At 69.5% G+C, this 50,652-nt stretch carries 53 protein-coding genes; 30 read left to right on the top strand and 23 right to left on the bottom strand.

What is annotated here, in order from left to right; all coding sequences use genetic code 11:
• Positions 1-266: 266 nt before the first annotated feature.
• Positions 267-1,229 (bottom strand): ArsR/SmtB family transcription factor, encoded by a 963-nt coding sequence (locus J2744_RS14150; protein ID WP_210113893.1) that lies wholly within the window; start codon positions 1,227-1,229, stop codon positions 267-269.
• Between the two features lie 146 nt (positions 1,230-1,375).
• Here J2744_RS14150 and J2744_RS14145 point away from each other — a divergent pair, with 146 nt between their 5' ends.
• Positions 1,376-2,863: an aldehyde dehydrogenase family protein gene (locus tag J2744_RS14145; RefSeq protein WP_210113892.1), complete on the top strand. Its 1,488-nt coding sequence runs from the start codon at positions 1,376-1,378 to the stop codon at positions 2,861-2,863.
• A gap of 34 nt (positions 2,864-2,897) precedes the next feature.
• On the opposite strand, the gene J2744_RS14140 is transcribed toward J2744_RS14145, so the two are convergent.
• From J2744_RS14140 to J2744_RS14130, 3 genes are all read right to left on the bottom strand, one after another.
• The gene (locus J2744_RS14140; protein WP_210113891.1) at positions 2,898-3,536 is read right to left on the bottom strand and encodes an NAD(P)-dependent oxidoreductase; all 639 of its coding nucleotides are present in this window, start codon (positions 3,534-3,536) and stop codon (positions 2,898-2,900) included.
• A gap of 78 nt (positions 3,537-3,614) precedes the next feature.
• The gene (gene tenA, locus J2744_RS14135) at positions 3,615-4,274 is read right to left on the bottom strand and encodes a thiaminase II (protein WP_210113890.1); all 660 of its coding nucleotides are present in this window, start codon (positions 4,272-4,274) and stop codon (positions 3,615-3,617) included.
• A gap of 183 nt (positions 4,275-4,457) precedes the next feature.
• The gene (locus J2744_RS14130) at positions 4,458-4,733 is read right to left on the bottom strand and encodes a cytochrome C oxidase subunit IV family protein (RefSeq protein ID WP_210113889.1); all 276 of its coding nucleotides are present in this window, start codon (positions 4,731-4,733) and stop codon (positions 4,458-4,460) included.
• Between the two features lie 155 nt (positions 4,734-4,888).
• On the opposite strand from J2744_RS14130, the gene J2744_RS14125 reads away from it, so the two are divergent.
• Positions 4,889-5,407, top strand: coding sequence for a hypothetical protein (locus J2744_RS14125; RefSeq protein WP_210113888.1), 519 nt, complete (start codon positions 4,889-4,891; stop codon positions 5,405-5,407).
• Between the two features lie 57 nt (positions 5,408-5,464).
• On the opposite strand, the gene J2744_RS14120 is transcribed toward J2744_RS14125, so the two are convergent.
• Entirely contained in the window at positions 5,465-6,007 is a 543-nt protein-coding gene (locus J2744_RS14120) for a halocyanin domain-containing protein (protein WP_210113887.1), read from the bottom strand.
• Positions 6,008-6,164: 157 nt separating this feature from the next.
• Here J2744_RS14120 and J2744_RS14115 point away from each other — a divergent pair, with 157 nt between their 5' ends.
• A complete protein-coding gene (locus J2744_RS14115) occupies positions 6,165-6,755 on the top strand; it encodes a hypothetical protein (RefSeq protein ID WP_210113886.1) in 591 nt (196 codons plus the stop codon).
• Positions 6,756-6,803: 48 nt separating this feature from the next.
• Here the strand turns inward: J2744_RS14115 and J2744_RS14110 are convergent, their stop codons facing one another.
• Positions 6,804-7,952, bottom strand: a complete 1,149-nt coding sequence (locus J2744_RS14110) for an acyl-CoA dehydrogenase family protein (protein WP_210113885.1) — start codon at positions 7,950-7,952, stop codon at positions 6,804-6,806.
• A gap of 124 nt (positions 7,953-8,076) precedes the next feature.
• On the opposite strand from J2744_RS14110, the gene J2744_RS14105 reads away from it, so the two are divergent.
• The 3 genes from J2744_RS14105 (at position 8,077) to J2744_RS14095 (ending at position 12,864) form a co-directional block, all read left to right on the top strand.
• Complete coding sequence (locus J2744_RS14105) at positions 8,077-10,350, top strand: beta-glucosidase (RefSeq protein WP_210113884.1); 2,274 nt, start codon at positions 8,077-8,079, stop codon at positions 10,348-10,350.
• 101 nt (positions 10,351-10,451) lie between these two features.
• On the top strand, positions 10,452-11,282 hold the full coding sequence (locus J2744_RS14100) for an RIO1 family regulatory kinase/ATPase domain-containing protein (protein WP_210113883.1): 831 nt from the start codon (positions 10,452-10,454) through the stop codon (positions 11,280-11,282).
• 61 nt (positions 11,283-11,343) lie between these two features.
• Positions 11,344-12,864 carry an aldehyde dehydrogenase family protein gene (locus J2744_RS14095; protein ID WP_210113882.1) on the top strand — a complete coding sequence of 507 codons (1,521 nt, stop codon included), beginning with the start codon at positions 11,344-11,346 and terminating at the stop codon, positions 12,862-12,864.
• Positions 12,865-12,912: 48 nt separating this feature from the next.
• On the opposite strand, the gene J2744_RS14090 is transcribed toward J2744_RS14095, so the two are convergent.
• Entirely contained in the window at positions 12,913-13,881 is a 969-nt protein-coding gene (locus tag J2744_RS14090) for a transcriptional regulator TbsP domain-containing protein (protein WP_210113881.1), read from the bottom strand.
• 124 nt (positions 13,882-14,005) lie between these two features.
• On the opposite strand from J2744_RS14090, the gene J2744_RS14085 reads away from it, so the two are divergent.
• On the top strand, positions 14,006-14,803 hold the full coding sequence (locus J2744_RS14085) for an aldo/keto reductase (protein ID WP_210113880.1): 798 nt from the start codon (positions 14,006-14,008) through the stop codon (positions 14,801-14,803).
• Positions 14,804-14,833: 30 nt separating this feature from the next.
• Here J2744_RS14085 and J2744_RS14080 read toward each other — a convergent pair whose 3' ends face one another.
• Positions 14,834-15,889 (bottom strand): phosphotransferase family protein, encoded by a 1,056-nt coding sequence (locus J2744_RS14080; RefSeq protein ID WP_210113879.1) that lies wholly within the window; start codon positions 15,887-15,889, stop codon positions 14,834-14,836.
• A 143-nt stretch (positions 15,890-16,032) separates the two neighbouring features.
• Between J2744_RS14080 and J2744_RS14075 the strand changes: the two genes are divergently transcribed.
• The 3 genes from J2744_RS14075 to J2744_RS14065 all read left to right on the top strand — a co-directional run bounded on the left by J2744_RS14075 (position 16,033) and on the right by J2744_RS14065 (position 19,903).
• Positions 16,033-18,150, top strand: coding sequence for a hypothetical protein (locus J2744_RS14075; protein WP_210113878.1), 2,118 nt, complete (start codon positions 16,033-16,035; stop codon positions 18,148-18,150).
• A gap of 209 nt (positions 18,151-18,359) precedes the next feature.
• Positions 18,360-19,640, top strand: a complete 1,281-nt coding sequence (locus J2744_RS14070) for an RNA-guided endonuclease InsQ/TnpB family protein (protein ID WP_210113877.1) — start codon at positions 18,360-18,362, stop codon at positions 19,638-19,640.
• A 113-nt stretch (positions 19,641-19,753) separates the two neighbouring features.
• Positions 19,754-19,903: a DUF7557 family protein gene (locus tag J2744_RS14065; RefSeq protein ID WP_017342927.1), complete on the top strand. Its 150-nt coding sequence runs from the start codon at positions 19,754-19,756 to the stop codon at positions 19,901-19,903.
• Positions 19,904-19,949: 46 nt separating this feature from the next.
• Here the strand turns inward: J2744_RS14065 and J2744_RS14060 are convergent, their stop codons facing one another.
• Positions 19,950-20,399: a DUF5799 family protein gene (locus J2744_RS14060; RefSeq protein ID WP_210113876.1), complete on the bottom strand. Its 450-nt coding sequence runs from the start codon at positions 20,397-20,399 to the stop codon at positions 19,950-19,952.
• Positions 20,400-20,523: 124 nt separating this feature from the next.
• On the opposite strand from J2744_RS14060, the gene J2744_RS14055 reads away from it, so the two are divergent.
• Positions 20,524-20,958, top strand: a complete 435-nt coding sequence (locus J2744_RS14055; protein ID WP_210113875.1) for a halocyanin domain-containing protein — start codon at positions 20,524-20,526, stop codon at positions 20,956-20,958.
• A gap of 80 nt (positions 20,959-21,038) precedes the next feature.
• Here the strand turns inward: J2744_RS14055 and menC are convergent, their stop codons facing one another.
• Positions 21,039-22,157 carry an o-succinylbenzoate synthase gene (menC, locus tag J2744_RS14050; protein WP_394357725.1) on the bottom strand — a complete coding sequence of 373 codons (1,119 nt, stop codon included), beginning with the start codon at positions 22,155-22,157 and terminating at the stop codon, positions 21,039-21,041.
• Positions 22,154-23,083: a 1,4-dihydroxy-2-naphthoate polyprenyltransferase gene (locus J2744_RS14045; protein WP_210113874.1), complete on the bottom strand. Its 930-nt coding sequence runs from the start codon at positions 23,081-23,083 to the stop codon at positions 22,154-22,156. Before J2744_RS14045 ends, menC begins: the two co-directional genes overlap by 4 nt.
• A gap of 135 nt (positions 23,084-23,218) precedes the next feature.
• Here J2744_RS14045 and J2744_RS14040 point away from each other — a divergent pair, with 135 nt between their 5' ends.
• The 13 genes from J2744_RS14040 (at position 23,219) to J2744_RS13980 (ending at position 36,243) form a co-directional block, all read left to right on the top strand.
• Positions 23,219-23,497 (top strand): DUF7111 family protein, encoded by a 279-nt coding sequence (locus J2744_RS14040; RefSeq protein WP_210113873.1) that lies wholly within the window; start codon positions 23,219-23,221, stop codon positions 23,495-23,497.
• Positions 23,498-23,753: 256 nt separating this feature from the next.
• Entirely contained in the window at positions 23,754-24,731 is a 978-nt protein-coding gene (locus J2744_RS14035; protein WP_210113872.1) for an aliphatic sulfonate ABC transporter substrate-binding protein, read from the top strand.
• Position 24,732: 1 nt separating this feature from the next.
• Positions 24,733-25,602 (top strand): ABC transporter permease, encoded by an 870-nt coding sequence (locus J2744_RS14030; protein WP_210113871.1) that lies wholly within the window; start codon positions 24,733-24,735, stop codon positions 25,600-25,602.
• Entirely contained in the window at positions 25,586-26,407 is an 822-nt protein-coding gene (locus J2744_RS14025; RefSeq protein WP_210113870.1) for an ABC transporter ATP-binding protein, read from the top strand. The genes J2744_RS14030 and J2744_RS14025 overlap by 17 nt, the downstream gene beginning before the upstream one ends.
• Positions 26,408-26,752: 345 nt before the next feature.
• Positions 26,753-27,934, top strand: coding sequence for a LeuA family protein (locus J2744_RS14020; protein WP_425544848.1), 1,182 nt, complete (start codon positions 26,753-26,755; stop codon positions 27,932-27,934).
• A 406-nt stretch (positions 27,935-28,340) separates the two neighbouring features.
• Entirely contained in the window at positions 28,341-30,152 is a 1,812-nt protein-coding gene (ilvB, locus tag J2744_RS14015; protein ID WP_210113869.1) for a biosynthetic-type acetolactate synthase large subunit, read from the top strand.
• Complete coding sequence (ilvN, locus tag J2744_RS14010) at positions 30,149-30,868, top strand: acetolactate synthase small subunit (protein ID WP_210113868.1); 720 nt, start codon at positions 30,149-30,151, stop codon at positions 30,866-30,868. The genes ilvB and ilvN overlap by 4 nt, the downstream gene beginning before the upstream one ends.
• Before the next feature lie 45 nt (positions 30,869-30,913).
• Positions 30,914-31,972: a ketol-acid reductoisomerase gene (ilvC, locus tag J2744_RS14005; RefSeq protein ID WP_210113867.1), complete on the top strand. Its 1,059-nt coding sequence runs from the start codon at positions 30,914-30,916 to the stop codon at positions 31,970-31,972.
• 70 nt (positions 31,973-32,042) lie between these two features.
• The gene (gene leuC, locus J2744_RS14000) at positions 32,043-33,464 is read left to right on the top strand and encodes a 3-isopropylmalate dehydratase large subunit (protein WP_210113866.1); all 1,422 of its coding nucleotides are present in this window, start codon (positions 32,043-32,045) and stop codon (positions 33,462-33,464) included.
• Complete coding sequence (gene leuD / locus J2744_RS13995) at positions 33,461-34,129, top strand: 3-isopropylmalate dehydratase small subunit (RefSeq protein WP_210113865.1); 669 nt, start codon at positions 33,461-33,463, stop codon at positions 34,127-34,129. Before leuC ends, leuD begins: the two co-directional genes overlap by 4 nt.
• Positions 34,126-35,124, top strand: a complete 999-nt coding sequence (locus J2744_RS13990; protein ID WP_210113864.1) for an isocitrate/isopropylmalate family dehydrogenase — start codon at positions 34,126-34,128, stop codon at positions 35,122-35,124. Before leuD ends, J2744_RS13990 begins: the two co-directional genes overlap by 4 nt.
• 95 nt (positions 35,125-35,219) lie before the next feature.
• A complete protein-coding gene (locus J2744_RS13985; protein WP_210113863.1) occupies positions 35,220-35,594 on the top strand; it encodes a DUF555 domain-containing protein in 375 nt (124 codons plus the stop codon).
• A 109-nt stretch (positions 35,595-35,703) separates the two neighbouring features.
• On the top strand, positions 35,704-36,243 hold the full coding sequence (locus J2744_RS13980) for a CBS domain-containing protein (RefSeq protein WP_210113862.1): 540 nt from the start codon (positions 35,704-35,706) through the stop codon (positions 36,241-36,243).
• 24 nt (positions 36,244-36,267) lie between these two features.
• Here the strand turns inward: J2744_RS13980 and J2744_RS13975 are convergent, their stop codons facing one another.
• Positions 36,268-36,450 carry a hypothetical protein gene (locus tag J2744_RS13975; RefSeq protein WP_210113861.1) on the bottom strand — a complete coding sequence of 61 codons (183 nt, stop codon included), beginning with the start codon at positions 36,448-36,450 and terminating at the stop codon, positions 36,268-36,270.
• Positions 36,447-36,572, bottom strand: coding sequence for a hypothetical protein (locus J2744_RS15460; RefSeq protein ID WP_280921426.1), 126 nt, complete (start codon positions 36,570-36,572; stop codon positions 36,447-36,449). Before J2744_RS15460 ends, J2744_RS13975 begins: the two co-directional genes overlap by 4 nt.
• A 216-nt stretch (positions 36,573-36,788) precedes the next feature.
• Here J2744_RS15460 and J2744_RS13970 point away from each other — a divergent pair, with 216 nt between their 5' ends.
• From J2744_RS13970 to J2744_RS13960, 3 genes are all read left to right on the top strand, one after another.
• Positions 36,789-37,094, top strand: a complete 306-nt coding sequence (locus J2744_RS13970) for a hypothetical protein (protein ID WP_210113860.1) — start codon at positions 36,789-36,791, stop codon at positions 37,092-37,094.
• 92 nt (positions 37,095-37,186) lie between these two features.
• Positions 37,187-38,986, top strand: coding sequence for a nitrite/sulfite reductase (locus J2744_RS13965; RefSeq protein WP_210113859.1), 1,800 nt, complete (start codon positions 37,187-37,189; stop codon positions 38,984-38,986).
• 2 nt (positions 38,987-38,988) lie between these two features.
• Positions 38,989-39,288: a DUF6360 family protein gene (locus tag J2744_RS13960; protein ID WP_210113858.1), complete on the top strand. Its 300-nt coding sequence runs from the start codon at positions 38,989-38,991 to the stop codon at positions 39,286-39,288.
• Between the two features lie 538 nt (positions 39,289-39,826).
• On the opposite strand, the gene purM is transcribed toward J2744_RS13960, so the two are convergent.
• The 3 genes from purM to J2744_RS13945 all read right to left on the bottom strand — a co-directional run bounded on the left by purM (position 39,827) and on the right by J2744_RS13945 (position 43,399).
• Positions 39,827-40,867 carry a phosphoribosylformylglycinamidine cyclo-ligase gene (purM, locus tag J2744_RS13955; protein ID WP_210113857.1) on the bottom strand — a complete coding sequence of 347 codons (1,041 nt, stop codon included), beginning with the start codon at positions 40,865-40,867 and terminating at the stop codon, positions 39,827-39,829.
• Between the two features lie 82 nt (positions 40,868-40,949).
• Positions 40,950-41,624, bottom strand: coding sequence for a zinc metalloprotease (locus J2744_RS13950; RefSeq protein WP_210113856.1), 675 nt, complete (start codon positions 41,622-41,624; stop codon positions 40,950-40,952).
• Positions 41,621-43,399 (bottom strand): TraB/GumN family protein, encoded by a 1,779-nt coding sequence (locus tag J2744_RS13945; protein ID WP_210113855.1) that lies wholly within the window; start codon positions 43,397-43,399, stop codon positions 41,621-41,623. Before J2744_RS13945 ends, J2744_RS13950 begins: the two co-directional genes overlap by 4 nt.
• Before the next feature lie 132 nt (positions 43,400-43,531).
• On the opposite strand from J2744_RS13945, the gene J2744_RS13940 reads away from it, so the two are divergent.
• From J2744_RS13940 to J2744_RS13930, 3 genes are all read left to right on the top strand, one after another.
• Positions 43,532-44,245, top strand: coding sequence for an ArsR/SmtB family transcription factor (locus tag J2744_RS13940; RefSeq protein WP_210113854.1), 714 nt, complete (start codon positions 43,532-43,534; stop codon positions 44,243-44,245).
• A 111-nt stretch (positions 44,246-44,356) separates the two neighbouring features.
• Positions 44,357-44,815, top strand: coding sequence for a bifunctional nuclease family protein (locus tag J2744_RS13935; RefSeq protein WP_210113853.1), 459 nt, complete (start codon positions 44,357-44,359; stop codon positions 44,813-44,815).
• A gap of 63 nt (positions 44,816-44,878) precedes the next feature.
• Positions 44,879-45,361: an acyl-CoA thioesterase gene (locus J2744_RS13930; protein ID WP_210113852.1), complete on the top strand. Its 483-nt coding sequence runs from the start codon at positions 44,879-44,881 to the stop codon at positions 45,359-45,361.
• 19 nt (positions 45,362-45,380) lie between these two features.
• Here the strand turns inward: J2744_RS13930 and J2744_RS13925 are convergent, their stop codons facing one another.
• From J2744_RS13925 to J2744_RS13895, 7 genes are all read right to left on the bottom strand, one after another.
• The gene (locus tag J2744_RS13925; protein ID WP_210113851.1) at positions 45,381-45,884 is read right to left on the bottom strand and encodes a GIY-YIG nuclease family protein; all 504 of its coding nucleotides are present in this window, start codon (positions 45,882-45,884) and stop codon (positions 45,381-45,383) included.
• A 76-nt stretch (positions 45,885-45,960) separates the two neighbouring features.
• A complete protein-coding gene (locus J2744_RS13920) occupies positions 45,961-46,404 on the bottom strand; it encodes a thiol-disulfide oxidoreductase DCC family protein (RefSeq protein ID WP_210113850.1) in 444 nt (147 codons plus the stop codon).
• 103 nt (positions 46,405-46,507) lie between these two features.
• Positions 46,508-46,792, bottom strand: coding sequence for a DUF7545 family protein (locus J2744_RS13915; protein ID WP_210113849.1), 285 nt, complete (start codon positions 46,790-46,792; stop codon positions 46,508-46,510).
• A 96-nt stretch (positions 46,793-46,888) separates the two neighbouring features.
• Positions 46,889-47,965, bottom strand: coding sequence for a metal ABC transporter permease (locus J2744_RS13910; RefSeq protein WP_210113848.1), 1,077 nt, complete (start codon positions 47,963-47,965; stop codon positions 46,889-46,891).
• Positions 47,965-48,705 (bottom strand): metal ABC transporter ATP-binding protein, encoded by a 741-nt coding sequence (locus J2744_RS13905; RefSeq protein ID WP_210113847.1) that lies wholly within the window; start codon positions 48,703-48,705, stop codon positions 47,965-47,967. The genes J2744_RS13910 and J2744_RS13905 overlap by 1 nt, the downstream gene beginning before the upstream one ends.
• Positions 48,706-48,802: 97 nt before the next feature.
• On the bottom strand, positions 48,803-49,792 hold the full coding sequence (locus J2744_RS13900; protein ID WP_210113846.1) for a metal ABC transporter substrate-binding protein: 990 nt from the start codon (positions 49,790-49,792) through the stop codon (positions 48,803-48,805).
• A gap of 126 nt (positions 49,793-49,918) precedes the next feature.
• Complete coding sequence (locus J2744_RS13895) at positions 49,919-50,404, bottom strand: YbaK/EbsC family protein (RefSeq protein ID WP_210113845.1); 486 nt, start codon at positions 50,402-50,404, stop codon at positions 49,919-49,921.
• Between the last annotated feature and the right edge of the window lie 248 nt (positions 50,405-50,652).

Genomic DNA, 50,652 nt, shown 5'->3' with positions numbered 1-50,652 from the left:
TTGGGGGGGCGCCGGCCCCCCGTTGGGGTTCCTACCTGCGCCGCCCCCCGCCACGGGGCGCCCGTTTCGAGCCCCCCCCCCCGCGCCCCCCCCCCCGCCCCCCCCCCCCCCCCCCCCCGGGGGGGGGGGGCGCCCCCCCCCCGCGACTCCCTCGCGCGTGCGACTCGCAGCCTGACGGCTGCTCGTCGGCACGCGCCACCGCAGTTCAGTTATAAATAGTCGTCACCACCCCGCGGTCGTCGAGCGCAGGCTGCGAGCTTAGGCAGTTACCGCGCGTCGAGGTCCGGGCCGTCGGTCTCGACGACCGTCCCGCTCTCGTCGACGCCCACGCGCATCTCGTCGCCGTCGCAGGCGACCGTCAGCCGAACGCGGAGCGGGTCCTCGGAGACGACCGTCGTCGCGGCGTCGCTCACGCACCAGTCGAACTCCCAGAACGGCGCCGAACTCAGGTCGACGCCGCGGTCCGCGTGGAACCGGAGCACGTCGGCGTCGTCAAGCAGGAGGAGACCGACGGTCGAGCGGAGGTCGTAGCTACAGCGCTGGCAGGCGTGTTCGACCGCCACCTCCTGACCCTCCTCGTCGGGCGTCCGCACTAGGTCGGTCTCGACGGTCCCGGTACACTCGGGGCAGACGCCGTCGGCGGCCAGGCAGTAGTGGTGCCGGACGTAGTGGTGGAACGCCTCGAGCAGGTCGTCGGTCGACCGCCCGTCGAGCGCGCCCGCCGGGAACGGGTAGCTCACCTGAATCGCGCCGCAGTCGGTGCAGCCGATGGAGAGCGTGTCGTCGACGTACCAGGCGTGGAGGTCGCCGCCACAGGCGTGACACGACCCCTCCGCCGGGAAGAAGCCGAGCTGCGCCCGCTCGGTCAGGGTGCCGGTGAAGATGGAGCTGACCACCTTCCGACCGGGCGCGCGGAACTCGTAGCCGTCGTCGCGCCGCCGGACGAAGTGGCCGGTGAGCTGGTCGAGGTGGTAGCTGAAGTTCGCGCTGTCCGTCGCGTCGACCCGCTCGAACAGGTCGGTGAAGCTCACGGGCGACTCGTCGCCGCCGAGTTCGAGCAGCGCGTGAAGGACCTCGACCCGCGTCTCGTTGCCGAGGACCGAGAACACCTCCGAGGGCGGGATCCGCGATTCGGTTCGCGGGGTCGCGGCCGGGGCGTCGGCGCCGTCGATGCGGTCCGTGCGCTCCCCGTCGGAGGCGACGCCGCCGGACCGGTCGAACTGACTCATACGTCACCTCTCGTTTACCGGGCGGTAAAGTCTGTTGAAGCGGGCGGAACGCGGGCGGGCGCCTCGACCCATCCCCCTCTCGCTATCCGGACGACATCTCCGCTATCTCTCCTCTTTTCCCCGTTTCCTCCGTTTGATAAAACGCAATGAGTGACTTATCGATCGACGCGGACTGGGACCGGCTCTACGTCGACGGCGAGTGGCGGGCCAGCGAGAGCGGCGAGACCATCGCCGTCGAGGACCCCTCGACGCGCGAGACGGTGACGGAAGTCGCCGCCGCGACTGAGGCGGACGTGGACGCCGCCTACGAGGCCGCCGCCGAGGCGCAGGAGGCGTGGGGCGAGCAGCCGCCCGCGCACCGGCAGGAGGTCGTCCAGCAGTTCCTCGGCGCGCTCGACGCGCACAGCGAGGAGATAATCGAGCTGCTGGAGTACGAGGTCGGCGGCTCGGCCATCATGGGCGAGACGTCGATCCAGATCGCGAGCGACCACGCGAGCGAGGCCGCGACGCTCCCGCGCCGGATGAAGGGCGAGCACGCCGCCTCTAACATCCCCGGCAAGGAGAACCAGCTCCAGGTCGGCCCGAAGGGCGTCGTCACGGTGATCTCGCCGTGGAACTTCCCGCTGAACCTCTCGATGCGGGCGGTCGCGCCCGCCATCGCGGCCGGGAACTCGGTGGTGCTCAAACCCTCGACGAACTCCCCGATCACCGGCGGGCTGCTGTTCGCGAAGCTGCTCGAGGAGACCGACCTCCCCGAGGGCGTCCTCAACGTCGTCACCGGCCGCGGCTCGGAGATCGGCGACCGCGTCGCGAGCCACCCCGAGAGCGACGTCGTCGCGTTCACCGGCTCGACGGAGATCGGCAAGCGCGTCGCGGGCCTCGCCGGCGAGAACCTCGCCGTCCCGGCGATGGAGCTGGGCGGCAACAACGCGCACGTTGTCACCGCGGACGCCGACCTCGACCGCGCGCTCGACGCCGCCGCGTTCGGCTCGTTCGTCCACCAGGGGCAGGTGTGTATCTCGATCAACCGCCACGTCGTCCACGAGGACATCTACGACGAGTACGTCGCGGGCCTCGTCGAGCGCGCCGAGTCGCTGCCGGCCGGCGGCGTCCACGACCCGGAGACGATCGTCGGCCCGATCATCGACGAGTCGCAGCGCGACGAGATGCTCGGCTACGTCGACGAGACGGTCGACGCGGGCGCGACGCTGGAGACCGGCGGCCACACGGTGGACGTCGACGGCGTCGACGACTCGCTGGTCGTCGCGCCGACCGTCCTCTCGGGCGTGACCAACGACATGCCCGCCGCGGCGAACGAGCACTTCGGCCCGATCGCGCCGGTGATCCCGTTCTCCGACGTGGACGAGGCGGTGGAGATCGCCAACGACACGGAGTACGGGCTCTCCGGGGCGGTCCACTCCGGCGACCTCGGCACGGCGAAGGAGATCGCCGACCGCATGGAGACCGGTAACGTCCACATCAACGACCAGCCGATCAACGACGAGGCGCACGTCCCGTTCAGCGGGATCGGCGCCTCCGGCGTCGGCCACTACAACAGCGACGCGTTCCTCGACGAGATCACCGAGACGAAGTGGATCTCGATCCAGTACGAGCCGCGCGAGTATCCGTTCTGAGCGCGCGACTCCGCCGCCGCCGTGTCGTTCCGACTCAGTACCCGGTGCCGACGTAGCTACCGACCCCGTCGCCCGATTCGAGTTCGTCGACGAGGGCGACGGCGAAGTCCTCCATCGAGATGTAGCTGTCGCCGTCCTCGTCGGCCACCAGCTCCCTCTCGGCAGTCCGGTACTCGCCCGTCCGCTCGCCGGGTTCGATGAGCGCGGCGGGCGCTACGTACGTCCACCGCAGGTCGTCGGCGCCTTCGAGGATCCCGTACGCGTCGATGGCCGCTCGCGCGAGGGGTTCCCACTCGTCGGGGAACTCCTCCGTCTCGACGAGCCGCGTGTCCGGCCCGACGCGGAGTCCGCCGGCGCCGCCCGTCCACACCAGTCGGTCGACCTCGGCGCGGCGCAGTCCCTCGATGACCGCCTCGATCATCTCCGTGAGGACCTCCGGCGAGTCGTCCTCACCCGGTCCGAGCGCTGACGCGACCGCGTCGTGGCCGGCCGCGAGCCGCGCGATCTGATCGGGGTCGGTCGCGTCGCCTGCGACCGCGACGAACGCCTCGTCGTCGATTCCCTCGACGGTCCCGCTCCGCGAGACGCCCGTGACCGAGTGCCCGCGGTCGAGGAGTTCCGCCGCGACTCGCCGTCCGATACGACCGCTCGCGCCCAAGAGTAGCACGTCCATTGTCGTCCGGACGAACGGGCCGCGCGGAGTATAGCCTTCCGCAACCAGCGGGCGTTGCTTCCGCTCCGCGCCGCCCGGTTACACTTCCCACTCCTCTTCGGTGTAACACATCTCCCAGAACGCGTGTTCGAGCCGGGCGCTCCGGAGGAACGCCGCCCGCATCGCGTCGCGCTCGCCGGGGTACGCCTCGCCGTACCGGTCGACGAGGTCGCGCATCCACCCGACCGTCTCGCGGAACTCGTCGCTCGTGTACTTCTCGATGAACGGGGTGTACCGGTGGTCCCCGCTCGCGAGGTCGGCCATGTGGTCCGCGACGTCGAGGTAGCCCTGTCCGCAGGGGTAGACGGCGGCGGCGACCTCCGCGATCGACCCCTCGTGGGCCGTCCGGACGAGGAAGTCGGTGTACGCGGCGCAGGTCGGCGCCTTCTCGACGATTTCCAACTCCGCGGACGAGAGGCCGTAGTCGGCGGCGAACGACCGGTGGAGGTCCATCTCGTCGGCGAGGGTGGCGTGCGCGGTCCCCGTCAGCCGCCGGGTCGTCTCCTCGTCGTCCGCCTTCGCCCCCGCGAGCGCGAAGACGCGCGCGTAGTCGAGCAGGTATCGGTAGTCCTGTTTCACCCAGTGGCGGAACGCCGCCTCGTCGAGGCTTCCCTCGGCGAGTTCGACGACGAACGGGTGTTCCTTCTGCGCGTCCCAGATATCCGATCCGGCGTCGAGGAGTCGGTCGCTGAATCCCATCTCGTCGGAGTCTCGTTTCGCGGCGTGATATAACTGCCTGATATCACTTGATAATACTACTTTAGATGGACGCCGTCGAGGGCGCGCGGGTCGCGAGCGAGACGAAACGCGGTCGCTCGGAAGGCGTGGAACCGAGACGCTTCGGGAGGGAACTTCGAGCGGGAAAACGCGGGCGCAGGGTCGTTACGAGATCGAGTACGTCGCGGCCGCCATCAGCAGCATGGTGAGCGCGAGCGCGAGTCCCATCAGGTAGGTCAGCGAGCGGTTCTCCCACCGGAGGTGCTGGAAGTACGCGACGATGAGCAGCGTCTTGACCGTCGCGATCAACAGCGTGCCGCCGACCGCCTGTATGTACGTGAAATCGACGAGGGTCGACTCGAAGAGGAGGAAGTTCAGCGTCGCCGCCGCGAGAAGGGCGACGTATATCGCCGTATACAGCTTCACGGAGTCGTGCGCCATCTTGCCTCCCTCTTCGTCCCTGCGCTTAAAGAATTAACCATCCGGGGGTCGCGAGCGCAGGTCTCGACTACCCGACCGGAAGGCCGGATCCCGAAACGCCTATGCGCTCGACGGCCGGAACTCCGGCCGGTCGCAGCACGCGATCGGTACCTCACGTGACCCCCCTCGAACCGACGGACGACCTGCTCGAATCGCTGTACGTCGTCAACAAGGTCGCAAAGCAGTTCGCCGACGAGGCCACCGCCGCCTACGAGCGCGGCGACGTCACCGAGAGCAACGTCCGCTCGGCGCGAAAGGACGCGCTCTATCGGGTCAAGACCGCCGTCCTCTCGCGGATCGTCGCGTACGACGCCGACCGGGTCACCGGCGAGTACCACGCCATCAACGGCGACGTGTGGCTGTTCCTCACCGTCGGCGACTGGCACTTCCACCAGCCGCCGCACGCGATCGGCGGCGACCTCACCGACGCGATCGCGATCTCGAACTCGCGGGCGGACCCGATCGACGCCCCGTACGTTCGCGACGCCGGCGTGGAGCGCTCGGACCGCACGCTCGACGAGGCGCTCGCCCACCTGGCGGACGCCGGCGTCAACGCCAACGACCACCTCGCGCGGCCGACGGTCACCAGCGAGCACGACCGGATCGTCGACGTTCGCTGGTCGTTCCTCTCGTAAGTCTCGTCTCGCCGTCGAAAAAACGAATTCGCGTCCGAACGGTCCGCCGAGAGCGGGTCAGGCTTCGACGACTTCGATCGCGCCGAGCATCCCGTTCGCCGCGTGGGGCGTACACTGGTACAGCTGGATCCCGGTGTTGTCGAACGACTGCTCGAAGGTGTATCCCTCCTCGGCGACGCGCTCACCGTTGGTGAAGTCCGACTCGGAGCCCTCGACCGATTCGACGTTGTGGTTGCCGCCGTTACCGGTCCACTCCCAGACGACGGTCGTGCTGGAGTCGATGCGGACGGCAGCCGGCGAGAAGCCGAACCCGACGTCGCCGGTGCCGACCTGAATCGTGACCTCGTCTTGGCCGGTGCGGTCCGCGATCGTCCCGTCGTACTGGTTGGCGTCGGCGAGGTACTCGTCGATCTCGCTCGGCACGTCCTCGGCGGCGTCGCCGCCGTCGGAGCCGTCGGTCCCGTCCGAACCGTCGGATCCGTCGCTCCCGTCGGACCCATCGCCGCCGTCACCGCCGCCGGAACAGCCGGCGAGCGTTCCGATGGTCAACGCGGCTCCGGTCCCGGCGAGATACCGCCGTCTGGACAGTTTGTCAGACATCGGCGAAAATAGGGATTGGAGCCTTACAAACCCCGTGATGCCTTTCGGTTTCCGGGAACGCGCCGCGTCGCGCGGCGCGACCGACCCGGACCGGAGCGTCGGTCACCGCGCGGCGGCGAGAGCCGGGTTTATCGCCCTCCGCTCCCTCCGGAGACGCATGCGCGAAGACGCGTTGGCGACTCGGCTCGTCGAACACTACGAGGCGACGGTCGACGACCCGAGGATCCGGCTCGAAGAGCCGTACGACGCCGACGGGCGGGAGGGAGTGGTGGACCTGTTCGTCCGGACGTGGACGCCCGAGCCGGTCGATCGCGTGATCGAACTCAAGGCCGACGCCGCGGTCCGCCGCGCCACCGGCGCGAACGAGGTCCTCCGGCAGTACCGTCGGATGGAGCGGTACTTCCACGCCGACGAGCGCCACGCCCTCCGCCCCAAGCTCGGTCGCACCGAGCCGGGGACCCGCTACCTGCTGTGTTTCGCGCCGACGCCGACCTGCGTCCACCACGTCGCGACGAACCGCACGCTGTACGGCTCCGTCGACCCCGACGCGCGGGCCGGCGACGTGCCCGCGGTCCGCACCGTCGCGTTCCTCACCGGACTCGCCGGCGACCCCGCCGACCTCGGGCTGGTCTCCGTCAACGGCGAGGTCCGCTTCGGATCGGAACCGTTCCGGCAGGCGGTACCCGACGGCTCGCGGCTCGCCGAGAGCCTGCGCGCCGTCGACGACGACCTCGTCGAGTTTCCCTGACGCGGCCCGAAAATCAGTTTCCCCGACTGAGACCGAGACCGAGACCGCCTACAGCCCCAGTTCGCGGCCGATGACGACGTGTTGGATCTCGCTCGTTCCCTCGCCGATCTCCATCAGCTTCGCGTCCCGGTAGAAGCGTTGCGGCGCGAAGTCGGTGGTGTAGCCGTAGCCCCCGAGCGTCTGGACCGCCTCCTCGGCGACCTCGCGGGCCGCCTCGCTGGCGTCGAGCTTCGCGAGCGCCGACTCCCGGGTGACCGACTCGCCCGCGTCGTACTTCGACGCGGCCCGGTGGGTCAGCAGTCGCGCGCGCTCGATCTGGCGGTGCATGTGGACGATCTTGTCGCGGATCGCGTCGAACTTCGCGATCGGCTTGCCGAACTGCTCGCGCTCGCCCGCGTACTCCTCGGCGGCCTCGTAGGCGCCCTGCGCGAGACCGACGGAGAGCGCGGCGATGGAGATCCGCCCGCCGTCGAGCGTCTTCATCGTCTGTTTCCACCCCTCGCCCTCCTCGCCGAGCAGCCGGTCTTCCGGAATTCGCACGTCGTCGAAGGCGATCTCGCAGGTCGGCGAGCTGTTGAGTCCCATCTTCTCCCAGACGGTCGTCACCTCGAAGCCGTCGTCGTTCTCCGGGTCGACGATGAACGTCGAGATGCCGTCGTAGCCGGCCTCGGGGTCGGTGACGGCCTTCACGAGTATCGAGTTGGCGACGTTCGCGTTCGTGATGAACTGTTTCGTCCCGTTCAGAACGTACTCGCCCGCGTCGGCGTCGTACTCGGCGGTCGTGTCCATGTCCGAGGCGTCCGAGCCGCTCCCCGGCTCGGTGAGCGCCCACGCGCCGATCCCCTCGCCCTCCGCGAGCGGCCGGAGCCACTCCTCCTTCTGTGCGTCGGTGCCGAACAGGTCGATCGGCTTCGCGCCGAGCGAGGTGTGCGCGGCGTACGAGAGCCCGATCCCGCCGGAGACGCGGCCGAGTTCCTCCGTGACCAAGGCGTACATCAGCTGGTCGCCGCCGAGTCCGCCGTACTCCTCGGAGACCGGCACGCCCATCATATCGAGCTCCGCGAGGGAGTCGAACACCGCCTCGGGGAAGCGGTGTTCGTCCTCGATCTCTTGGGCGATGGGCGCGATCTCCGCCTCGCAGAACTCCCGGACGGTGTCGCGTATCATCCGGTGTTCCGCGGGTACCTCGAAGTCCATGGGCAAGAATTGCGACCCGCGGCCATAAACGATGCGAACGACCGTGATCAATCCTGTCGGAGCGGCCCGCCGACTCGCCGCTGTTGTAAGAGCTAAGTGGATCCTGACTGAACGGTCAGTCAACATGAGCCGAGACGACGTCGCGGCGGTCGTGGCGGAGCTAACGCTCGCGGAGAAGGTCGGACTCGTCCACGGGACCGTGGACGCCGAGGGAACCGCGACGGGGTTCGTCTCCGGCGTCGAGCGCGTCGGGATCCCGCCGATCAGGCTGACTGACGGCCCGCTCGGCGTCCGGACCGACGAGCCGGCGACCGCTTTCCCCTCGTCGCCCGCGCTCGCGGCGACGTTCGACCCCGACCTCGCCGAGCGGTTCGGGCGGGCGCTGGGCCGCGAGGCGACCGCGCGCGGGCAGGACGTGCTCCTCGGTCCCGGCACGAACCTGATCCGGGTACCGCACTGCGGACGCAACTTCGAGTACTTCTCGGAGGACCCGATCCACGCCGGCGCGTTCGCGGCCGCGGTGACCGAGGGGATCCAGTCCGCGGGCGTCGTCGCGACCCCGAAACACTACGCCGCGAACAACCAGGAGACAGGCCGCGCCGAGGTCAGCGCCGAGGCCGCCGAGCCGGTCCTCCGCGAGCTGTACCTCCCCGCCTTCCGCGACGCCGTCGAGGCCGGCGCCGGGTCGGTGATGTCGTCGTACAACCGCGTCAACGGGACGTACGCGAGCGAACACGAACGCCTGCTCACGGACGTGCTCAAAGGCGAGTGGGGGTTCGACGGCTACGTCGTCTCGGACTGGTTCGGCACCGAGAGCGTCGTCGACAGCGCGACCGCCGGACTCGACCTGCAGATGCCCGGGATCACGGTCCCGGAGCTGCTCGAATCGATGGGGATTCCGCCCGAGTCCCTCGGGGGGATCGGGGGAGGCCCGGACGGTACGGAGTCGGAAGGCGACAGTCCCCAAGGCCTCTTCGACGCGGCGGAGGACTCCCCGTTCGCGGGCGGGATGCCGGACCCGACGAGCGGGGGACGGTACGCGACCGACCTCGGTCCCGCGGTCGAGCGCGGCGACGTGCCCGAGTCCCGCCTCGACGACATGGTGACGCGGATACTCCGGTCGCTCGACGCGGTCGGGCACCTCGACGGGGAGACGAGTGACGACGGCGAGGCGAGCGGCGACGAGAAGGCGGGCGCGCTCGACACCCCGGAGCACCGCGACCTCGCGGCGACGGTCGCGACGCGCGGGAGCGTCCTGCTGGAGAACGACGGCGTCCTGCCGCTCGCGGACGAGGCCGACGTGGCCGTGGTCGGCCCGAACGTCGACGAGGCGCTCCTCGGGGGCGGCGGCTCCTCGGAGGTGACGCCGTTCGTCCGGACGACCCCCCGCGAAGGGATCGAGGCGCGTGCGGCGGGCGCGGTGACGGTGGCCCGCGGGCTGCCCCGCGTCGAGGGAATTTCGATGTTCGACGCGATGGGCGGCGCCGGCGGTCCCGCGACCGAGGACGCGGACGCGCCGGACGACGGCGCCGACGCCGGACCGGGGGAGTCGGTCGAGGTCGAGGACGCCGTCGCGGCGGCGGCCGCCGCCGATGTCGCCGTCGTCTTCGTCCGCGACCGGGCGACCGAGGCCGCCGACCGCGACTCGCTCCGACTCCCGGGGCGGCAGGACGAGCTGGTCGCCGCCGTCGCCGACGCGGCCGACGAGACGGTCGTGGTCGCGAACGCGAGCGGCCCGATAGAAACCCCGTGGCGCGACGCGGTCGACGCGGTGCTCGCGGCGTGGTACCCCGGGCAGGCGCACGGCGAGGCCGCCGCGGCGGTCCTCTACGGCGACGCCGACCCCGGCGGGCGGCTCCCGGTGACGTTCGCGCCCGAGGACGCCTACCCGACGGCCGACGAGCGCCGCTTCCCCGGCGTCGACGGCGAGGCGAGCTACGACGAGGGGTTACTCGTCGGCTACCGCCACTTCGACGCGACCGACGCGGAGCCGACGTACCCGTTCGGGCACGGCCGCAGCTACGCCGAGTTCCGGTACGACGCGGTCGAGGCCGTCGGCCCGTCGACGGTCGAGGCGACCGTCTCGAACGGCGGTGACCGCCCCGGTCGGGAGGTCGTTCAGGCGTACGTCGAGGCGCCCGACGCGGCCGACATCCCCGATACGGCCGACACGTCCGGGACTCCCGGCGATCGCCCCCGCCCGCCGCGAGAACTCGCCGGCTTCGCGGCCGTCGCGCTCGATCCCGGCGAGTCGGCGACGGTCGAGATCGACCTCGACGACCGCGCGTTCGGCCGGTACGACGAGTCCGCGGGCTGGACGGTCGACTCCGGGGCGTACGTCGTCGAAGTGGGGCGGTCCTCACGCGACTTCCGCGGCCGCGTCTCCGTCGAGCGGTAGGTCGGGAACTGACGGTCGACGGGCGCGTCCGGGGCGGTCGCGGCCGCTCCACGCCGCCGACGGAGCCGACGACTTATGAGGCGTCGCCGCGTTCCGTCGGTATGGAGTTCCGGCAGCTCGTCCGCGGGCGCGTCGACTGGCCCGACATCGAGCGGGTCGCGCGCGAGCTGGCGGAGCGGTACGACCGCGACGGGATGCGCGTGCGGTTCCTCGACGCCGACAACTGGCTGTCGACGCCGATGGTCGTCGACGACGACCTCTTCGTGAAGGTGATCACCCGACAGAACACCCTCGTCCACGCGCTGTTCACGACGGGGCGGAACCTCGGCGCGTTCTCCGCCGGCACCGAGGGCTTCTTCGAGCGACACGAGACCCCCTACGAGATGGCGCGCCACGAGCTGGAGGCGACCCGACGCGTGCGCGAGCTGGGGGTCAACGCGCCGGAGCCGGTGGAGGCGTTCGAGGTCGGCGACCTCGGCGTCCTCGTGTTGGAGTACCTCCCGGAGTTCCGCACCCTGGGCGAGCTCGACGCGGCGGCCGTCGCCGAACTCGCGCCCGATCTGTTCGCGATGCTCCGGATGGTCCACGACGCGGGGCTGGCGCACGGCGACCTCCGCGCCGAGAACGTCCTCGTCGCGGACGGGGACCTCTACGTCATCGACGCGACCCGCGTGAGCGGGGACGGTCGCGAGGCGGCGCGCGCCTACGACCTCGCGAGCGCGCTCGCGGCGCTGGAGCCGCTGATCGGCGCGGCCGACGCCGTCGACGCGGCGCTCGGGAGCTACGGGGTCGACGACCTGCTCGCGGCCGAGCGGTTCACGGACTTCGTCGCGATCCGCCCGGACCACGAGTTCGACGCCGAGGAGCTGCGCGGCGAGGTCGACAAGCGGGCCGGCGAACCCCGGTCCGGGAACGGACAGGCTTCGAGATAGTCTCGCGCGCTCGCGTCGACGGAGAGGTGATTTTTTACCCGGACCAGCAAATATTGCGTCCATGGCGCAGCCGTACCAGCACTACATCGACGGCGAGTGGGTCGACGGCGACGGGTCCGAGACGTTCGAGAGCGAGAACCCCGCGACGGGCGAGTCGCTCGACGAGTTCCGACGCGGGACGCCCGACGACGTCGACCGCGCGGTCGAGGCCGCGGACGAGGCGTTCGAGGAGTGGCGCGAGCTCTCCCGGATCGAGCGCGCGGAGTACCTCTGGGACGTGTACCACGAGCTCCGCGACCGCACCGACGAACTCGGCGCGATCGTCTCGAAGGAGTGCGGCAAGGAGATCTCGGAGGGGAAAGCGGACGTGGTCGAGGCCGCGCACATGGTCGAGTGGGCCGCGGGCGACGCCCGTCACCCGAAGGGCGACATCGTCCCCTCGGAGATCCCCTCGAAGGACGCGTACATGCGTCGGAAGCCGCGGGGGGTCACCGGCTGTATCACGCCGTGGAACTTCCCGGTCGCGATACCGTACTGGCACATGGCCATCGCGCTGGTCGAGGGGAACACCGTCGTGTTCAAGCCCGCCGAGCAGACGCCGTGGTGCGCGCAGGTCGTCGCGGAGATGTTCGACGACGCGGGGATCCCGGACGGCGTGTTCAACATGGTTCAGGGGTTCGGCGACGCGGGCAACGCGATCGTCGAGAACGACGACGTCCCGACGGTGCTCTTCACCGGCTCCGCGGAGGTCGGCCACCACATCCAGGACAAGCTCGGGGGCGTCCCCGGCAAGCGGGCCGCCTGCGAGATGGGCGGGAAAAACGCCATCGTCGTCACCGAGGAGGCGGACCTCGACGTCGCGGTCCACTCCGCGGTGATGTCCTCCTTCAAGACGACCGGGCAACGCTGCGTCTCCTCGGAGCGCCTGATCGTCCACAGCGACGTGTACGACGAGTTCAAGCGGCGGTTCGTCGAGGTCGCGGAGTCGGTCGCGGTCGGCGACCCGCTCGACGAGGACACGTTCATGGGCCCGCTCATCGAGGCGGAACACCGCGAGAAGGTCACCGAGTACAACGAGCTCGCCCGCGAGGAGGGCGTGAACGTCCTCGTCGACCGGACCGAACTCGACCCCGAGGAGATCCCGGACGGCCACGAGGACGGCCACTGGGTCGGCCCGTTCGTCTACGAGGCCGACCCCGACGCGGACCTGCGGTGTACCCGCGAGGAGGTGTTCGGTCCCCACGTCGCCCTCCTGGAGTACGACGGCGACATCGAGCGCGCCGTGGAGATCCAGAACGACGTCGACTACGGGCTGGCGGGCGCGGTCATCTCCGAGGACTACCGGCAGATCAACTACTACCGCGACCGCGCCGAGCTGGGGCTGGCGTACGGGAACCTCCCGTGTATCGGCGCCGAGGTCCAGCTCCCCTTCGGCGGCGTGAAGAAGTCCGGCAACGGCTACCCCTCCGCCCGCGAGGCGATCGAGGCCGTCACCGACCGCACCGCGTGGACCCTGAACAACTCGAAGGAGATCGAGATGGCGCAGGGGCTTTCGGCCGACATCAAGACGAAGGACGACTGAGGGCCCGGTCCCAACGCCAGTTCTCCGCGTCGGTCCGCGACGCCGCGCTCACTCCGTGACGCCCCGAACCGCCGCGGCCGTCTCTTCCGGCGTCTCGGCCGCCGCGAGCGCGCCGCGAGCCGCGAGCCGCTCCCGCGGGCGCCCGACCGGCTGCGACTCGGAGGCCGTCTCGATCAGGTCGGCCTCCCGCAGGAGCCGCTTTATCCGCGTGAACGTCGACGGACTCCCGAGTCCCGCGTCCTCGCAGGCCCGCCGAAGTGTCCGGTCGAGGACGCCCTCCCGGGCGCCGACCGCGTAGGCGCGGACCCGGGTCCCCTCCGGGTCGGGACCTGCGGGTCCGACGGAATCCGCGTCGACCTCGGCGTCGAGCGCGCGAAGCACCGCGGCGGCGACCGACTCGTCGCACCGCGCCGCGAACCCCTCGTACACGCGTCGCCGGCTCGGCGTTCGAAGCCGATACGGCTCGGCGTCCGCGAACCGCGACGCGTAGCGCTCGCGGAGCGAGGCGTCGTCGCCGACGCGGTGCCACCGAACTCCCTCGTCTGTCGCCTCGTCGCTTTCGCCCGCGCCGTCACTCTCGATCAGCGCGAACCCCGTTTCGTCGTCCGCCAGCACCGCGTTCGACTGCGGCGCGTCGAGGACGCGGAGGTCCATTGCGTCGGTGTCGTCGAGCGCCGCGAACCGGCTCGCCGATCGGAATCCCGCGGTCGCGGCGTCGACCGCGGACTCGCCGGCGAACACCTTCAGCGCGGGGAGGCTCCGGGACCGGCCGAGATCGTCTTCATCACCCGCCTCGCCCGCCTCGCCCGCCTCGCCCGCCTCGCCCGCCTCGCCCGCCTCGCCCGCCTCGCCCGCCAGATCCGCGACGCTCGGCTCGACGAGCGCCGGCGCGGCCTCGCGGTACGCGTCGACGACGGCACGGAGCAGTCGCGGTCCGGGGTCGACGAGGATCGGGTCGGAGAGCGCGCCCAGCGTGATCGGCTCCGTGGTCGAGGGGAGCGCGGGACCGGTCGGCATCGAGCGACCCTACGGGCGCGACGGATTAAGGGTAGGGGACGCCGGAAGCGCGTAGACGCTCGGGTTCCGAGCGCGGCGTGCCGGCTCGCGCGCCTTTTTCACTCCGCGCTCGGAACCCGAAGGCGTGCCACCGCTCGACCTGTCGCTCGGACTCGGAACGTCCGGGCTCGACGACCCCGAGATCTGTACCGACACCGTCGCGACGGCGCTGGAGGCCGGTTACCGCCACGTCGACACCGCGCAGATGTACGACAACGAGGCCGCGGTCGGCGCGGGGATCGCCGAGAGCGACGTCGACCGCGAGGACGTGGTCGTCGCCACGAAGATCCATCCGGAGAACCTCTCGCCCGACGACGTCCGCGAGACGGCGCGCGCGAGCCTCGACCGGCTCGGACTCGACCGCGTCGACCTCCTGTACGTCCACTGGCCGATCCGGACGTACGACGCGGCGGCGACGCTGCCCGCGTTCGACGACCTCCGCGACGCCGGGGTCACGGACCACGTCGGCGTCTCGAACTTCACCCCCGACCTGCTGCGCGAGGCCGACGAGATCCTCGACGCCCCGATCGCGGCCCACCAGGTCGAGTGTCACCCGCGGTTTCAGCAGCCGGGGCTGCGCGCCCTCGCCGCCGAGCTCGATCACCGCCTCGTCGGCTACTCCCCGCTCGGTCGCGGCGAGATACTCGACGATCCCGAGATCGCCGAGATCGCGGAGCGGAACGATCTCTCGGCCGCGGTCGTCGCGCTCGCGTGGGCGCTCGACCGCGGCGTCGTGCCGATCCCGAAGGCGCGCGGCGACCACGTCCGGGAGAACCTGCGCGCGGTCGACATCGATTTATCCGATTCCGACCTCGACGCGATCGACGCGCTCGACCCCGGCGAACGACAGATCGATCCCGACGACGCGGCGTGGAACCGCTGACGGGTCGCCGTCTCCGCTCCGCCGTCGCGCTCAGACCGCGTCGAGGCGCGACCGCAGCTCCGCGTCAGCGCGCTCGACCAAGGCCTCGATCGGCTCGTCGAGGTACGTCGCCCACTGGTCGACGAACCCCGAGCGCCCGAGCGTCCTGACGACCTCGTAGACGGGACGCCGGCGCTCAAATCCCTCCGGCAGCCCGCCGGCGCGGTCGCGGTACCCCTCTCGAAGGGCCGCGGCGAACCGACCCGGTCCGGTCGAGTCGAACCCGTTGAGCAGCTGGTCCTCCGCCCGCACCAGGTCTCGGGCCGGGTCGCCGACGTGCGACAGCTCCCAGTCGATCGGCGAGACGCCGAGACCGCCTCCGACGACCGCACCGCCCTCGTCCGCGTCGGTCGTCACGAAGAGGTTCGGCTTGGTGACGTCCCCGTGGAGCAACGCCGCCGGAGCGCGGTCGAGCAGCTCTCGGTTCGCGCGGACGCAGTCGATCACCGCGTCGTAGTGGCCCGAGAGCCGCTCGGAGGTGCCGATCTCGCGGGTCCGCTCGACCGTCGCGAGCAGCACGTCCGTCCACGACGCGAACTCGATCGAGAGCCCGGTCGGTGGGTCGCTCCCCTCGGCCACATCCCCGCTGACGGCCGTTCCGGTCCCCGTCCCGGACCCGACGATTTCGCCGTGTTCCGCGAACCGGTCGGCGTGGAGCGCGGCGAGCGCGGCGCCGACGCGGCGGAGCAGCCGTTCGCGTTCCTCGTCGCTCGCGGCCTCGTAGACGCCCAGCAGCTCTCGGCCGGGCGCCGGCGCCGTCGCGAGGTACGCCGGGTCGCCGTCGGGATCTGCCGCCAGCACCTCCGGGACCGGGAGCAGTCCGTTCGCCCGCAGGTATCGGAGGACGGCGTACTCGCGGGCGATCCGGTGGCTCTCGTCCGCGAGTGCGACCTTGAGGAACGCACGCGTACCGTCGGCGAAGACCACGCCGACCGTCTCGTTGGCGCCGTTCCAGGAGGGACCGACGCCCGTCAACCGGTCGACGGTCCGGTCCGGGAACGCGTCGGAGAGCGCCCGCGCGACCGCTTCCGATTCGGCGCCGTCCATGACGTTCAGTCCGAACGGATCGATGTTAAGATTGTTGTCAGGGTTACCGGACGTGTCACGTGGACTCTATGAACATGCGTCAGAGTGTCTGTTCGTACCGATCACCGATACCCTCATACGTGTTGGCGAATCAAACTAATCCAGTGAACGGCAGGTCAGCTGACGGACGTATCGGGTTCGAAGTCGACGGGACGACGCTCTCGGTTCGCGACACGATCGAGGGCGAGCAGCTACGGTTCCGCGTTGACCGCGAGCCGGATCTCTCGCGAGCGCTTCCCGAACTTTTTGCGCTTCCGGTCGACCGGGCGGTCAGTTTCGAGGCAGAGTCGATGTCGGTCACGAAGTATTCGAGCGTCAATGTCCGCGACGGCGACGGCGAATTCATCGCACGCCCCGGTGAAGCGGCGGAGTTCCCCCGCGGCGACTACTGTATCGAAGTCAACGGGGTAACGAAGGTGTATATTCGGGTGACGGACGTCGAAATCGCGGTGAGCGAGGTTCGAAGTTCCGAGCCTATCGAGTTCGCCTTCGACCGCCCACGTACTGTGACGGTCGGCGGTCGCTCGTTTCACACGCGCCCCGAAGCGACGATCACGGTCCCCGACGATCCCGCCGCTCTCGCTGAGGCGGTGTCGGTACTCGGCTCGTCGATCAGGGAGTTTTCGCCGGAGCGCTCGTGGCCGACCCTCCGCGGGTACCCGCCGCGGATCGAGCGCGGCGACGCCCTCGACATCCCGAGTCCGCTCGTCGCGCCGGCCACCGGAATCGAGGTGACTGTCCGACCGACGTACGCCGACGTGTATCGTCTCTCGACGCTCTCGTACTATCTTGGCGCTCGGGTTCGGACCGGCGATGTTCCGGCGATCCGGCTCGATAACGGCTACGTAGAACGACTCCCAATCGAGGGACGACCGCTCGAATCCCGCGTCGAAGAACTCCTTCGCACGTGGTTCTTCCTCGACACACTCGCGCGGATAGAGGGGTACACGCCGTCGAACCCCTACGAGTACGAGGAAGTCGGACCGGACCTCCCGTTCTATCCGCCCAATCTCGCGGACCTGTCGATGAGCGAGCGGCTGATGGAGTATCTGGAGGTCGATCCCGAGACCGTCGCACCGTACGCCCCTGTGTGGCCGACAGAAGCCACCTTGCGTCCCACGCCCGCGGCCGCGGAGTTGCTCCCCCATCTCGCGCGCGTCCTCGCCCCAATTCGCGTCCGCGGTGCTTCCGACCCGGTACGACAGGACGCGCCTGCCGGGTTAGCGATATCGGGCGGAATAGACGCCGATGTGGACCCGGATCCGGCCCCCGAAACGGAACCGATCCCCGCCGGAACGTCCGTTTTGACACCGACGGCCTACGAGAATCGACTGCGGCGCGAGATAGCGGATCGCGGGGACGTGACCATCGCCTTCCTCTGTGACGGGGAAGACCGCGCGCGAAAGCTCAGAGCGGTGGTGACCGACCCCGCGGTTCCTGACGGAATCGGGTCGTGGACCGTGTATGCCGACCCGAATCGGGAGGTGGTTGCTGATCGCTTATCAGATCCCGAACTCGATCTCGTTTTTTGTGAACTTCCGATACGGAACGGTGCCGTTGAGGCTGTAGACGGCTCCGTCGAGATAACGGATGGAAACGACGGTTCAGGCCCCCAGGCCCCGGTCGTATCCGTGTTCGAAGGGAACAGCGAAATTAGCGCTGCCGTCGACGCGGTCGACCGGGGTAGTCTGAGCGGAGCAGCATTCGAGAGGCGCCTCGAACCGCACCGAATTCGGACGTTTGTCGGCCTGCTTACTGCGGGATGTCCGATTGTTATCGCAGCGCAACTGACGTTTGACTCGACCGATCCGAAGGTACGATTCGTCGGTGACCCCGGAAGTGTTGCTGCCATCGATAGAAGACTCCCGACGCAGTTCTGCTCGTTTTATCCTACCGCACCGGACTCGTTCCAAGTTCGCTTTCGGTCGTTCCTCTCGACAGAGGTACTGCTCGGGACGGATCATCAAGTTGTTGTTGAGTTCCTCGACTCGACGCCGTTTCTGTCCGGAACAGAGCGCAATATCGGAAAAGCGGACACGTCAGAGATTCTCTATTTACACGGTCAAAAGGGACCCGTGCTTCGCCTGTTCGGCGACATCGTTCTCCAGAACGACGAACTCACCGCCGAGGACATCGAGGCCTCGGCCCGCCGCGCGCTCGCCGCAGACGATCCGCCGGAATCGAATCCCGAGTCGGGCGTCGAGTCGCGGTGGCACGACTGAACCGGTCCCTGCGCCGTTTCCACATCCCGCCGATCCGTTCTCGCCCGCGTTCCCGGAGTCTTACCGGAAGTACAAGGAGAAAGCCTCGCGCTTTAGCGCGGGGATGAATCCGACACTATTCTTCACAGTCCACCGTTCGATGGCACAGCTGGATATTCCACGCTGCTTCAATACACACCTTCAAGTAAGTTGATCTACATAGGTTACATATGGCGAAACAGGTCGTTACTCGCACCTACACTGCTTCCATACGGAATCAGTCTCGGGTGCAAGACGACCTTGATTCGCTCGGGTTCGCAGCCTCAAAACTCTGGAACGTCGGACGGTGGACATGTAGCCGAATCTGGAATGAAATCGATCACATCCCGAACCACAACGAACTCACCGCGTACCTCAAAAGCCACGAACGCTATGATGACCTGCATTCGCAGTCAAGTCAGCGAGTCCTTCAAGAACTCGCTGAGGCGTTCAGCGGTTGGTACGGCAACCGACAAAACGGGGATACGAAAGCGAACCCGCCCGGCTACCGCAAACACGGCGACAAACACCCGCGTTCCACGGTCACGTTCAAACAGAAAGGCTTCAAACTCGACACGCAGTACGATCGCGTTCGACTCTCAAAAGGATCGAACCTGAAAGAGTACTGGTCGGATTTCGTCCTGTGTAAGTACCAAACTCGCCCGGACGTTGACCTCTCCACCGTGGAGAACGTCCAACAAGTCAAGATTGTCTGGACGGGCGACGAGTGGGAACTACACTTCGTCTGTAAGGTCGAAATCGACGTGGCTGAAGCCCCCGGTGAGAAGACAGTCGGTGTTGATATCGGGATCAACAACTTCGCCGCGCTCGCCTACGAAGACGGTCACAGCGAGTTGTACCCGCTGAACTGCTTGAAACAGGACGACTACTACTTCAGCAAGCGAATCGCTCGGTGTGACGACTCGGACTCTGAGCAGGCCACCCGGCTGAATCAGAAGAAGTCGGCCCGCCGCACCCACTACTTCCACACCCTTTCCAAACATATTGTCCAGCGGTGTGTTGACGAGGAAATTGAAACTATCGTGGTGGGCGATCTCTCCGGCATCCGTGAGGATGCGGAGAACGGCGAGTCGAAAGACTGGGATAAGCACGGTAATCTCGACCTACACTCGTGGGCGTTCGACCGGTTCACCGACCTTCTCGAATACAAGGCCGAGATGGAAGGCATCACGGTCGAGTACGTGTCTGAGCGGGATACCTCGAAGTCGTGTTCGTGCTGTGGCCGGAAGCGTGACGCGAACCGTGTTGAACGCGGACTGTACGTCTGCGATGAGTGCGGGACAGTGGCGAACGCAGATGTGAACGGCGCTGAGAACATTCGGCAGAAAGTATCTCCGAGTTCACCGAGTCTCTCGGTGAATAGGAGTAACGGCTGGTTGGCACAGCCATCGACGTTCTTGTTTGACAAGGAAACTGGCGCATTCGCGCCTCAAGAACGGGTTACGTCGTAAACCACAATATCCCAACCCAGCGGTACGGTGCCGTGGGAATCCTCGCGCTTCAGCGCGGGGAGGATGTCAAGCCCGCCGGTATTTTTTATTCCTCGGGCGACGAACCGCCGCGTATGCCTCAGATTCACCTCGACGAGGAGACGGTCGAGCGGCTGGACGCGCTCCGGGTCGACGACGAGGAGTACGACGAGATCGTCAGCGAACTCATCAGCATCTACGAGGCGGAGGAACTGACGCTGTTCCGCGGCAGCGACGTGGAGTGACGACGGTCGGACGACCGCTCGCGGCCGCTGCCGCCGCGAGGCGACCCTACTCCTGATACGCGACGCGGACCTGCTCCCACTTGCCGACCTCCTCCAGGTGCGCCTGTAGCTCGTCGGCGTACTCCTGGACGAGGCGCTCCGCGGCTTCCAACTCCTCGTCTGAGGACCCGCCGCCGCCTCCGCCGAGACCGAGCGCGCCCTTGATCGAGTCGACGAGACCCCCGCCCGACCCGCCGGAGTCGCCGCCGGGGGCGCCGCCCATCCCCGACATCTGCGACCGGAGGTTCTCCAGTTCGGGCATGATCGCCGGGAGGCTCGACGTGTCCGCGACGACGCGAGCGGTCTCCGGGTCGCCGGCGTTTTCGATCTCCAGTTCGGTCGCCGTCATGATCAGTCCCCACTCCTGGCTGGAGAAGCGCGACGCCGCGACGCGCTCGTTGAACTGGTTGTCGACGGTCATCCGCTCGCCGACGATAGCGTCGGTCCACTCGCTCATACGCCTCCGTTCGACGGTCGCGGTGAAAAGTCCGTTCCCCCGTGGCGAGCGGTCGACCCCGATCCGTTCCCGCGCCGGGAGACGACGCGGAGGAGTTTAGACGCCGGACGCCCTCCGTCGCGATATGAGAGACAGCAGCCGTCGCGCTCTCCTCGCCGCCGCGGGGACCGCGAGCGCGACCGCCCTCGCGGGCTGTGTCGACGCGGTTCTCCCCGGTTCGGGAAGCGACGCCGCCGGCGGGTCGGCCGACGACCGGGTCGACCGGACCGGCGAGGCGACCGTCGCGGTCGCCGTCGGCGCTGACGACGGCTTCTCGTACGCGCCCGCACACGTCCGGGTCGACGCCGGGACGACCGTCGTCTGGGAGTGGACCGGGAAGGGCGGGGGACACGACGTGTACGCGGTCGACGGCTCGTTCGCCTCCGACCTCGTCGCCGAGGAGGGACACACCTTCGAACGCGCGTTCGAGACGCCGGGAACCCACGAGTACGTCTGTACGCCCCACCAGACCCGCGGCATGCGCGGCAGCGTCGAGGTCGTCTCGCCCGACGACGACTGAGTTCCCTCTCCTTCTTCCCGTCCCCTTCTCTTCTCCTCTTTTCCGGCCGGACCCCCGACCGAGTCCGTCGAGCGCGCCCGCTACGAACGCCGCAGTTCGTCGAACGCGTCGCCCGTGAGTCCCGGACCGGACGGGACTTCCATCCGTCCGTCCGCGACCGGACACGGATCGGGCGCCAGGTCCTCGTCGAGCAGCGACCCGGTCGCGAGTCCGCAGGGCGACACGTCGGGAATCGCGGCCGCGACGTGGACGGCGGCTGTCCGCGCGACGACGGCGTCGATGGTGGTGGTGACGACCGGGTCGACCCCGGCCGACCGCGCCCGGAGTGCGGCCGCCAGCGCGCGGTCCGGACCGCCGAGCGCCATCGGTTTGAGAACCGTCGCGTCGGCGGCGTTCGCCGCCAAGACGGCGTCGATCCCGCGAACTGCGACCGATTCGTCGACAGCGATCGGAACCCCTGAGCCGCCGCTGATCCCGCGGAGCGCCGCCAGCCCGTCGAGCTCGTCCGCCGGAAGCGGCTGCTCGACGTACGCGAGGTCGAACGCGGCCAGCGCGTCGAGCGCGCTCCGCGCCGTCTCGCGGTCCCACGCCCCGTTCGCGTCGACACGGATCGCGATCTCGTCGCCGACCGCCTCGCGGACCGCGCGGACGCGCTCGACGTCGGCGTCGACCTCGCGGACGCCGACCTTCAGCTTGAGGCAGTCGAACCCCTCGTCGACCGCTCGTTCCGCCTCGGCGGCGGTTTCGGCCGGCTCGCCGTCTCCGACGGTCGCGTTGACCGGGACGGCGTCCGCCGGCGTCGAGTCGACAGCGGCTTCGGCAGCGAGCCGGTCCGCGAGCCGCTCCCCGGAATCACGGGCCGCGAGGTCGACGAGCGCCAGCGAGACGCCGTGGCGGGCGGCCGGCGTCGCCTCGGCATCCGGGAAATCCGGCGGCCATTCCGTGCCGTCGGAGCCCGCGCGCTCGTCCAGCGCGGCCGCGCAGGCCTCGTACGACTCGGTCCACCCCGGAAGCGGGGTCGCCTCGCCGACGCCGGAGACGGGCGAGTCGTCGCTCTCGCGCTCGACGGTGATCAGGAACCCGTCTCGGCTGCGGACCTCGCCGTGTGCGGTGCCAAGCGGGCGGGTCAGGTCGAGCGCGAACGGGCGATGCCGCATCGTGTCGGTCGGATCCCCGCCGAGCGGACGGTCGCCGGTCACGCCGCCAGCCCGACCGCGAACGCGACGGCGTACGCCGCGAGCAGCTTGCCGGTCGATTCGAGCGCGGGGTTGAGCGCCTCGCCGGAGGTCTCCGTCAGCACCGTCCGCGCGACGGTCGCCGCCAGCGGGAGGGTGACGAGCGGGAGCAGGGTCGGGAGACCGTCGCCGCGCGCGACGAACCACAGCGGGGCAAGGTACGCGACGGCGAGCATCGCGAGGTACTCGGCGCGGGCGAACCGGTAGCCGAACCGGACGGCGAGCGTGCGCTTGCCGGTCGAGGCGTCCTCCTCGCGGTCCCGGAGGTTGTTGACGACGAGGATGTTCGTCGACAGCGCGGCGATCGGGAGGCTCGCGACGACCGCCGCGAGCGCGACGGTCCCGTCGGGGATCCCGACGGGGAACCACCCGGACAGCAGCGCGGCGGCCTGAACGTAGTAGGTCCCGGTCACGGCGATCACGCCGAAGAAGACGAACACGAAGAGGTCGCCCAGCCCGTGGTAGCCGAGGGGGTACGGCCCGCCGGTGTAGGCGATCCCGGCCGCGACGGAGGCGAGTCCGATCACGAGGATGGGGACGCCGCCGACGGCGACGAGGTAGGTGCCGACGCCGATCGCGGCCGCGAACGTCAGCCACATCGCCCGCTTCACCTCGGCCGGCTCGATGAGGCCGCTGGCGACGACGCGGGTGAACCCCTCGCGGTCGTCGGTGTCGGCGCCCTGGATAGCGTCGTAGTAGTCGTTCGCGAAGTTCGTGCCGACCTGGATCAGCGCCGCGCCCACGAGCGCCGCCAGCGCGGGCAGCGGGGCGAACACCCCGGCGTCGAGCGCCAGCCCGACGCCGACGATCACCGGCGCGGCCGCGGCGGGAAGCGTCTGGGGCCGGGCGGCGATCACCCACGCCCGTCGACGTGTCACCTCGGTACTCATTGCCGAGAGTTGGTGCGTGCCGTCCCTTAAGGTTGCCATCGCGGATCGTCGTGGGTCGCCGCGGAACGGTTCGACGCGGGTTCGAAGCCACGTGGCGACCGACAGATTCGACAGGGATCGGTCCGTATCGAGCGTATGACCGACACGGAGACCGCGTCGGCGAACGGGGTCGCGGCGCGGTACGAGGAGACCGGCGGCGAGCGCCTGCTCACCTTCTCGCGGGACAGTCGCGAGGCGACCGTCGCGCAGAACGCCGAGGGGTACGCCATGCTGAAGGTCCGGACCGGTCCCGACGGCGACGAGTTGGAGCGGTACTACGGGTTCGACATGGCGCTCGATCACGCCGCGGAGCTGCTCGGCGTCGCGGTCTCCGACCTCCCGGTGCCGGACGCCGCCGCCGACATGGGAATGTAGCTGGCCCGTCGGCGTCCGGACCGCGACTAACCAGCAACATAGTCCGCTACCCGGAACGCGAGCCGAACGGCTTCGGCAGTAGTCGGGATCCGGTCACGAACGAACGACCGGCTGGTAGCGGGCGTGAAACGGCGATCGAAGCCCGTGTGAACGACGCCCATCCTCGAAAATAAATAACCATAAGACATCATAGTCGTAGTTGAATATTCTCAGTAGCCATATCACCTTATGCGTGGCACCGAAAGGGAGAGTCACGATGGAGCGACGACAATTCCTGCGCGGTACCGGCGCGGCGATCGGCGGCTCGCTGCTCGCCGGCTGCGCGGGGGGCGGTGGCGAATCGGGGACGGTGACGGTCGACTACGCGTACTACAACCCGGTCAGTCTCGTATTGCGCGAGAAGGGCTGGCTCGAAGAGGCGTTCGCGGACACCGGCTCCGACGTCGAGTGGGTGTTGAGCCTCGGGAGCAACCAGGCGAACGAGTACGCCCAGAGCGGCGAGGCGGACGTCTCCTCGACCGCCGGCATCGCGGCGCTGATGGCCCGCACGAACGGCGTGCCGATCACGACGCCGTACATCTACTCGGAGCCGGAGTGGACCGCGCTCGTCACCTTCGAGGAGACCGGAATCTCGTCCGTCGAGGACCTCGAAGGGAGCCGCGTCGCCGCCACCCGCGGGACCGACCCGTACTTCTTCCTGCTTCAGGCGCTCGACGACGCGGGCCTGAGCGAGGAGGACGTCGAGGTCGTCAACCTCCAGCACCCGGAGGGCCAGTCCGCCCTGGTCCGCGGCGAGGTCGACGCGTGGGCCGGTCTCGACCCCCACATGGCCGAACTGGAGCTGGAACACGACGGCGCGGAGTTGTTCTTCCGCGAGCCGCGGTACAACACCTACGGCTTCCTGAACTTCCTCGACGGGTTCCTCTCGGACCGCACCGAGGACGCCCGCCGCGTGATAGAGACCTACGAGCGCGGCCGCGAGTGGGCCGTCGAGAACCCCGAGGAGACCGCTGGGATCCTCGCCGACGCCTCCGAGATGTCGGCGCCGGTCGCGGAGCGCGTGTTCACCCAGCGGAACGACCTCTCCCGGCCGATCCCCGGCGACCCGCACCGTGAACTCCTGTCGAACCTCTCGCCGATCCTCGAACGCGAGGGCCTCGTGACCGACGACGCCGACCCCGCCGGGAACGTCGACGAGCTGATCGACTCCGAGTTCGCGAGCGAGGTCGTCTGAGATGGCCGCCGACACCCGCCGGGAGTCGGACGTCTCCCGCGAGTCCGACTCCGGCACCGGGTCGGAGGCCGGCGGGTCGGTCCACCGCTCCGAATCCCCCAGTCTCGGTCCGGTTCCGCTCCCCTCCCCCGACCGGTTCCGACCGCTGCTCGGGCTGCTCGTCCCGATCGGTCTCGTCGTTGTCTGGCACTTCCTCGTCGCGACCGGCGTCTTCGCCGCCTACCAGCTGCCGGCGCCGCTCCGGGTGGCCGAGACGCTCTACGGGATGGCGGCGTCCGGCGAGCTGTGGGACCACGTCGCTATCACGCTCCAGCGCGTGGCGCTGGGCGCGGGTCTCGGAATCATCGTCGGGACCGTCTTCGGGACTCTCACCGGTCTCTCGCGGACGGCGAGCGACCTGCTCGATCCGCTCTTACAGAGTCTGAAGAACATCCCGTCGCTCGCCTGGGTGCCGCTGTTCCTCCTCTGGTTCGGCATCGGCGAGACAGCGAAGGTACTGCTCATCGCCGTCGGCGCGTTCTTCCCCGTGTACCTCAACCTCTCGACGGGCATCGCGGCGGTCGACGAGGAGCTGCTGGAGGTCGCGGAGGTGTACGACCTCGGCCGCGTCGAGTCGCTGCGCCGAGTCGTGTTCCCGGCCGCGCTCCCGGACCTGCTCGTGGGGATCCGCGGCGGCGTCGGGCTGGCGTGGATGTTCGTCGTCGCCGCCGAGCTGATCGCGGCGAGCCAGGGGATCGGGTTCCTGCTGAGCGACGGGCGGGCCCTCGCGCGGCCCGACATCATCGTGGGTTCGATCCTGCTGTTCGCGTTCCTCGGCAACTGCTCGGACGTCGCGGTGAAGGAGGTGAGAGACCGTGTCGTCGGACGCTGACGCCGACTCGACGACGCCGACCGGCGAGGCGGACGCCGCCGGGTCGGCCGCCGCCGCGTCGGACGCCGACCCCGTCCTCGCGGTCGAGGGCCTCCGGAAGCGGTACGACGACACGGTCGCGCTCGACGGCGTCGACCTTGCGGTCGCGGACGGGGAGTTCGTCGCCGTCGTCGGTCCCTCGGGCTGCGGGAAGTCGACGCTGCTCCGCGTGCTCTCGGGGCTGGAACCGGAGTTCGCCGGCCGTGTCACAGTCGACGGGACGGACGTCCGCGACGGCGGCAGCGACGCCGTCGGCATGGTGTTCCAGGAGCCACGGCTGCTCGACTGGGCGGACGTGCGAGAGAACGTCGCGGTCGGTCTCCCGGCCGACGTCGATCCGGAGAGCCCGGCGGCCCGGGAACGCGTCGACGAACTGATCGAGACCGTCGGACTCGACGGGTTCGCCGAGAGCCACCCGGACCAGCTCTCCGGCGGCATGGCCCAGCGCGTGTCGCTCGCGCGCGGACTGGCGTACGACCCCTCCGTGCTGCTGCTCGACGAGCCGTTCTCGGCGCTCGACCGGCTGACGAAGGCGGACCAGCAGGACCACCTGCTCGACGTGTGGGAGGAACGCGGGACGACGGTCGTCCTCGTCACCCACGACGTCGAGGAGGCCGTCTACCTCGCGGACCGGGTCGTCGTCCTCGGCGGCCAGCCCGGGACGGTGGAGTCGGTCATCGACGTCGACATCGACCGCCCCCGCGAACGGGCGGACGCCGACCTGGTCGCGCTCCGCCGCGAGGTGACCGAGTCGCTCGGGCGGTAACGGCGTTCGCGAACGGTCGACGGACCACCGATATCCGCCCCGTGGGGAGCGCTGACTCGTGCCGCGCGCGAGCCGCCGGTCGCCCGCGCTTCGAACGAAACGAACGTCTATCTCGCTTATTAACCGACTTCCGAATCGGAATCACTCCGCGATCCTCGGTGTGTGTATAATCTCCTTAAGGTGTATCAATTCCGTCGCTGTCGTGCGGTTTTCCGATCAGAATACCCGCCGACTCGAACTGCCGGTCCGCCCCGATTTTGCGATCGTCCAAACCGTTAAGTACCCGACCGTCTTGTCGTGAACCGATGACAGACATCACGGAGGCTTCGTCGGACACCCCGGCGGATCGAGTTCTTCCAGGGCACAATAGCTTCTAACGTCGAAATCGGTCCTGTACGGATCTTCGACACGACCCTGCGAGACGGAGAACAGTCACCGCGGACGTCGTTCAGCTACGATGAAAAACGCCGCATAGCGGCGACGCTGGACGACATGAACACCCACGTCATCGAGGCGGGGTTCCCGGTCAACTCGGACGCGGAGTTCGAGGCCGTCAGCGACATCGCCGCCGCCACGGACACCACGGTCTGCGGGCTGGCGCGGGTCGTCGAGGGCGACATCGAGGCAGCCATCGACTCCGGCGTCGAGATGGTCCACGTGTTCGTCTCCACCAGCGACGTTCAGCTGGAGGACTCGATGCACGCGACCCGCGAAGAGGCGAAGGGACGCGCGGTCGACGCCGTCGAGCAGGTCAAAGACGCCGGCGTCGAGTGTATGTTCTCGCCGATGGACGCCACCCGGACGGACCCGGACTACCTGGTGGACATCGTCGAGGCCGTCTCCGAGGCGGGCACCGACTGGATCAACATCCCCGACACCTGCGGCGTCGGGATGCCGACCAGCTTCGGCGAGACGGTGGCGGCCGTCGTCGAGGCGACCGACGCGCGCGTCGACGTCCACACCCACGACGACTTCGGCATGGCCGCGGCCAACGCGGTCATGGGCTTCGAGAACGGCGCGGAGCAGGCGCAGGTGTCGGTCAACGGGATCGGCGAACGCGCCGGCAACGCCGCCTACGAGGAGGTCGTCATGGCGGTCGAGTCGGTGTACGGCGTCGACACCGGCATCGACACGACCCAGATCACCAAGCTGGCTCGGATCGTCGAGGAGGCCTCGGACATCCCGGTGCCGGCGAACAAGCCCGTCACCGGGCGGAACGCGTTCGCCCACGAGTCGGGCATCCACGCCGCCGGCGTCATCGAGAACAGCGACACGTTCGAGACCGGCGTGATGACCCCGGAGATGGTGGGCGCCGAGCGCGAGTTCGTGCTAGGCAAACACACCGGCACCCACAGCGTGCGCAAGCACTTGGTAGAGGCCGGCTTCGACCCGACGGACAGCGAGGTCCGGACGATCACGAAGCGGGTCAAGGAGTACGGCTCCGGGAAGCGGCAGGTGACGGCCGGCGACGTCGAGCGGTTCGCCGAGGAGGCGGACGTCACGCGGGAGGAGGAGGTCCGGGTCTGATGCCCCCCTCCTCGACCGGAGCGCCCCCCGAGCGACCGCGCGGGCGGTCGCGAGAGAGAGCCGCGCGTCGTCCCCGACGGTCCCACCGGGACCGTCGAGGGGCGGAGCGTTGCGTTCCCCGACAGGAATTTATACCCCGGCCGCGTTGCTCCGAGCGAGATGCGACGGCACACCACGGCCGCGGAGCGAGCGGGCGTTCCCGCAGCCGTCGCGCCGATCATCGTAGGGGTCTGACCCCCTACACTACCCCTTCCTCACCGACGCGACGCACCGCCGAACGCCGGCGGCCGGGCCGTTTCCGACGCACGGAGCTTCGCTCCAGAGCCGGGACCCGCGACCCCGCCCGTCCCGCGTTCGCAGCGACCGACACGACCCGCCAGATGCCACACCGAACACCACCACGACAATGAGCGACACAGCAGCACACACACGAGAGGACGACCCGGACGGCTCCGCGGAGCCGGCGGCGGGAGCCGACGACTCGGCGCCCGACGCCGACGACGCTCCCGCCGCGGGCGCCGTCTCGACCGGCGCCGAGTCGGTCGTCGCCGCCCTCGAAGCCGCGGGCGCGAAGACCGCCTTCGGCGTTCAGGGCGGGGCGATCATGCCCGTCTACGACGCGTTGTACGACTCGTCCATCCGGCACGTGACGATGGCCCACGAGCAGGGCGCCGCCCACGCGGCCGACGCGTACGGCGTCGTCGCCGGCGAGCCGGGGCTCTGTATGGCCACCTCCGGGCCGGGCGCGACGAACCTCGTCACCGGCATCGCCGACGCCGACATGGACTCGGACGCGATGCTGGCGCTGACCGGGCAGGTCCCCACGGAGTTCGTCGGCAACGACGCGTTTCAGGAGACCGACACGGTCGGCGTCACCCGGCCGGTCACGAAGCACAATTACTTCGCGGGCGGGGCCGACACCGTCGGCGACACCGTCGGCGAGGCGTTCGAGCTGTCGCGGGCCGGGCGCCCCGGTCCGACGCTGGTCGACCTGCCGAAGGACGTGACGCAGGACGAGACCGACCGGACGCCCGGTCCGGCGACGCCGCCCGCGGGCACCGACCCCGACCCGAACGCGGACGCGGACGCCGTCGAGGAGGCGGCGCGCGCCATCGAGTCGGCCGAGCGCCCAGTCTGCCTGTTCGGCGGCGGCGTGATCAAGGCCGACGCGAGCGACGAGGCGCGGACGTTCGCCCGCAGCTTCGGGATCCCGGTGACGACGACGATGCCGGGTATCGGTTCGTTCCCCGAGGACGACGACCTCAGTCTCTCGTGGGCGGGGATGCACGGCACCGGCTACGCGAACCTCGCGATCACTCACACCGACTGCCTGATCGCGGTCGGCACGCGGTTCGACGACCGGCTCACGGGCGGGATCGACACCTTCGCGCCCGAGGCCGAGGTGATCCACGTCGACATCGATCCGGCGGAGATCTCGAAGAACGTCCACGCCGACTACCCCCTCATCGGCGACGCGGGGCGCGTCTTGGACCAGTTGACCGCGGCGGTCCGCGAGGCGCCCGACACCGAGGCGTGGCGCGACCGGTGTGCGGAGTGGAAGGAGACGTACCCGCTCACGTACGCGACCCCCGACGACGAGCCGCTGAAGCCACAGTTCGTCGTCGAGGCGTTCGACGAGGCGACCGACGACGACGCCATCGTCACCACGGGCGTCGGCCAACACCAGATGTGGGCCTCGCAGTTCTGGACGTACTCCGAGCCGCGGACGTGGGTCTCCTCGCACGGGCTGGGGACGATGGGGTACGGCGTGCCGGCCGCGGTCGGCGCGCGCGTCGCCGCCGACACGATGGGCGAGAGCGACCGCGACGTGGTGTGTTTCGACGGCGACGGCTCCTTTTTGATGACGATGCAGGAGCTGTCGGTGGCCGTCCGCGAGGAGCTGGACGTCACTATCGCGGTGCTCAACAACGAGTACATCGGGATGGTCAGACAGTGGCAGGACGCCTTCTACGAGGGCCGCCACATGGCCTCCGACTACACGTGGATGCCCGAGTTCGACAAGCTCGCGGAGGCGTTCGGCGCCCTCGGGATCCGCGTCGACGACTACGACGAGGTCGCGCCCGCCGTCGAGGAGGCGCTCGACTACGAGGGTCCCGCCGTGGTCGACTTCCACGTCGACCCCGAGGAGAACGTCCTGCCGATGGTGCCGAGCGGCGGCGCGAACGGGAAGTTCGCGGCCGCGGAGGACCAGCTATGAGCGGCGACTCGCCCGACTCCCGGCCCGCGACAGACGGGGGCTCCGCCTCCGACGCCGGCGCGCCGGAGACCGACTCCCGACCCCTGCCGGGCGAGCAGCCCGGTCCCGACGAGCGCGACCATCCCGAGGGGCGCCGGAACCTCGAAGGGATCCGGATCGACCCCGTCGTCGAGGCCGAACACGGGTCGCGGCGCGCCGTCATCTCGGCGCTCGTCGAGGACGAGCCGGGCGTGCTCGCGCGCGTCTCCGGACTCGTCTCCCGCCGCCAGTTCAACATCGAGAGCCTCACCGTCGGGCCGACGACCGTCGACGGCCACTCGCGGATCACGATGGTCGTCGAGGAGACGGATCCCGGGATCGACCAGATCGAAAAGCAGATGGCGAAGCTGAAGCCGGTCATCTCGGTCGGCGAGGTCGCCGGCGACGCGGTCACCTCCGAACTCGTCCTGCTGAAGGTCGAGGCCGACGACCCCGCCGCGGTCCACGCCGTCTCGGAGATGTACGACGGACGGACGGTCGACGCCGGCCCGGAGACGATCACCGTCGAGCTCACCGGCGACAACGCCAAGATAGACAACGCGATCGGCGCGTTCGAGCGGTTCGGCATCGTCGAGATCGCGCGGACGGGACCGACCGCCCTCGCGCGCGGCGACACTCCGACCGCGCCCGGAGAGAAGCCCGGGACGGCTGGCGAACCGACCACCCACGACGACTGACGCACGAAAACACACGCGAACACACAGCGAACCCACACGATACACATGACCGAAGACGACACCCAGACGTTCGACTCGACAGTATACTACGACGAAGACGCCGACGAGGAGGCGATCGCACACAAGACCGTGGCCGTCCTCGGCTACGGCTCGCAGGGCCACGCCCACGCGCAGAACCTCGCGGACAGCGGGGTCGACGTGGTCGTCGGTCTCCGTGAGGACAGTTCCTCGCGGGCCGCCGCCGAAAGCGACGGGCTCCGCGTGGAGGCCCCCGCCGACGCGGTCGCCGAGGCCGACGTGGTGAGCGTCCTCGTCCCCGACACCGTCCAGCCGGACGTGTACGAGGCGGCGATCGAACCGAACCTCGACGCGGGCGACACGCTGCAGTTCGCGCACGGGTTCAACATCCACTACAACCAGATCCAGCCGCCCGAGGACGTCGACGTGACGATGGTCGCGCCGAAGTCGCCGGGCCACCTCGTCCGCCGCAACTACGAGAACGACGAGGGGACGCCCGGCCTGCTCGCGGTGTATCAGGACGCCACCGGCGACGCGCACGACGAGGGGCTCGCGTACGCGGCCGCGATCGGCTGTACCCGCGCCGGCGTCGTCGAGACGTCGTTCCGCGAGGAGACCGAGACCGACCTGTTCGGCGAGCAGGCCGTCCTCTGCGGCGGCGTCACCTCGCTCGTGAAGCAGGGGTACGAGACGCTCGTCGACGCCGGCTACTCGCCGGAGATGGCGTACTTCGAGTGTCTCAACGAGCTGAAGCTCATCGTCGACCTCATGTACGAGGGCGGGCTGGGCGAGATGTGGGACTCCGTCTCCGACACGGCGGAGTACGGCGGACTCACGCAGGGCGACGTGGTCGTCGACGAGCACGCCCGCGAGAACATGGAGGAAGTGCTGGAGAAGGTCCAGAACGGGCAGTTCGCCCGCGAGTGGATCGCGGAGAACCAGGCTGGGCGGCCCTCCTACACCCAGCTCCGGACCGCCGAGAAGAACCACGAGATCGAGGCCGTCGGCGAGGAGCTCCGCGGCTTGTTCGCGTGGGAGGAGTCGGCCGAAGACGACGAGGAGGAGAGCGCCGAGGTGACCGCCTGATGGGCGTACGCGGCGGCGCGAACCGGCCGGACGACACCGCACACCCCACGCGCCACACGGGTGAGTGCCGATGAGCGAGGGGACGCTGTACGACAAGGTGTGGGACCGACACACGGTGACGCGGTTACCCACCGGACAGGACCAGCTGTTCGTCGGGCTCCACCTCGTCCACGAGGTCACCAGCCCGCAGGCGTTCGGCATGCTGAAAGAGCGCGGGCAGGAGGTCGCGTTCCCGGAGCGCACGCACGCGACGGTCGACCACATCGTGCCGACCGGGAACCGCGACCGCCCCTACCGCGACGACGCGGCCGAGAGCATGATGGCGGAGCTGGAGGAGAACGTCCGCGGCTCGGGCATCGACTTCTCCGATCCGGACTCCGGCGATCAGGGGATCGTCCACGTCATCGGGCCGGAGCAGGGGCTCACCCAGCCGGGGATGACGATCGTCTGCGGCGACTCGCACACGTCGACGCACGGCGCGTTCGGCGCGCTGGCGTTCGGCATCGGCACCTCGCAGATCCGCGACGTGCTGGCGACGGGCTGCGTCGCGATGGAGAAACAGAAGGTCCGCAAGATCGAGGTCACGGGCGAGCTCGGCGAGGGCGTCACCGCGAAGGACGTCATCCTCACGATCATCGGGAAGCTCGGGACCGACGGCGGCGTCGGCCACGTGTACGAGTACGCCGGCGAGGCCATCGAGGACCTCGGGATGGAGGGGCGGATGTCCATCTGTAACATGTCGATCGAGGGCGGCGCCCGCGCGGGGTACGTCAACCCCGACGAGACCACCTACGAGTGGCTCAAGGAGACGGACGCCTTCGAGGACGACCCCGAGGAGTTCGAGCGGCTGAAACCCTACTGGGAGTCGATCCGGACCGACGACGACGCCGAGTACGACGACGTGGTCACCATCGACGGCTCGGCGATCGAGCCGACCGTCACGTGGGGGACCACGCCCGGCCAGACGGCCGGGATCACCGAACCGATCCCGGACCCCGACGAGCTGTCCGAGGAGGACCAGGACACGGCACGGCGCGCGCAAAAGCACATGCGCGTCGAGCCGGGCGACACGATGGAGGGGTACGAGATCGACGTGGCGTTCCTCGGCTCGTGTACCAACGCGCGGCTGAAGGACCTCCGCGAGGCCGCGGCGTTCGTCGAGGGCCGCGAGGTCGACGACGACGTGCGCGCGATGGTCGTTCCCGGCAGCCAGCGAGTCCGCGACGCCGCCGAGGCCGAGGGGCTCGACGAGGTGTTCAAAGACGCCGGCTTCGACTGGCGCGAGCCCGGCTGTTCGATGTGTCTCGGGATGAACGACGACCAGCTGGAGGGCGACGAGGCGAGCGCCTCCTCGTCGAACCGGAACTTCGTCGGCCGGCAGGGCTCGAAGGACGGGCGCACCGTGCTGATGAGTCCGATCATGGTCGCGGCCGCGGCGGTGACCGGCGAGGTCACCGACGTCCGCGAGATGGAGGAGGTGGCGACCGTATGAGCTCGCCCGAGTTCAGCGACGGCGAGTCGCCGGCCGAGAAGGTCACCGAGGTCTCCGGCACCGGGATCCCGGTCCGGGGCAACGACATCGACACCGACCAGATCATCCCGGCGCGGTTCATGAAGGTCGTCACCTTCGACGGGCTGGGGCAGTTCGCCTTCTTCGACCAGCGGTTCGACGACGAGGACAACGAGAAGGACCACCCGTTCAACGAGGAGAAGTACAAGGGCGCGAACGTCCTGGTCGTCAACGCCAACTTCGGCTGCGGCTCGTCGCGCGAGCACGCCCCGCAGGCGCTGATGCGCTGGGGGATCGACGCGGTCGTCGGCGAGTCGTTCGCGGAGATCTTCGCGGGCAACTGCCTCGCGCTCGGTATCCCGACGGTCACGGCCGATCAGGAGGAGATCGAGGCGCTGCAGGACTACGTCGAGACCGACCCCGACGCCGAGGTCGACATCGACGTGGCCGCGGAGACGATCGCCTACGGCGACACCGTGATCGACGCGACGGTTTACGACGCCCAGCGGAAGGCGCTCGTCGAGGGTGTCTGGGACACCACGGCGTTGATGGGCGCGAACGAGGGCGCGGTCCGCGAGACTGCCCGGTCGCTGCCGTACGTTCCGGACGAACACGTGTCCGAGACCGCGGCGGGGGACGAGGCGTGAGCCACGAGGTCGTCGTCATCGAGGGCGACGGGATCGGCCGCGAGGTCGTCCCCGCCGCCGTCGAGGTGCTGGAGGCGTTCGACCTCGACTTCGAGTTCGTCGAGGCGGAGGCCGGCGACGCGACGAAGGCGGAGACGGGAGAGGCGCTCCCCGCCGAGACGTACGACGCGGTCGGGGACGCGGACGCGACGCTGTTCGGCGCGGCCGGCGAGACCGCCGCCGACGTCATCCTCCCGCTGCGCGAGGCGGTCGACTCGTTCGTCAACGTCCGACCCGCGGTGGCGTACCCCGGCGTCGACGCGCTCCGGCCGGAGACCGACGTGGTGTTCCTCCGCGAGAACACCGAGGGCGTCTACGCGGGCCACGAGGACCGCCTCTCCGAGGACCTCTCGACGCTGACGCGGGTCGTCACCTCGTCGGCCTCGCGGGAGCTGGCGGAGTACGCCTGCGAGTTCGTCGGGGACGGGCGCGGCCCCGCGGGCGACCCCGACGAGGGGTTCACCGTCGCGCACAAGGCGAACGTGATGCGCGAGACCGACGGGCGCTTCCGCGAGGAGGTGCTCGCGGTCGCCGACGAGCGCGGCGTCGACGCCGACGAGGAGCTGATGGACGCGTTCGCGACGAAGCTCCCGCTCGACCCGACGCAGTACGGCGTGATCGTCTGCCCGAACCTCGCGGGCGACGTGCTCTCCGACCTGGCCGCCGGACTCGTGGGCGGACTGGGGCTGCTCCCCTCCGCGAACGTCGGCCACGACAACGCGCTGTTCGAGCCGGTCCACGGCACCGCGCCCGACATCGCCGGCGAGGGGGTCGCGAACCCGACGGCGGCGATCCTGTCGGCCGCCATGCTGCTGGAGTACCTCGGCCACGTCGAGGAGGGGACGCGCGTGCGCGACGCCGTGGAGGACGTGCTCTCCGACGGCCCGCGAACCGGCGACCTCGGCGGCGCCGCGGCGACCGACGAGGTCACCGCGGCGATCGTCGACCGGCTGTAACGGGCGCTTCACCGCGGGTCGCCCCCGATCGACGGGGCGGCCGCGACCGCGGGCGAACCACAAGACAAGAAACCCTGCGGCCCGTTCGCTCGAATATGAGCAACTACGAAGTCGCGATGGAAGCCGCCTGGTTGGTCCGAGACGTCGAGGAGACCGACGACGCCATCGGCGTCGCGGTCAGCGAAGCCGGGAAGCGACTCAACGAGACGGACAAGCAGTACGTCGAGGTCGAACCCGGCGTCACCGGCTGTCCGGCCTGCGGCGAGCCGTTCGACGCCGCGTTCCTCGCGGCGAACACGGCGCTCGTGGGGCTTCTCTTAGAGATCGACATCTTCAACGCCGACAGCGAGGAGCACGCCGAGCGGATCGCGAAAAGCGAGGTCGGCGGCGCGCTCCGCGACGTCCCCCTCGAAGTCATCGACGTTTTCGAGACCGAGGCGGACGACGAGGACGAAGACGCGGAGCGATAAGGGCGACCGCGGACCGCGCTCGGCCGACATCGGCGGGCCGAGACTCTCCGGCGGCGCGAGTTCGGTCGCTGCCGAAAGCTTTTCTAATAACCTTAAGTAATTAGTCGGCATGGAACTGCCGACGCCACAGGACCTCCGCGAGCGCCGGACCGCGCTCGACCTGACCCAGAGCGAGCTCGCCGACGCCGCGGACGTCTCCCAGCCCCTCATCGCGCGGATCGAGGGCGGCGACGTCGACCCCCGGCTCTCGACGCTCCGCCGTATCGTCAACGCGCTCCAAGAGGCGGAAGGCGAGGTCGTGCGCGCGACCGACCTGATGAACGAGACCGTGATCAGCGTCGCCCCCGACGACGCCGTGAGCGAGGCGGTCGAGCTGATGGAGGCGGAGGCGTACTCGCAGCTCCCCGTCCTCCAGAACGGCGTGCCGGTCGGTTCGATCAGTCAGGGGGACATCGTCCACGCCGGCGAGAACGTCGGCGACCACCCCGTGAGCGAGGTGATGAGCGAGTCGTTCCCGACGGTCGCGCCGTCCGCGACCGTCGACGAGGTCAGAAATCTGCTCGACCACTACAAGGCCGTGATGGTCACCGACGGCGGCGAGACGGTCGGGATCATCACGGAGGCTGACATCGCCGCGCAGCTGTCGTAAGCGACCGCTCCCGACCGATCCCTCTCACTCCTCCCGCCGCTCGGAGAGCCGCTCCCATATCTCCGTACACCCCGCGCCGTCCTCGACATCGTCGAGGTGGTCCGTGCCGTCGTCGGGTTCGGCGTCCCTCTCTCCCTCCGCGTTCGCTTCGTTTCCGACGTCTCTCCGTTCGTCGTCTGTCGCTCGGGAACTTCCTCGCTCGGTCATCGTCGCTCCGAGATATCGCCGAAGAGTTCGGGCGCGACGTCCGCGGACGCGTGCTGTCGGTACTCGTCGCCGGTCGGGTCGACGGGTCGATTGTCGGTGGGGCCGGGAACCGAATCGGTCATTACACCGTCGTAACCGGGCACGAGTCATAAGTGTCGGTACGCGTGTAAATCGAACCACTACTCTCGGATACCGGATTTCATGTCCGGTAATTCGGAGACTAATTTTACAGTGTATGGCGGTGTAGTCTGCCGGTTTTTCGATACTGGACCGTCATCGGTACTGTCGTCGGTTGCGAGCACCGTCACTCATTGGGTCGTCGCGGCCGAACTGCGTGCGTGACCACCCGTTTGCGCGTCCTCGACGACGGAGCGTGGATATCTGTCAACGACAGCCGGGAAGTGCGTGTCAGCGAACTGTGGCGGGTCGACGCGCCGGATCTGTGCGAGTGCGCGCTCGCGGACCTGGTCGTCGAGAACTTCCAGTCGGTCGGCGTCGACGCTTCGACCGTCGAGGCGCGGGTGTACGGCCAGTGTATCGCGTGCGGGGCGACGGGGACCACCGGCTGGATCCCGCTCGGGCGGGTACGCGGTGGCGAGTTCGTCGAATTCGACCGCTCCGCCGTCCGCCGAGTGCGGCGCTGAGGGTAGCGGCAACACGTGCCACGTTGGTGGGGCACCGGGAAAGGTTGACACCACGCCGTCAGCTATGTGGGTGTCGGCTGTAGGCCGGATCGATGCCAACCGACGTCGAGAACTGGAAATCGGAGGTGTACGGCAACGAGGTGCGCGACCGCCTGTTCGAGTTCGCCGAGGCGGGGTTCGACTCGATCCCGGACGACGAGCGGGACGCGTGGTTCGAGCGGTTCAAGTGGTGGGGCCTGTACCACCAGCGGAACGGACAGGAGGGGTACTTCATGCTGCGGATCGGCACCCCGAACGGCGTGCTCGAACCGGGACAGCTCCGCGTCGTCGGAGAGATCGCCGACGAGTACGCCCGCGGTCCCGGGACGAATCCGGTCTTCGGCGACGCGTACGCCGACTTCACCACCCGGCAGTCGATCCAGCTCCACTGGATCGAGCTGCCGGACGTGCCGGCGGTCTTCGAGAAGCTGGAGGAGAACGGACTCTCGACCCAGCAGGCCTGCGGGGACTCGTGGCGGAACATCGTCGGGAATCCGGTCGCGGGCAAGGACGGACAGGAGGTGATCGACGCGTGGCCGGTGATTCGTGACCTCAACGAGCGGTTCAAGGGGAACGACGACCACGCGAACCTCCCGCGGAAGTGGAAGGTGTCCGTGACCGGCTCCGCCGACGGCTCCGGGCAGGGCGACATCAACGACCTCGCGTTCGAGCCGGCGTACAAGGCGATCGGCGGAGACGGCGGCGAAGCCGGGGACGACGAAAGCGAGGGCGACGGCGACGAAAACGGGGACGCGGTCGGTTTCAACGTCCGGGTCGGCGGCGGACTCGCGCGCAACGAGCCGCGGTTCGCCCGCGACATCGACGTCTGGGTGCCGCCGGAGCGGGTCCCCGACGTGGCCGGCGGCCTCTCCGCGCTGTTCCGCGACTACGGCGACCGCGAGGACCGGTACAACGCGCGGGTGAAGTTCCTCGTCGACGAGTGGGGCGCGGCGGAGGTCCGCGAGACGCTCCAGGAGGAGTACGTCGACTTCGAGCTGGAGAGCGCCGGCCGCGACGTTCGCGAGGAGTACACCTACAACGCAGGCGAGGGCGAGCGCAACGACCTGATCGGCGTCCACGACCAGAAAAACGGAGCGAACTTCGTCGGCCTGAACGTGCTCGTCGGGCGGATGGGCGCGGCCGACGTGCTCGAACTGGCCGATCTCGCCGAGGAGTACGGCTCCGGCGAGGTCCGGCTCTCGCAGCGCCAGAACGTCATCGTCACCGACGTGCCGGACGACGCGCTCGACGAGTTCCTCGACGAGCCGCTGCTCGAACACTACTCGCCCGACCCGTCGCCGTTCATGCGCGGCTCGGTCGCGTGTACCGGCACGGAGTTCTGCTCGCTGTCGATCGTCGAGACGAAGAACCGGCAGGTCCGGTTCGCGCGCTGGCTGAAGGCCAACGTCGACCTCCCCGCCGACGTCGACGAGTTCCACGTCCACCTCTCCGGGTGTACGGCCTCGTGCGCGCAGCCGCAGATCGCCGACGTGAGCCTGCGCGGGATGAAGACCCGCAAGGACGGCGACCCGGTCGAGGCGCTCGACGTGGGTCTCGGCGGCGGCCTCGGGGAGGACCCGGGGTTCGCTCGCTGGGTCACCCAGCGCGTGCCCGCCGACGAGGTGCCGGGAGCGATCGCGAACCTGATAGACTCGTTTGCCGCCGAGCGCGACGAGGGCGAGTCGTTCCGGGCGTTCGTCGCTCGCCACGACGAGGACGAACTCGACGCGTTCGTGGAGCCGGAGGAGACCGACTACGAGGACCCGATGCTGCACAACACGAAGCGCACCTGGTACCCGTACGCCGAGAACGACTCGATGGAGGACGCGCCCTCGACCCCGGCGGACGACTGACGATGCCGGACCGCCTCATCCGCGTGAACGCCTACACGACCCTCGAACTCGTCGACGGGCGCGCCCGCGGCCACGAGTTCGAGACCGACGCGCCCGGCGTCGTGAACGTCACCGCGCCGCGGGAGGATCCCGAACAGGTCACGCTGGAAGTCGAACTCGACAACACGGCGGTCGACGACCTCGCCGCCCACGCCGACGAGATCGACCTCTCGCCCGCGCAAGCGAGAACGCTGGCCGAGGCGCTGGAGTCGACGGCGGATCGCGTCGAAGCCGCGAAAAGCGCAGACGACGACTCTTTATAAACGAACTACGCGGTGGCGCGCGCCTCCGAGCGCCCGAAGGGCGCGAGGAGCGCGTGCGAGGGAGTCGCGGGCGCGGGTTAGAGGCCCCCCCCCCGGAGGGGGGGGGGGGGGGGGGGGGGGGTGCCGGGGCGGTTTTAACGGGCCCGCGACGAGGCTGGGGAGGTGTGAGGTGCGGTCGCTGTGCGGTCGGGTGGGACTCAAAGGGGCAGCCGCGAGGCGGTAGTAGGCGACGTAAGCACCGCAGGAACGAGCGAAGCGAGTGACGAGGAGCGCAACGAGCGTACTGCCGCCTCGCGGCTGGGGCTTTGGAGGATTTCACCGTCGATCCATGCTCAGCTATTTATAAACGAGCGGCGGGGGCTTTGGAGGAGTTCACCATCGATCCGACGTTACGGATTTATAAGCGATCAACCGAGAATCGGAAAGGGTCCGCCGCGCGAGTAACGGTTTATCAGCGAGCGCGTCGAACCCCGCGAGAAACGGCCCTCACGCCACCGTTTATTTATAAACGATCAATAACGGTGTCGACAGCAACCACTTATAATTCTAGTCTGCGGATCGCGACGCTTCCCTCGTCGCCCTCGCTTTCCTCCACGTGCCCGATCACACGGCCCCCGGTCTCGTCGGCAAGCGACTCGGCGTCATCCGAGTCAAGCGCCGCGACGAAGCCGGTCCCCATGTTGAACGTCCGGTACATCTCCTCGTCGGGGACGCTCCCCTCAGACTGGACGAACTCGAAGACGGGCTGGGGGTCGAACGCCTCCTCGACGACGTACCGGTTCGCGCCCAGCCGCGTCAGGTTCGTCCAGCCGCCGCCGGTGACGTGGGCCGCGCCGCGCACGCCGCGCTCGCGCATCGGGTCGAGCAGGTCGGTGTATATCGCGGTCGGCTCCAGGAGCGCCTCGCCGACCGTCTCGTAGCCGTCGAACGGACAGGGGTCGGCGTAGGCGTGGTCGCGCGTGACGGCCTCGCGCGCCAGCGTGAGTCCGTTCGAGTGAATCCCCGACGAGCGCCAGCCGACCAAGGCGTCGCCCGGCTTCGCCCGGCCGTCGAACACGCCGTCCTTCGCGGCGAGACCGACGCAGGCCCCCGCCAGGTCGAGGCCGCGGATCACGTCGGGCATCACCGCCGTCTCGCCGCCGACGAGTTCCATGTCGGCCAGCTCCGCGCCGCGAGAGAGTCCCTCGCCGACCTGCTCGGCGAACCGCTCGTCCGGCTCGTCGACCGCGAGGTAGTCGACGAACGCGACCGGGCGGACGCCGGCCGCGACGAGGTCGTTGACGTTCATCGCGATGCAGTCGATCCCGACCGTCGAGTAGTCGCCGAGCGCCTCCGCGACGAGCAGCTTCGTCCCGACGCCGTCGGTCGCGAGCGCGAGGTAGCGGTCGCCGATGTCGAGCAGGCCGGCGTAGTCGCTCCCGGCGTCGTCCGCGTCGGGGTCGGATCCGACCGCGCCGATCAGCGCCGCGGTCGCGGCCTCGCTCGCGTCGATGTCGACGCCCGCGTCAGCGTAGGTGAGTTCGTCGCCGTCGGTCGCCCCGCCCGATCCCTCGTCGTCGCCCCCGTCGCCCTCGGACATGTGTGTGAGAGCACGCCCGCGGAGCAAAAACGCACCGTTCCCTTCGGGTTGGTGAGAGATGGGAAAGGCCGACGCCCTCGCGTCAGAATGGTCCGTTGAAGCCAATCTCCCGGACGAACACGATCCACACCGTGAGCAGCACGGAGACAGCGAAAAAACCGCCCCACACGGGCTTGCTCCAGTTCAGCACCGTCTTCCCGTCGAGGGGACCGTACGGGACGAGGTTGAACGCCGCGAGGAACGCGTTGATCGCGATCCCGCGGGAGCCGAGGATCGTGACTATCTCGCTGCCGACGACCCCGCCCAACGCGTACAGCGGAACGAACGCGACCATCAGCCCGAGGTTCACGACCGGCCCGGCGAGCGCGATGTGGCCGTGCTCGCGCGGCGTCAGTCGCCCGCGGTGGTGGACGGCGCCCGGCGCGGCGAAGATGAACCCCAACAGCGAACTCATCACGGCGAGAAACAGCATGCTGTTGTCCGCGCGGAACTCCGCGACCTGGTCGTAGTGGACCGCGACCACCTTGTGTGCGACCTCGTGGAGGAGGAAGGCGACCCCGGCGGTCGCGAGCGCGACGAACAGCGGCGGGAGCACGCCCGCCGCGAGGATCCGTCCGATCCCGGCCCAGCCGTTGACGAAGAACAGCATGAACGCCACGCCGAGCGCGAGCCACGCCACGAGCAGGTCGCGGAGCTCGGTGCCGCTGAAGTAGAGACCCGCGATCCGCCGCCCGGAGAACGTCCCGGCGTCGCTCATGCGATCCCCCCGAGGGCGCCGCGAACGAGGTCGACGCCGTTGATCGCGCCGTCGACGAGCAGCCGTCCGACGTCCTCGACGCCGCCGACCTCCGCGCCGAACATCGCCGGGATGACGTACGCCGCGAAGAGGAAGCTCGCGACGATGCTCCCGACGTTCGTCATCGCGACGACGACGATGAGCCGGAACAGCGGCACGTCGAGCATGGCGGAGACCAGCTCCGCGGGCGACCGCGTCTCGTCGCCGAGCAGGTCGTTGAGCGCGCCGATGTCGGCGACGTTCACGGTGAGGCTCCGAAGCTCGACGTAGCCGGTGAACCAGCCGGGCGCGAGCAGCGGGTTGATCGAGGTCATCCACGCGACGGCGCCGCCGACGCCGGCCGAGAGCCAGCGCGCGCCGGCGACCTTCGCGAACGCGAACGCGAAGGCGCCGTTGATCAGGAACCACGCCCCGAACAGCCGGATCAGGAACTCGTTTCCGGCGCCGCCGAGCGCCAGCAGGACGAAGAAGCCGACGAAGCCGACCGTGATCGCGTAGCCGATCGCCTTCTTCCACGGCAGCCCTCGGCCGGACTCCTGCCCGACCAGATCTTCCATCGGCGGGAGAGTCGCGGGGTCTGCGAGGTAGCGCTCGATCCCCGCTTGGTGGCCGGCGCCGACGACGGCGACCACGTCGTAGCCGGACTCCCGGAGCGCGACGAGCCGGTGGGCGATGAACGCGTCGCGCTCGTCGATGAGCGCCTCCGCGCCGCCCGGGGAGAACTGCCGGAACTCCTCCATCATCATCGTCACCACGTCCGTGTCGGTAAGGTCGGCGGCGTCCAGCTCCTCGATTCCGCCGGCCTCGGCGTCGACGTCGCCGCCGGCGAACGCGCCAACCGCGAGCGCGAGGAAGCCGCCGACGACCAGCCCGAGTCCGATACCGATCCCGAAGCCGCCGATGGCCGTCACGGCGAAGCCGCCGAGGTACGTCGAAACGAGACCGTCGGCAACGCCCGTGACTCCGGCGGCGGCGCCGAAGGCGAGTCCGGCGCCGACCGCGGCGTAGAGCCGTTGGTCCGGCGAGAGCGCGAGCGTGCCGACCTGGTCGACGACGATGCCGACCGCGAGCGCGACGAGGACGCCCCCGGCGACGCTCGTCAGGACCGCGTTCGTGATCCCGACGGCGCCGCCGAAGAGACCGATCGCCGGCCCGGCGAGGATCCCGACGACCAGGCCGCCGATCACGCCGGCGACGCGCGGGTCGCTGACGCCGAACGCCAGCCCGCCGACGAGCCGGAGCTTCTCCGTGATCGTCATGCGCGCCCAGAAGCGCTGGATCGTGGTCTGGATGTCGCGGTCGACGAGGGCGACGTCGATCCCGAGCGACTCGGCGACGTCGACGGCGGCCTTCATGTCGGCGCCCGGCTCGATGTCGAACCGCTCGCCGAGCTGGGTCTGGACGTACGAGAGCATCCAGTACGCGAGGAACTGGAACACCGTGTTCCCCTTGAGTAAGTCGCCGGCGTCGAGGTCGTCCGGGGTCTCGCCGTTGAGCTGGCGGTAGCGCCCCTCGTCGAGTTCGACGGCGACGACGTCGGGGCGCTCCCGCTCTATCGTCTCCTCGACCTCGTCGACGGAGCGCTCCGACACGTGCGCGGTCCCGACGACCGTGACTGTCCCGTCGTCGCCGGCGGGGTCACGGCGCGGCTCCGCGTCGAGGTCGCCGCCGTCGGTCCGCGGGGACCCGTCGGTCGACGGGGTCGCCTCGTCGCTCCCCCGTGACGTCTCTGTCATCATCCGTCGTACTCGGTCACCGCGTTTAGGGTTTGTGAGTCGGTGTCGGAACTCGACGTTGCCGCCGCCGACGCGCCGCCCCGTCCCCGACGATCCAACAAATTTGTATTCTCACGGGTCTCACTCCTTCGCATGTCCCGGCTGTTGCCCTCCCTGCCGGATACGCCCCCCGAAGAGCGCGAGCCGCGCGTCGTCGGCGTCGACGACGACGAGGCGGACGACCTCATCGCGGCCCTCGGCTCCGAGACCGCCCGGGCGATCCTCTCGACGCTCCACGACCGTCCGGCGACCAAGTCCGAACTCGCCAAAGAGGTCGATACCTCCCTTCAGAACGTCCAGTACCACCTCTCGCGGCTCGACGAGGCCGACCTCGTCGACGTCGTCGACACCGCCTACTCCGAGAAGGGCCGCGAGATGGACGTGTACGCCGCCGCGGACGAACCGCTCGTGCTGTTCGCGGGCGGCTCCGAGGAGTCGACCGGGATCAAGACCGCGCTCATGCGCCTGCTCGGCGGCTACGGGATAATCGGTCTCGCCGCGGTCGCGGCCCAGCGCCTCCTCGCGGTCGGATCGCTCGGCGGTCCCTCGGTCGGCGGCGACGCGGGGACTGCCACAACCGACGCGGCCGACGGCGCCGATGGGGCCGCGGCCGACGGTCCCACCATCGAGAGCGTCCCCGACCAGAACACCGCCGCCGAGAGCGCCGACGGCGCGATCGAACTCGTCGGCGACCCGCTCAGGGAGTACGCCGTCTCGCTCGTCGAGCCGGGGGTCGTCTTCTTCGTCGGCGCCGCGCTCGTGTTCACGCTCGCGTGGGCGTACTGGTATCGGGCGTCGAGCCGGTAGAGCCGCGATCGGGCGTCGAACCGGTAGGCCGCGCCCCGGACCGGGAGGCCGAACTTCGAATCCGGCTCGCGCGTGGGACAGCTATTCAAGCCGCCGCCACCACGTTCGGGTATGGAACACGAAGCCGAGGTCGTCGGGGTCGGGGCGGGGTCGGCGCCGAGCGGCGACGTCCCGGCGGTGATCCTGTCCGCGCGCGGCGAGTACGTCCCGATCTTCGTCAGTGGCGACCAGGCTCAGTCGATCGGGATGGCGCTGGAGGGCGAACCGTTCGACCGACCGCTCACTCACGACCTCCTCGTCGACATCCTCACCGAGTTCGGCGGCGCCATCGACCGCGTCCGCGTCGACGACCTCCACGACGGCACCTTCTACGCGAAGGTCGACGCCGAGCGCTACGACGACGGCGAACCCGAGCGGTTCGTCTTCGACGCACGCCCCTCCGACGCGCTCGCGCTCGCCGTGCGCGTCGACTGTCCGGTCGTCGTGACCGACGAGGTGATAGACGAGGCGGGCCGCCCGCCGGATTCGGTCCAGTTCGGCGGCGACGGCGACCCCTCCGAGGAGCGCTGAATCGCCGCCCGGGCCTGCGTTCCGAAGCCGGTCGTTCAAGTCGCCCGCCCTCCCACGACTGGCATGGACGAGACGGCCACGCTCGCCTCATCGCACACCGAGATGACGGAGATGCTGCTGCCGAACGACACGAACAACCTCGGTCGCGCGCTCGGGGGCGCCGTGTTACACTGGATGGACATCTGCGGGGCCATCGCCGGCATGCGATTCTCGAACCGACAGGTGGTCACCGCCTCGATGGACCACGTCGACTTCATCGCGCCCATCGAGACCGGTGAGGTCGCGATCATCGAGGGGTACGTGTTCAACACCGGCCGGACGAGCGTCGACGTGAAAGTCGACGTGCGCGCCGAGAACCCCCGAACGGACGAGACGCGCCGGACGACTACCTCCTACTTCACCTTCGTCGCGCTCGACGACGCGGGACGCCCGACGCCGGTCCCCGACCTGGAGTGTCCGACCGAGGACGAGGCGGCGCTCCGCGACGACGCCCTGGACGGGCGAGAGGAACAGCTCCGGCAGGTCGTCGAGCGCTACGATCTCTGATCCGACGCGGCCCGGAAGCCTACATCTCGGAGCCCGCGACGACCTCGACGGTCGCGTCCGTGTCGTCGGTCGCCGCGACCGCCGCCTCGTGGGCCGCCAGCGCGCGCCCCGCGAGGGCGTCGAGCGCGTCGTCGTCGCACTCGGCGGTCTCGTACCGGTCCCCGGCGGTCAGGTGACTCGGACAGCCGCAGTCCGACGCACCGAACCCCGCTATCGGCCCGGCCGGCAGCCGCTCGGCGACCGCGCACTCGACGTCGACGCCGACGCTCCGCACGACGCGGTCGACCCGCGCCGCCGGGTGGCCGAGCAGGTAGTCGACGTGCCAGTGGCGGACGTCGTGGTCGCCGCGCGCCGTCCGGCGGTGTCTGTCGACCCGGGAGAAGCCGCCGGCGCCGAGCGCGCTCCCCGTGTAGGCGTACGCGCCGGCCGGGAGGTCACACTCGCCGAGCGCGCCCGCAGACAGCGTCGCGTCCGCTTCGAGGTCGACGACGAGCGTGTAGCTGCCGCCCCCGGCGTCGCTCATCGAGCGATCACCGCCGGAGCGTCGGCCGCCGCGGTGTCGACCACCCGAGCGTCGACCGCCGGAGTCCCCGCCGCGCTCACGACAGCGCGGCCGGCGCCTCGTCGGCGGCCGACCGGAGCGAGGTCACCATCTCGCCCGCCTCGTCGTCGAGCGGGTAAGTGTCGTGGAAGTCCGCCGGGTCGCGGTCGCGCCCCGACAGCGCGCCGACGGCGCCGGCGATGCGGTCGTAGTTGTCGCGGACGAGTCCGCCGACGATCCCGGGCGTCCCGGCGCGCTCGGCCAGCTCCTCGGCGGCCGACCGGCCCGCGTACACCCGGCGCTCGACGGGGTCGACGAACACCATCGCGAACGGGCGCGAGCCGAACTGTGCGTCGAGGAACGGGCCGACCGGGTCGGCCTCCCACGGGACCGCGACGACCCCGTCGAGCCGCCGGAGCGCGACCGCCGCGACCGAGCAGTACGGGCAGTCGCCGTCGAAGATCAACACCGGAGCGTCCGCGCCGTCCGGGTCGGTAGACATGTCGGAGAATAGGGTCTCGACCGGCTTAAGCGGCCGGTCAGCCGAACTGGTTCGGGGTGGCCGCGCGGCGGCACATTCGGGTGCCGCGACGCGTCGAACCCGCTTAATGCGAGTGGCCGAGCGCCTCTTCGAGCGGCTGTCCGAACCGCTCCTCGAACAGCTCCGCGGCCGTCTCGTTCATCTCCGCGATGTCCTCGGGCACGTCGCCCTCGCTGTGGTGGACGATGACGTGCGCCTGCTGGGCCATCGCCTGGACGACCACGTCGGAGACGACCGCCGTCGCCGGCTCGCCCTGCTCGCTGAGGACGTCGACGAGTCCGGCGGGCAGTTCGAACGACTCTTCGTCACCGTCGGGACCGGCGACCGTGTAGGTCTCGGTTTCTCCCATACGCGTGGGTCGCGGTCGCGACATAAGGGTCTGTGGAAACCGGACGGGAGCCGCGCGCGGTCGCCGCTTCCGAGTGTCGCGGGGAGTCGCTCGCCTTCAGCCGTGCGCCGATATCGCCTTCACCGAGAAGCCGGAGCCGACGATGCTCGCGAGGTACACCGCGATGGCCGTGACGACGATCGACCCCCCGGAGGGAAGCCCGAGACCGATCGAGACGGCGAAGCCGCCGAGCACCGACAGCTGGCCGAATATCACCGCGAGGTACATCGTCTCGCGGAAGCTCCGGGCGACTTGCGAGGCGGCCGCGACCGGGACGACGAGCATCGCGGCGACGAGGATGACGCCGAGCACCTGCATCGCGCCGACGACGACGACCGCCGTCAACACCACGAGCAGGGTGTTGTAGCCGGTGACGTTGAGCTGGGCGACCCGCGCGGCCTGCTCGTCGAAGGTGATGAAGAGGAGCTGTTTGTACGTCAGCGCCACGGCCGCGACGACGATAAGGGAGAGCGCGCCCATCAGCCGCGCCCCCTCCGGCGTCACGACCGCGAGGTTCCCGAACAGGTAGCCTTGGATGTTCACCCCGGTCAGGCCGTCGCCGTAACTGATGATCAGCGTCCCGACCGCGAAGCTTCCGCTGAGCATGATCGCGATAGGCACGTCGCCGTAGGCGTCGGTGCGGTCGGTGAGCCACTGGACCACGAGCGCGCCGAGGATCCCGACGACGAGCGCGACGAGCAGCAGCGACCCGTTCCACCCGGTCGAGGAGGTGACGAGGATCCCGATCGCGACGCCGGCGAACGCGGTGTGCGCGAGCGTCTCGCCGATCAGCGCCATCTCGCGGTGGACGAGGAAGGAGCCGACGAGCGGGGCGACGACCCCGACGAGCACGCCGACCGCCATCGACTGCCACATGATCGGGTGTCGGAACACGTTCGTCCCGAACGCGGCGTCCATCCCGCGCCCGAGCGAGCGGAACGCGGCGTACAGCTCGCTCGCGACCGGGAGGTCCTGCGCCCAGTATAGCAGCACGAACCCGAGCATTCCGGCCGCGACGACCGCGGTGAGACCGATTCCGACGAGCTCCGCGGTCCGGCGGAGTCCGCGGTCGCGGCCGGCGCGGTCCGGACGGGAGCGGTCACGGTCGCCGTCGGTCTGCGATTCTCCGCTCATCAGTGGTGGTGGTGGACGACCTGTCCGGTCGTGCCGTACGCCTCCGCGAGGGCGTCGCTCTCGACGAACGACTCGGTGTCCCCGTGGTGATACAGCTCGGTGTTGACGCAGGCGATGCGGTTCGCGCGGTCCGTGACGACGCCGATGTCGTGTTCGATGAGGATGATCGTGATCCCCTCGTCGTTGAGCTCGTCGAGGAGCGCGTAGAAGGCGTCCCGGGACTCCGCGTCGACGCCGACGGTCGGCTCGTCGAGCGCGAGCAGGTCCGCGTCGCTCGCGAGGGCCCGCGCGATGTACGCCCGCTGCTTCTGTCCGCCGGACAGCTCCGAGACGAGGCGGTCGGCGAGGTCGCCGATGCCGACCGTCTCGATGGCGTCCGCGACGGCGGCGCGGTCGGCCGCGGAGAGCCGTCCCCGTCCGGCGTGTGCGAACCGGCCCATCGTGACGCACTCGCGGACGGTGACCGGCATCGCGCCGCCCCGGCTCGTCGCCTTCTGGGAGACGTAGCCGATCCGGCCGCCGTCGTCGAACTCGTCGACGGGGCGGCCGAACAGCTCCACGGCCCCCTCGTCCGGCTCGTGGAGGCCGAGCATGAGGTGGAGCAGCGTGGTCTTCCCGGAGCCGTTCGGCCCGACGAGTCCCAGGAAATCCCCCTCCTCGACCGTCAGGGAGACGTCTCTCACGGCGACGGTGTCGCCGTAGGCGAACGTCACGGCGTCGAGGTCGACGATTGCGCTCACTGCGTGTACCCGACGTGGGTCGGCCGCACGTTTAGCTCTTTTAGTCCGTCATCGCCGCGCGCAGCCAGTTGGGCCGGTGGTTCGCTGGAGGGGCGGCTCACTGCGCGCCGAACGCCCGCTCGAAGGCGGGGACGTTGATCTCGGTCATCTGTTCGAGGTAGCCGTACCCGGCGTCGTTCCACTCGCGGGTCGTCCCCCCGGCGGGCGTGACGGGGACCGCCTCCGTCGCGCCGCTGTTCTCGACGATCGACTCCGCGAGCCGCGGCGACTGGAAGCGGTCGTACAGCACGACCTCGATCCCCTCGCTGTCGACGAGGTCGATGGTGTCGGCGATCGCCGACTGCGTCGGCTCGTTCTGCGGCGAGACGCCGGTCGGCGAGTGGAGCCGGAACCCGTAGCGCGCCTCCAGGTACTGGAAGGAGTTGTGGCCCGCCAGCACGGCCACGTCGCGTGCGGCGCCCTCGGCGATCGACTCGAAGGCGGCGTCGACCGCGTCGAGTTCCCCCGCGTACTCCTCCGCGTTGGCGGCGTAGGCGTCCGCGTTGTCCGGGTCTGCCTCGCCGAATCCGACCGCGATGGTGTCGACCATCTCGGCCGCGAGGACCGGGTCGACCCAGACGTGGGGGTCGTACCGCTGCTCGGTCCCGCTGCCGCCGTCGTCGCCGTCGCCCTCTTCGCCGTGAGCGTGGTCCCAGTCGAGCAGCTCGTCTTCTAACCCGTCGAGCGCGTCGATCACCGCGACCGTGTCGTAGTCCGCCTCCAGCGTTCCGGCGAGGTCCTGCGCCCACGAGAACTCCGGGCTGTCGAGGTAGACGAACGCGTCCGTCGCGGCGACGTCCGCGGCGAGGTTCCCGTCCGGCGTCCAGCCGTGGCCCAGTTGCCCCACGTCGACCGGGTCCTCGAAGCTCGCGCGCTCGCCCGCGATCTCGTTCGCCCAGTCGTTGAGGGTGAAGAAGGCGGCGTAGCCGGAGTCGAACCCTCCGGTACCGCCGTCTGCGGCGCCGGAACACCCCGCCAGCGACGCCGCCGTCCCCGCGGCCGCGACTCCGGCCCCGCGCCGCAGCACCGACCGCCGTGAGTGAGTCATACCGATCTGTAGCGCCGGTTAACAGAAAAAGGTTATTATTTCACAACACTATATTAATAACTCGGCCGACGAGAGCGCCCTTGCTTAACAACTCGGCGTCCGAGACGCGGCGAGAGCCGCCGCGGGTCACTCGGTGAGGTCGACGACCGTCGCGTCCGCGAGTTCGGCGAGCGTCTCCGGCTCGACCGCGAACACCGCGCTCGGCGTCCCCGCCGCCCCGTAGACGGTGTCGTATTCGGCGAGCGTCGGGTCGAAGACGGTCGGGAGCGCGTCATCGTGACAGACCGGCGGGACGCCGCCGATGCTCCAGCCGACGACCTCGCGGATGCGGCTCGGGTCGCCCATCTCGGCGGCGTCGGCGCCGAAGTGGTCGGCGACGGCGTCGAGGGCCAACCGGTTCGTGCCGCTCGTGATCGCCGCGACGAGTGCTCCGTCCCGCTCGCCGCCCGAAAGCGACACGACGATGGTCGACGCGATGGCGCCCGTCTCGCAGCCGACGGCGTCGGCCGCGGCGGCCGCCGTCTCCGTGCCAGCCTCGAACTCCAGCACGTCGAGGTCGACCTCGTACCGTTCTCGCGTCCGTTCCTCGAACTCCGCCGCGCGTGGATGCATGCGATCCGAGCCGCGTCCCGCCGGTATCAAGCTCTCGGAGGCGGTGAAACTGCGCGGACTCTCGGCCGGTGTCGGCGGTAGTCAGAGGTCGTCAGCGGGTCCGAAGCTCGTCTTTGTCCTTGACCACGCGGGCGTCCCCCTCCCCCGACGTGACATCTGTCTTTAGTTAAGCGAGAAACCGCGAGATAGCGGCGGCTTATCGAGGCATCTTTCGGAAGGAATGAGGAAGTCCAGTCTGTGCACGACAA

It is taken from the genome of Halorubrum trapanicum (assembly GCF_017873555.1).
GTDB lineage: Archaea > Halobacteriota > Halobacteria > Halobacteriales > Haloferacaceae > Halorubrum > Halorubrum trapanicum.
This window is presented reverse-complemented; position numbering and strand designations above follow the sequence as displayed.

Coding starts and splice junctions, on each gene's coding strand:
- J2744_RS14150 (WP_210113893.1), bottom strand. CDS start 1,229: ATGAGTCAGTTCGACCGGTCCGGCGGCGTCGCCTCCGACGGGGAGCGC.
- J2744_RS14145 (WP_210113892.1), top strand. CDS start 1,376: ATGAGTGACTTATCGATCGACGCGGACTGGGACCGGCTCTACGTCGAC.
- J2744_RS14140 (WP_210113891.1), bottom strand. CDS start 3,536: ATGGACGTGCTACTCTTGGGCGCGAGCGGTCGTATCGGACGGCGAGTC.
- tenA (WP_210113890.1), bottom strand. CDS start 4,274: ATGGGATTCAGCGACCGACTCCTCGACGCCGGATCGGATATCTGGGAC.
- J2744_RS14130 (WP_210113889.1), bottom strand. CDS start 4,733: ATGGCGCACGACTCCGTGAAGCTGTATACGGCGATATACGTCGCCCTT.
- J2744_RS14120 (WP_210113887.1), bottom strand. CDS start 6,007: ATGTCTGACAAACTGTCCAGACGGCGGTATCTCGCCGGGACCGGAGCC.
- J2744_RS14115 (WP_210113886.1), top strand. CDS start 6,165: ATGCGCGAAGACGCGTTGGCGACTCGGCTCGTCGAACACTACGAGGCG.
- J2744_RS14110 (WP_210113885.1), bottom strand. CDS start 7,952: ATGGACTTCGAGGTACCCGCGGAACACCGGATGATACGCGACACCGTC.
- J2744_RS14105 (WP_210113884.1), top strand. CDS start 8,077: ATGAGCCGAGACGACGTCGCGGCGGTCGTGGCGGAGCTAACGCTCGCG.
- J2744_RS14100 (WP_210113883.1), top strand. CDS start 10,452: ATGGAGTTCCGGCAGCTCGTCCGCGGGCGCGTCGACTGGCCCGACATC.
- J2744_RS14095 (WP_210113882.1), top strand. CDS start 11,344: ATGGCGCAGCCGTACCAGCACTACATCGACGGCGAGTGGGTCGACGGC.
- J2744_RS14090 (WP_210113881.1), bottom strand. CDS start 13,881: ATGCCGACCGGTCCCGCGCTCCCCTCGACCACGGAGCCGATCACGCTG.
- J2744_RS14080 (WP_210113879.1), bottom strand. CDS start 15,889: ATGGACGGCGCCGAATCGGAAGCGGTCGCGCGGGCGCTCTCCGACGCG.
- J2744_RS14070 (WP_210113877.1), top strand. CDS start 18,360: ATGGCGAAACAGGTCGTTACTCGCACCTACACTGCTTCCATACGGAAT.
- J2744_RS14065 (WP_017342927.1), top strand. CDS start 19,754: ATGCCTCAGATTCACCTCGACGAGGAGACGGTCGAGCGGCTGGACGCG.
- J2744_RS14060 (WP_210113876.1), bottom strand. CDS start 20,399: ATGAGCGAGTGGACCGACGCTATCGTCGGCGAGCGGATGACCGTCGAC.
- J2744_RS14055 (WP_210113875.1), top strand. CDS start 20,524: ATGAGAGACAGCAGCCGTCGCGCTCTCCTCGCCGCCGCGGGGACCGCG.
- J2744_RS14045 (WP_210113874.1), bottom strand. CDS start 23,083: ATGAGTACCGAGGTGACACGTCGACGGGCGTGGGTGATCGCCGCCCGG.
- J2744_RS14040 (WP_210113873.1), top strand. CDS start 23,219: ATGACCGACACGGAGACCGCGTCGGCGAACGGGGTCGCGGCGCGGTAC.
- J2744_RS14035 (WP_210113872.1), top strand. CDS start 23,754: ATGGAGCGACGACAATTCCTGCGCGGTACCGGCGCGGCGATCGGCGGC.
- J2744_RS14030 (WP_210113871.1), top strand. CDS start 24,733: ATGGCCGCCGACACCCGCCGGGAGTCGGACGTCTCCCGCGAGTCCGAC.
- ilvB (WP_210113869.1), top strand. CDS start 28,341: ATGAGCGACACAGCAGCACACACACGAGAGGACGACCCGGACGGCTCC.
- ilvN (WP_210113868.1), top strand. CDS start 30,149: ATGAGCGGCGACTCGCCCGACTCCCGGCCCGCGACAGACGGGGGCTCC.
- ilvC (WP_210113867.1), top strand. CDS start 30,914: ATGACCGAAGACGACACCCAGACGTTCGACTCGACAGTATACTACGAC.
- leuC (WP_210113866.1), top strand. CDS start 32,043: ATGAGCGAGGGGACGCTGTACGACAAGGTGTGGGACCGACACACGGTG.
- leuD (WP_210113865.1), top strand. CDS start 33,461: ATGAGCTCGCCCGAGTTCAGCGACGGCGAGTCGCCGGCCGAGAAGGTC.
- J2744_RS13985 (WP_210113863.1), top strand. CDS start 35,220: ATGAGCAACTACGAAGTCGCGATGGAAGCCGCCTGGTTGGTCCGAGAC.
- J2744_RS13980 (WP_210113862.1), top strand. CDS start 35,704: ATGGAACTGCCGACGCCACAGGACCTCCGCGAGCGCCGGACCGCGCTC.
- J2744_RS13975 (WP_210113861.1), bottom strand. CDS start 36,450: ATGACCGAGCGAGGAAGTTCCCGAGCGACAGACGACGAACGGAGAGAC.
- J2744_RS15460 (WP_280921426.1), bottom strand. CDS start 36,572: ATGACCGATTCGGTTCCCGGCCCCACCGACAATCGACCCGTCGACCCG.
- J2744_RS13965 (WP_210113859.1), top strand. CDS start 37,187: ATGCCAACCGACGTCGAGAACTGGAAATCGGAGGTGTACGGCAACGAG.
- J2744_RS13960 (WP_210113858.1), top strand. CDS start 38,989: ATGCCGGACCGCCTCATCCGCGTGAACGCCTACACGACCCTCGAACTC.
- purM (WP_210113857.1), bottom strand. CDS start 40,867: ATGTCCGAGGGCGACGGGGGCGACGACGAGGGATCGGGCGGGGCGACC.
- J2744_RS13950 (WP_210113856.1), bottom strand. CDS start 41,624: ATGAGCGACGCCGGGACGTTCTCCGGGCGGCGGATCGCGGGTCTCTAC.
- J2744_RS13945 (WP_210113855.1), bottom strand. CDS start 43,399: ATGACAGAGACGTCACGGGGGAGCGACGAGGCGACCCCGTCGACCGAC.
- J2744_RS13940 (WP_210113854.1), top strand. CDS start 43,532: ATGTCCCGGCTGTTGCCCTCCCTGCCGGATACGCCCCCCGAAGAGCGC.
- J2744_RS13935 (WP_210113853.1), top strand. CDS start 44,357: ATGGAACACGAAGCCGAGGTCGTCGGGGTCGGGGCGGGGTCGGCGCCG.
- J2744_RS13930 (WP_210113852.1), top strand. CDS start 44,879: ATGGACGAGACGGCCACGCTCGCCTCATCGCACACCGAGATGACGGAG.
- J2744_RS13925 (WP_210113851.1), bottom strand. CDS start 45,884: ATGAGCGACGCCGGGGGCGGCAGCTACACGCTCGTCGTCGACCTCGAA.
- J2744_RS13920 (WP_210113850.1), bottom strand. CDS start 46,404: ATGTCTACCGACCCGGACGGCGCGGACGCTCCGGTGTTGATCTTCGAC.
- J2744_RS13915 (WP_210113849.1), bottom strand. CDS start 46,792: ATGGGAGAAACCGAGACCTACACGGTCGCCGGTCCCGACGGTGACGAA.
- J2744_RS13910 (WP_210113848.1), bottom strand. CDS start 47,965: ATGAGCGGAGAATCGCAGACCGACGGCGACCGTGACCGCTCCCGTCCG.
- J2744_RS13900 (WP_210113846.1), bottom strand. CDS start 49,792: ATGACTCACTCACGGCGGTCGGTGCTGCGGCGCGGGGCCGGAGTCGCG.
- J2744_RS13895 (WP_210113845.1), bottom strand. CDS start 50,404: ATGCATCCACGCGCGGCGGAGTTCGAGGAACGGACGCGAGAACGGTAC.